The sequence below is a fragment of the Streptomonospora salina genome, assembly GCF_014204715.1.
GTDB lineage: Bacteria > Actinomycetota > Actinomycetes > Streptosporangiales > Streptosporangiaceae > Streptomonospora > Streptomonospora salina.
In genome coordinates, this window is sequence record NZ_JACHLY010000001.1 from 2,755,992 (window position 1) to 2,810,000 (window position 54,009).

The 54,009-nt window shown below is 70.7% G+C and carries 47 protein-coding genes, 3 pseudogenes and 2 CRISPR repeat arrays (1 of these 52 cut by a window edge); of the genes and pseudogenes, 28 read left to right on the forward strand and 22 right to left on the reverse strand.

Going from position 1 to position 54,009, the window contains the following annotated elements; genetic code table 11:
* Both HNR25_RS12575 and HNR25_RS12580 read left to right on the forward strand, forming a co-directional pair.
* Positions 1-523, forward strand: partial view of a hypothetical protein gene (locus HNR25_RS12575; RefSeq protein WP_184635281.1) — the 3' portion only. It extends 1,574 nt beyond the left edge of the window; 523 of the gene's 2,097 nt are visible here — the last part of the coding sequence; its start codon lies beyond the left edge, outside the window; the stop codon is at positions 521-523.
* Positions 524-535: 12 nt separating this feature from the next.
* Positions 536-1,003 (forward strand): hypothetical protein, encoded by a 468-nt coding sequence (locus HNR25_RS12580; RefSeq protein WP_184635283.1) that lies wholly within the window; start codon positions 536-538, stop codon positions 1,001-1,003.
* 307 nt (positions 1,004-1,310) lie between these two features.
* Positions 1,311-1,583: a CRISPR direct-repeat array (repeat unit 29 nt; unit sequence GTGCTCCCCGCGCACGCGGGGATGGTCCC).
* Positions 1,584-1,706: 123 nt separating this feature from the next.
* Here the strand turns inward: HNR25_RS12580 and HNR25_RS12585 are convergent.
* The 4 genes from HNR25_RS12585 to HNR25_RS12600 all read right to left on the reverse strand — a co-directional run bounded on the left by HNR25_RS12585 (position 1,707) and on the right by HNR25_RS12600 (position 4,103).
* Positions 1,707-2,414 (reverse strand): class I SAM-dependent methyltransferase, encoded by a 708-nt coding sequence (locus tag HNR25_RS12585; RefSeq protein ID WP_184635285.1) that lies wholly within the window; start codon positions 2,412-2,414, stop codon positions 1,707-1,709.
* Positions 2,415-2,537: 123 nt separating this feature from the next.
* Entirely contained in the window at positions 2,538-2,816 is a 279-nt protein-coding gene (locus HNR25_RS12590) for a glycine-rich domain-containing protein (protein ID WP_246463635.1), read from the reverse strand.
* A gap of 283 nt (positions 2,817-3,099) precedes the next feature.
* Entirely contained in the window at positions 3,100-3,294 is a 195-nt protein-coding gene (locus tag HNR25_RS12595) for a DUF397 domain-containing protein (protein WP_184635287.1), read from the reverse strand.
* On the reverse strand, positions 3,291-4,103 hold the full coding sequence (locus HNR25_RS12600) for a helix-turn-helix domain-containing protein (RefSeq protein WP_184635289.1): 813 nt from the start codon (positions 4,101-4,103) through the stop codon (positions 3,291-3,293). The genes HNR25_RS12595 and HNR25_RS12600 overlap by 4 nt, the downstream gene beginning before the upstream one ends.
* A 351-nt stretch (positions 4,104-4,454) precedes the next feature.
* Between HNR25_RS12600 and HNR25_RS12605 the strand changes: the two genes are divergently transcribed.
* From HNR25_RS12605 to gltX, 12 genes are all read left to right on the forward strand, one after another.
* Complete coding sequence (locus HNR25_RS12605) at positions 4,455-4,697, forward strand: hypothetical protein (RefSeq protein ID WP_184635291.1); 243 nt, start codon at positions 4,455-4,457, stop codon at positions 4,695-4,697.
* The gene (locus HNR25_RS12610; RefSeq protein ID WP_184635293.1) at positions 4,694-5,167 is read left to right on the forward strand and encodes an ATP-binding protein; all 474 of its coding nucleotides are present in this window, start codon (positions 4,694-4,696) and stop codon (positions 5,165-5,167) included. Before HNR25_RS12605 ends, HNR25_RS12610 begins: the two co-directional genes overlap by 4 nt.
* A 371-nt stretch (positions 5,168-5,538) precedes the next feature.
* Positions 5,539-5,790: a helix-turn-helix domain-containing protein gene (locus HNR25_RS12615; protein ID WP_184635295.1), complete on the forward strand. Its 252-nt coding sequence runs from the start codon at positions 5,539-5,541 to the stop codon at positions 5,788-5,790.
* Positions 5,791-7,241: 1,451 nt separating this feature from the next.
* Positions 7,242-10,193 (forward strand): CRISPR-associated helicase Cas3', encoded by a 2,952-nt coding sequence (gene cas3, locus HNR25_RS12620; RefSeq protein WP_246463637.1) that lies wholly within the window; start codon positions 7,242-7,244, stop codon positions 10,191-10,193.
* Complete coding sequence (gene casA / locus HNR25_RS12625; protein WP_184635297.1) at positions 10,183-11,835, forward strand: type I-E CRISPR-associated protein Cse1/CasA; 1,653 nt, start codon at positions 10,183-10,185, stop codon at positions 11,833-11,835. The genes cas3 and casA overlap by 11 nt, the downstream gene beginning before the upstream one ends.
* Complete coding sequence (gene casB / locus HNR25_RS12630) at positions 11,832-12,500, forward strand: type I-E CRISPR-associated protein Cse2/CasB (RefSeq protein ID WP_184635299.1); 669 nt, start codon at positions 11,832-11,834, stop codon at positions 12,498-12,500. The genes casA and casB overlap by 4 nt, the downstream gene beginning before the upstream one ends.
* A complete protein-coding gene (gene cas7e / locus HNR25_RS12635; RefSeq protein ID WP_184635301.1) occupies positions 12,497-13,678 on the forward strand; it encodes a type I-E CRISPR-associated protein Cas7/Cse4/CasC in 1,182 nt (393 codons plus the stop codon). The genes casB and cas7e overlap by 4 nt, the downstream gene beginning before the upstream one ends.
* A complete protein-coding gene (gene cas5e, locus HNR25_RS12640) occupies positions 13,675-14,388 on the forward strand; it encodes a type I-E CRISPR-associated protein Cas5/CasD (RefSeq protein ID WP_184635303.1) in 714 nt (237 codons plus the stop codon). The genes cas7e and cas5e overlap by 4 nt, the downstream gene beginning before the upstream one ends.
* The gene (gene cas6e, locus HNR25_RS12645) at positions 14,388-15,110 is read left to right on the forward strand and encodes a type I-E CRISPR-associated protein Cas6/Cse3/CasE (protein ID WP_184635306.1); all 723 of its coding nucleotides are present in this window, start codon (positions 14,388-14,390) and stop codon (positions 15,108-15,110) included. The genes cas5e and cas6e overlap by 1 nt, the downstream gene beginning before the upstream one ends.
* Before the next feature lie 10 nt (positions 15,111-15,120).
* Complete coding sequence (gene cas1e, locus HNR25_RS12650; RefSeq protein WP_184635308.1) at positions 15,121-16,074, forward strand: type I-E CRISPR-associated endonuclease Cas1e; 954 nt, start codon at positions 15,121-15,123, stop codon at positions 16,072-16,074.
* Positions 16,071-16,421, forward strand: a complete 351-nt coding sequence (gene cas2e, locus HNR25_RS12655; RefSeq protein WP_184635310.1) for a type I-E CRISPR-associated endoribonuclease Cas2e — start codon at positions 16,071-16,073, stop codon at positions 16,419-16,421. Before cas1e ends, cas2e begins: the two co-directional genes overlap by 4 nt.
* Before the next feature lie 90 nt (positions 16,422-16,511).
* A CRISPR array of direct repeats spans positions 16,512-18,495; the repeat unit is 29 nt; unit sequence GTGCTCCCCGCGCACGCGGGGATGGTCCC.
* 256 nt (positions 18,496-18,751) lie between these two features.
* On the forward strand, positions 18,752-20,176 hold the full coding sequence (gene gltX, locus HNR25_RS12660; protein WP_184635312.1) for a glutamate--tRNA ligase: 1,425 nt from the start codon (positions 18,752-18,754) through the stop codon (positions 20,174-20,176).
* Here the strand turns inward: gltX and HNR25_RS12665 are convergent.
* The 7 genes from HNR25_RS12665 to HNR25_RS12695 form a co-directional block, all read right to left on the reverse strand.
* Entirely contained in the window at positions 20,137-21,426 is a 1,290-nt protein-coding gene (locus HNR25_RS12665; RefSeq protein ID WP_184635314.1) for a hypothetical protein, read from the reverse strand. The two genes, gltX and HNR25_RS12665, sit on opposite strands and share 40 nt — an antisense overlap.
* A 16-nt stretch (positions 21,427-21,442) precedes the next feature.
* Positions 21,443-22,345, reverse strand: coding sequence for a sulfatase-like hydrolase/transferase (locus tag HNR25_RS12670; protein WP_312862507.1), 903 nt, complete (start codon positions 22,343-22,345; stop codon positions 21,443-21,445).
* Positions 22,342-23,574, reverse strand: a complete 1,233-nt coding sequence (locus HNR25_RS12675; protein WP_312862508.1) for a methionine adenosyltransferase — start codon at positions 23,572-23,574, stop codon at positions 22,342-22,344. Before HNR25_RS12675 ends, HNR25_RS12670 begins: the two co-directional genes overlap by 4 nt.
* Positions 23,575-24,103: 529 nt before the next feature.
* Positions 24,104-25,462, reverse strand: coding sequence for a tyrosine-type recombinase/integrase (locus tag HNR25_RS26500; RefSeq protein ID WP_184635317.1), 1,359 nt, complete (start codon positions 25,460-25,462; stop codon positions 24,104-24,106).
* 437 nt (positions 25,463-25,899) lie between these two features.
* Entirely contained in the window at positions 25,900-26,163 is a 264-nt protein-coding gene (locus tag HNR25_RS12685; protein ID WP_184639242.1) for a MerR family transcriptional regulator, read from the reverse strand.
* A 1,188-nt stretch (positions 26,164-27,351) separates the two neighbouring features.
* Positions 27,352-28,182 carry a YihY/virulence factor BrkB family protein gene (locus HNR25_RS12690; RefSeq protein WP_221458610.1) on the reverse strand — a complete coding sequence of 277 codons (831 nt, stop codon included), beginning with the start codon at positions 28,180-28,182 and terminating at the stop codon, positions 27,352-27,354.
* Between the two features lie 182 nt (positions 28,183-28,364).
* Positions 28,365-28,658: a DUF1049 domain-containing protein gene (locus tag HNR25_RS12695; protein ID WP_246463640.1), complete on the reverse strand. Its 294-nt coding sequence runs from the start codon at positions 28,656-28,658 to the stop codon at positions 28,365-28,367.
* An 871-nt stretch (positions 28,659-29,529) separates the two neighbouring features.
* Between HNR25_RS12695 and rph the strand changes: the two genes are divergently transcribed.
* The 3 genes from rph (at position 29,530) to HNR25_RS12710 (ending at position 34,487) form a co-directional block, all read left to right on the forward strand.
* Positions 29,530-32,142 (forward strand): rifamycin-inactivating phosphotransferase, encoded by a 2,613-nt coding sequence (gene rph, locus HNR25_RS12700; protein WP_184635323.1) that lies wholly within the window; start codon positions 29,530-29,532, stop codon positions 32,140-32,142.
* A gap of 268 nt (positions 32,143-32,410) precedes the next feature.
* The gene (locus tag HNR25_RS12705; RefSeq protein WP_184635325.1) at positions 32,411-33,232 is read left to right on the forward strand and encodes an SAM-dependent methyltransferase; all 822 of its coding nucleotides are present in this window, start codon (positions 32,411-32,413) and stop codon (positions 33,230-33,232) included.
* A gap of 199 nt (positions 33,233-33,431) precedes the next feature.
* Positions 33,432-34,487, forward strand: a complete 1,056-nt coding sequence (locus tag HNR25_RS12710) for a hypothetical protein (RefSeq protein WP_221459296.1) — start codon at positions 33,432-33,434, stop codon at positions 34,485-34,487.
* A 66-nt stretch (positions 34,488-34,553) separates the two neighbouring features.
* Here HNR25_RS12710 and HNR25_RS25930 read toward each other — a convergent pair.
* The 7 genes and pseudogenes from HNR25_RS25930 to HNR25_RS25940 all read right to left on the reverse strand — a co-directional run.
* Positions 34,554-35,093: pseudogene (locus HNR25_RS25930) on the reverse strand (alkyl sulfatase dimerization domain-containing protein); the annotation flags it as partial.
* The gene (locus tag HNR25_RS12720; RefSeq protein WP_184635329.1) at positions 35,041-35,232 is read right to left on the reverse strand and encodes a hypothetical protein; all 192 of its coding nucleotides are present in this window, start codon (positions 35,230-35,232) and stop codon (positions 35,041-35,043) included. The gene HNR25_RS12720 and the pseudogene HNR25_RS25930, both read right to left, overlap by 53 nt.
* Positions 35,233-35,398: 166 nt before the next feature.
* Positions 35,399-35,956, reverse strand: a complete 558-nt coding sequence (locus HNR25_RS12725) for a DUF421 domain-containing protein (protein WP_184635331.1) — start codon at positions 35,954-35,956, stop codon at positions 35,399-35,401.
* Positions 35,957-36,095: 139 nt separating this feature from the next.
* A pseudogene (locus tag HNR25_RS25935) lies at positions 36,096-36,341 on the reverse strand (sigma-70 family RNA polymerase sigma factor); the annotation flags it as partial.
* A gap of 111 nt (positions 36,342-36,452) precedes the next feature.
* Positions 36,453-36,644 (reverse strand): annotated as a pseudogene (locus tag HNR25_RS12730) (fasciclin domain-containing protein); the annotation flags it as partial.
* Positions 36,645-36,827: 183 nt separating this feature from the next.
* Entirely contained in the window at positions 36,828-37,478 is a 651-nt protein-coding gene (locus HNR25_RS12735) for a hypothetical protein (protein WP_184635332.1), read from the reverse strand.
* A 226-nt stretch (positions 37,479-37,704) separates the two neighbouring features.
* On the reverse strand, positions 37,705-37,962 hold the full coding sequence (locus HNR25_RS25940) for a nuclear transport factor 2 family protein (protein ID WP_246463641.1): 258 nt from the start codon (positions 37,960-37,962) through the stop codon (positions 37,705-37,707).
* Positions 37,963-38,030: 68 nt separating this feature from the next.
* On the opposite strand from HNR25_RS25940, the gene HNR25_RS26505 reads away from it, so the two are divergent.
* On the forward strand, positions 38,031-38,165 hold the full coding sequence (locus HNR25_RS26505; RefSeq protein WP_281387525.1) for a hypothetical protein: 135 nt from the start codon (positions 38,031-38,033) through the stop codon (positions 38,163-38,165).
* Positions 38,166-38,254: 89 nt separating this feature from the next.
* Entirely contained in the window at positions 38,255-39,091 is an 837-nt protein-coding gene (locus tag HNR25_RS12745) for an SAM-dependent methyltransferase (protein WP_184635334.1), read from the forward strand.
* A 120-nt stretch (positions 39,092-39,211) separates the two neighbouring features.
* Here the strand turns inward: HNR25_RS12745 and HNR25_RS12750 are convergent, their stop codons facing one another.
* A complete protein-coding gene (locus tag HNR25_RS12750) occupies positions 39,212-39,625 on the reverse strand; it encodes a hypothetical protein (RefSeq protein WP_184635336.1) in 414 nt (137 codons plus the stop codon).
* Positions 39,626-39,670: 45 nt separating this feature from the next.
* On the reverse strand, positions 39,671-40,351 hold the full coding sequence (locus tag HNR25_RS26510; RefSeq protein WP_281387526.1) for an AAA family ATPase: 681 nt from the start codon (positions 40,349-40,351) through the stop codon (positions 39,671-39,673).
* Here HNR25_RS26510 and HNR25_RS27055 point away from each other — a divergent pair.
* A complete protein-coding gene (locus HNR25_RS27055) occupies positions 40,336-40,686 on the forward strand; it encodes a VOC family protein (protein WP_184639247.1) in 351 nt (116 codons plus the stop codon). The two genes, HNR25_RS26510 and HNR25_RS27055, sit on opposite strands and share 16 nt — an antisense overlap.
* A gap of 120 nt (positions 40,687-40,806) precedes the next feature.
* On the opposite strand, the gene paaZ is transcribed toward HNR25_RS27055, so the two are convergent.
* Complete coding sequence (gene paaZ / locus HNR25_RS12765) at positions 40,807-42,846, reverse strand: phenylacetic acid degradation bifunctional protein PaaZ (protein WP_184635340.1); 2,040 nt, start codon at positions 42,844-42,846, stop codon at positions 40,807-40,809.
* 101 nt (positions 42,847-42,947) lie between these two features.
* On the opposite strand from paaZ, the gene paaA reads away from it, so the two are divergent.
* From paaA to HNR25_RS12805, 8 genes are all read left to right on the forward strand, one after another.
* Positions 42,948-43,934 (forward strand): 1,2-phenylacetyl-CoA epoxidase subunit PaaA, encoded by a 987-nt coding sequence (paaA, locus tag HNR25_RS12770; RefSeq protein ID WP_184635342.1) that lies wholly within the window; start codon positions 42,948-42,950, stop codon positions 43,932-43,934.
* Entirely contained in the window at positions 43,934-44,233 is a 300-nt protein-coding gene (gene paaB / locus HNR25_RS12775; protein WP_184635344.1) for a 1,2-phenylacetyl-CoA epoxidase subunit PaaB, read from the forward strand. Before paaA ends, paaB begins: the two co-directional genes overlap by 1 nt.
* A 7-nt stretch (positions 44,234-44,240) precedes the next feature.
* A complete protein-coding gene (paaC, locus tag HNR25_RS12780) occupies positions 44,241-45,170 on the forward strand; it encodes a 1,2-phenylacetyl-CoA epoxidase subunit PaaC (RefSeq protein WP_184635347.1) in 930 nt (309 codons plus the stop codon).
* Entirely contained in the window at positions 45,164-45,712 is a 549-nt protein-coding gene (paaD, locus tag HNR25_RS12785; protein ID WP_221458619.1) for a 1,2-phenylacetyl-CoA epoxidase subunit PaaD, read from the forward strand. Before paaC ends, paaD begins: the two co-directional genes overlap by 7 nt.
* Positions 45,713-46,804 (forward strand): 1,2-phenylacetyl-CoA epoxidase subunit PaaE, encoded by a 1,092-nt coding sequence (paaE, locus tag HNR25_RS12790; protein WP_184635349.1) that lies wholly within the window; start codon positions 45,713-45,715, stop codon positions 46,802-46,804.
* A gap of 221 nt (positions 46,805-47,025) precedes the next feature.
* Positions 47,026-48,891: a glycoside hydrolase family 3 protein gene (locus HNR25_RS12795; RefSeq protein ID WP_184635350.1), complete on the forward strand. Its 1,866-nt coding sequence runs from the start codon at positions 47,026-47,028 to the stop codon at positions 48,889-48,891.
* A gap of 347 nt (positions 48,892-49,238) precedes the next feature.
* Positions 49,239-50,858, forward strand: coding sequence for an ABC-F family ATP-binding cassette domain-containing protein (locus HNR25_RS12800; RefSeq protein WP_184635352.1), 1,620 nt, complete (start codon positions 49,239-49,241; stop codon positions 50,856-50,858).
* 318 nt (positions 50,859-51,176) lie between these two features.
* Positions 51,177-52,529: a cellulase family glycosylhydrolase gene (locus HNR25_RS12805; RefSeq protein WP_184635354.1), complete on the forward strand. Its 1,353-nt coding sequence runs from the start codon at positions 51,177-51,179 to the stop codon at positions 52,527-52,529.
* Between the two features lie 738 nt (positions 52,530-53,267).
* Here HNR25_RS12805 and wrbA read toward each other — a convergent pair.
* Positions 53,268-53,888: an NAD(P)H:quinone oxidoreductase gene (gene wrbA, locus HNR25_RS12810; RefSeq protein WP_184635356.1), complete on the reverse strand. Its 621-nt coding sequence runs from the start codon at positions 53,886-53,888 to the stop codon at positions 53,268-53,270.
* Between the last annotated feature and the right edge of the window lie 121 nt (positions 53,889-54,009).

Here is a 54,009-nt window from a genome sequence, read left to right on the forward strand (position 1 = left end):
GCACTCCATCGGCGCGGGAAGCATGAGCGACCTGCTCGCGACCGGGGTACTGGCCTCCACCGAGCGCCGCAGCGTCATGGGTGTCTCCAGCGACATCGGGATGAGCGAGAACGCGGACAAGAAGAGCGGCGGCGCCAACTCCGTGTTCACCCGCGTCACGTCCCAGGCCGCGGTCACGCAGTACGGACTCGGCAAAGGCGCCCACCTGGTCTGGGACGACCCGCCTCGCCTCCTCGACAACACCAGCGTGTACGGCTACCCGAGCGACCACTTCGGCGCGGTGAACCCCAAGGGCAACCACTCCATGCACGCCATGACCAAGGACCCGAAGAAGATGGCGGAGTTCACGGCTCACAACAACGAGGTCATGTTCCGCCACGGTCTCGACCTACTCGGAGCGGAAGCGCCCTCCCGCATCGTCTGCAGCGGGGAGCAGGAGAAGAAGAACGTGGTAGCACTGCTGAACAAGCGGGGCATCACCCACCTCGCCGGTAAACCCATCGACCAGGTCGTTCAGGCCTAGGCAGGAGCCACCATGCAATGGGAGCGACACCTCGCCGACCTCCTCGCCGGCCGCCACACCATGACGGACGACCCGCTCGACGCCGGCGCACAGATGGTCGTCACCGAACCCGGGGCGGGCGGAGACGAGGCCTTCCGCGCGCCGCTGGCGCGGCATCACCGCGTCGAGAACGACGACCCGCACCTCATCTGGATCCGTCCGATTATCCCCGGCCGCCGTGATCCGAAGACCGGCGAGATGACCTTCAACTTGAACATCTGCCGCCGCCGCGGCCTGCAATGGGAACAAGCCGAACCGGTCGACGGCGGAATCGAACTCGTGCTGACCTCCGGCCAGCGGGCACGCATCGAACCCGCCGCCGGCCCGGAACTGGAGGTCCTCTACGCCTGGGACACCTTCACCCTCGGGGCGCTCACCGCTGAAGAGGAAAGCGCCCTGGACGCGCTGCGCGAGGACAGCTGGACGGGACGGTTCGCTTGAGGGGATGAGCGCGTGCCGCCGTCGGCCTTGATTTTGCCGTCTGCTCACTCACGGCGTATGTCGGCACGATGGCGGTGTGCACTACGCGGTGGGTAGATGCAGCGCCCCCCGACGGCGATGCGCAACTGGACGCGTTGCGACGGCCCCGTGAAGAGTCGGATATCCTCCCGGCGTCTGTGCTGAAGGGGGACAAGGCATCCAAGCGCCGTCGTTTCGGAACAGGTGAGGCTATATGGGTGGTTTGTCGGATTCTCGGCGAGTGAATGAAAACGGCCTCTGGCGCTGGTAAACGCGCAGGTCATTCAGTGTGCTCCCCGCGCACGCGGGGATGGTCCCCCTAGGGTGAAAAGCATGTCAAGGAGGGCAGCGTGCTCCCCGCGCACGCGGGGATGGTCCCGTCCCGATACCGGCGTCGAGGTGGCGGTGCCCGTGCTCCCCGCGCACGCGGGGATGGTCCCCGAAACCGGCGAAGCGATCGCATTGATGAACGGTGCTCCCCGCGCACGCGGGGATGGTCCCCGGTCTCCCGCCCGCCAGGGCGTCGGCCTGGCGTGCTCCCCGCGCACGCGGGGATGGTCCCGAAGGCGGCACGCCCGGCAGCGTCCCAGGCGTGTGCTCCCGCGCACGCGGGGATGGTCCCGGCTGGTCAGACGTCGGATATAACATCCTCGTATGCTCCCTGCGCACGCGGGGATGAATCGGACTACTGCCTCCGCCACGCCGGCGTGGCGCGCCGAGCCTCGCGGACGTGGGGATGAACGGCCTGCACGATCAGCGTCCCCACATCATCCGGATCCGGCGCAGGCTCCACCCACGCCCGCACGTCGACGAACCCGTGTCGCTTCAGGATCTCCGCCCACATCTCGGGTTCGTACGCCCATCGGTATACCCACACCTGTCGGCCCCTGAATCCGTTGGCGTACATGCCCTGTATGCCGTAGGCGCCGGGAACGGCGGGCGCCTGCGCGAACACCAACCGACCGCCCGGAACGAGGCGCTCGCGGACGAGCGGCAGGAGGACGTCGGGGTCGGTGAACCAGACCGCGCCCCAGATCGAGAACGCCGCCTCCCACCGGTGCCGGGTGTCTGAGAGGTAATCGATCACGTCGGCGTGCGTGAACCGGGCGTTGGCGAGGTCGCCCCACCATTCGTGTGCGGCGCGCACGTGCTCGACAGACAGGTCCACTCCGGTCGCGTCGATGCCCTTGGTCGCCAGCGCGGCCACCGCATCACCCCGCCCGCACCCCAGCTCCAGGGCCGTGACCGGATCCCCGAGAAGCTCCGCGCCGGGGCCGTGGTCGGGGTACTGGCACCACCGCAGCGCCTCCTTGAGCGCGTCTTCGCGGGGCGGAGCGGGAAGCTGGCCGGCGTAGCGGTCCCAGTAGGTGGTCAGGTCGGTGACTGCGGACATGGTGTGGCCCCTGTGGCGGGAGAACAGGACCCGTCACACGGTAGCCACCGCGAGACCAAGGCGGCAGGAGAACACACGGATGCCCCGGCACCGGGTGGATGCCGGGGGCGTGGGCGCGGGCGGTCAGTGGCAGTCGGAGCCGTGGTAGCACGGGGTGCACGTGGCGCCGTCGCGCTCCCACAGCGGCCAGTCGATGCGGAACCCGCTGCCCTCGATGATCTGGGCGGTCTTCATAACCGACCCGTCGTACTTGAATTCGATCTCGGGGACGTGTTCCAGGAAGCCGCCGAAGTGGCGCCGGCAGAACTCGCGGTAGTTGACGGTGTCGAGGATGAAGCCGTGCACGGCGATGTCGATCAGCGGCCCGCAGCCCAGTCCGAGGTGCCGGCCGTGCTTCTCCATCGCGGTGATCCAGCAAAAGCGCCAAGCCGAACATGCAGAAAACCAGCGGCTGACCGCAAGGGGTAAACAGGAGGCAGAGCCTCCACCTGAGCCACGGCCTCGCCGGTCGCCCCGTCGCGCACAAGAGACGCGGTCCGCCGGCTGCCCAGTGGTGACCCACCGATTCAGCACACGGTCGCAGGCCGACCGCTCCCGAACAAGGATTCCCGCCCGGGCATGACAGCCCCCGCAGCCAGCCAGCCGCAGGGTTCGCAGTCGCAGGGGGGGGGGAGCGTGTGGTGGGCTACAGCTCCGCCGACTTCACCGCGCGCATAAACGCCGCCCACTCGGCAGAGGGCAACTCAAGGTGTCCCCCGTCGCGGTCCTTGGTGTCACGCACAGCCGCACCGTTATCAGCTGTGTCGGCCACCTCCACGCAGTCACCACCCTTTGAGTTGCTATAGCTACTCTTGCGCCAGGTGTCAGGGTTGACGCTCACTGTAGATCTCCTCGTGCCTTTCTGATGAGGTCCGCCGACTCCTGGGGAGCGAGGGCGAGCGCCCGCAAGTCCTCAAAGACCTGTGTGTACTCGTTCACATGGTCGGCATCGTCGTCTGCATCCGCCGAGACACGCGACTCCAGCGCTAGGAAGGTCTCCCGACGCGGCAGCCGCAGCAGCTGAAACGTTCCGTCCAGCCCTGGATGCGGCCCGGCGTTCATGGGGAGCACCTGCACCGTGATATGAGCATGTCCAGCGGCTGACAGAAGTTGATCAAGCTGTCGGGTCATGATGTCACGGCCCCCGATCGGTCGACACAGCACACCTTCCTCTAGTACCACGAACAGCAGCGGCGGGTTTTCTCCCCACAGTAGTTCTTGGCGCTTGAGGCGGGCGTTGACGGCTTGCTGAAGGCCTGTGGTCGACAAGGACAGGTCGCCCGCACGTAGGGCTAGACGTGCGTAGTCCTCCGTCTGAAGGAGTCCAGGGAGCCAGCCGAGCTGGAACTGGCGGATCTCCGCAGCTTGGTGCTGCAACCGCTCCACATCCAGGAACCATGTCGGTGTCCCGGGGTCAGCGTTCGCCTTTCCGACCAGACGCAGTACACGGCCACCTGTCTGAAGCGCCGTGTCGAGCTCTTCGGCGAATTCCGGCTTGCATCCTCGTATGCCCCGCTCGATCGAACTCAGCATAGCGGGGGACAAGGTCATGAGCTGGGATAACTGGTCCTGGGACATCCGGTTTGCGCTCCGAAGGCGGCGGATCTCTTGCCCCACCTTGAGCCATTCCGGTTTCGGTTTGATTTGCATAGGTCGACACTCCAACACACTTGCTCGACACCTGTCTACACAAGCCGACGGATATCGTCAGTTCCGTGTAACGCCTAGAAACGCGCCACCGGCAAAGGGATCGTAGACAGCGCTCGCCGCCGACATGCGGAGTGCACAAAAAACGGCCCTGCCGGTGCGCAGAACACCAGGCAGAGCCTTGATCCCCGACCTGAAGAAGCCAGGTGGAGACCCGTGCTCAACTCTAGCGGTCCGGACCCGGACCACAGGCCTCATGTGCGCCCATACGATCCCGGCAATAGGGCCGCCGCAGGTGCACCGCATCAGCGCCGCCGCGCTCGCCGCCCGCGCGGCGCACGCCCGTACCTGGCGATGCAACCGGAAGCCGAAACCGTCGTACTCCCCGCGGTCACCGACGGCACCGCCCCGCCCGCATCCCGATCCCGTACCGAGGAACACCGCGTTGTCGGCCCCTGGCTACAGCGCCACGAGCAGCCCGCCCCCGCCGACGACATGGCCGACTTGCGGGCAGCGACCCGGCGACTGATCGCCCACCGCCCCGACCTGGCCCACCCGGACCACCCGGCCCCCACCACGGCGGGAGTGCACCGATGACGACCACCACACCCGGAATCCTGGTCGCCCGCACCTTCCCCGGCACCCCGGACCAGGTCGGCACCGCCCGCCGCTGGCTGGAGGACACCCTCACCCGCACCCCCGGGCGCATCCCCGACGCGACCACCGCCACAGCCGCACTGCTGCTGTCGGAAACCGCCACCAACACCCTGCGCCACACGCCCACCGGCGCCCCCGGCGGGACCTTCACCGTCCACGTCCACGCCGATCGGCACACCCTGGCCGTGACGGTCCAGGACGCGGGCAGTGCCACCACACGGCCCGAGCGCGTGCCGACCTCCGTCGAGGACGACCACGGGCGCGGCCTGGCTCTGGTCGACGCCTTCGCCGACACGTGGGAACCACTGCCCGCCGGCAACGGGATGGTCTTCACGCTCAGCCTCGCCCCGGCGCCGACCGGCACGGCCGATCGTGCCGGCGCCCGCGCGGTAGAGGAGCGTCTCCGGTGACCGGCTTCCCCTACACCGACCTCGGACCCGACGGCTACGCCCCCACGGATGCCTCAACCACCGCTTCGGCGCCACCTGGCACATCACGTGCGAACCCACCCCCGGCGGGTGGCACTGGACTGCCACCCGCCGCCGCAGCGCACCCGCCACAGCCGCCCGCCACGGGGTACGCGACCACCACATGGGCGGGATGAGCGCGGCCGAACTGTGGCGGTGGCTGAAGGACCAGGAATCCGCCTGGCAGCGCTGGAACACCGGACAACCGCCTCCCACCGGCTGAGACCGCCCGCACCCGCCGACGCGGCCGGGAAGCGCAGCCTCCCCGGGCCAATGACACCCGGCCGCACCCGTGACCGACACCGGAGCGCCGCATGAGACGCACCGACGACCGCACCGATGATCCGCCTGAGCTCGCCGAGCACCTCACCGCCGCAGAGACGGCCGACTTGTTGGCCGCGCACCGAACGACTATCGCCCGATGGGCACGCGAGGGACACATCCGCTACATTCACACACCGGACGGGTACCGCCGCTACCTACGCGCCGACATCGAGGCGATCATCAACGGCCGACCGACCCCCGCAGCCGATCCCGCCGAGACGGAGGAGCGCGCCACGGCTTAGGTCGCGGTGAGAACTTTCTTTACACGATCAAGCCCGATGCCACACGCGCGAAGCGCTTCGCCACCTGCGCCGGCCGGCCCCGCACCCTCCGCCGATCCGGCCCGTGCATGGCCCGCGAAGGATGAGCGACGCCGCCAACCGGCGCTTACGCGTGCGACACGATCACCACGCGGTGATCATGCCGTGCGCGTCCGAGCAGGTCAGCGGCACCGGTCATGACATGAGAAGGGGCAGCACCCCGATAGGATGCCGCCCCGAATCCGGTCCCCTCTCACGCGGGGATGGTCCCTCGTCGTTGACCGTGGTTTCGAGCTGGTCGGGGTGCTCCCCGCGCACGCTGGGATGGTCCCGAACCGGAGCTGTTCGACGAGACCCAGGACGGGTGCTCCCCGCGCACGCGGGGATGGTCCCCACGAGTCGCGCCCCGGCGGGCGGGGCGTGTGGTTCTCCCCGCGCACGCCGGGATGGCCGGAGCTGGGGGTGAGGTAGACGCGTAGCTGAGCGTGTCTCTCGTGGCCCAGGTGACTTCATACGGTCTACGCGCCTGGTGGGTGATACTGCGCTGCCCAAGGCAAAGCGTGCCGCGTGGGCTGGTGCAGGCCGGAAGTCCATGCTGGTGATCTCCGGCCAGCGCGATGTGAGCTCCTACTGGGACCAGGGCAGCAAGCGATCGAGGACGCGCCACGCCGCATCCCGACGATCGGCCTTGCTCGACCAGACCGCAGGCACAACGATGCCGACGAAAAGCAGCAGCGCCACCCCAGCGAGCACCCATCCGGCTCCTGGCACGTGACGTAGCAGCGGCTCAGCTAGGGACACCAGGGGCGGGGCGCCCGCCATGTCCAGGACCTCGTTCGGCGTGTCGCTCCTGACATGTTCAAGCCCAGGTGGAGCGTCTACGATAGGCATTATCGACTTCCTTTCTTGTTAACGGGCGGAAGTTGTTTGCGAGCGGCCTCCCGGTGCAACGGGGGGCCGCTGTTGTTTGCGGTGGAGGCCCAGTCGCCCCACCAGCGCAAGCGGCGTAGGCCGCTCGCTGGCCACGTAGGCCAGGGCGCAGGGCGGACTGAGACAGGGTGACGATAGCACGCATGGTACTGCTGTGTGGGCCTCTCGGTCGGTTACATGAGAGGTGCGTAGTGAGTGAATCTAGACCGTTCAGCGGGTTGGTGAGAGAAGCGTAAGAGAGAGAAGCAAGACCGTTGCCCGAGTTTGAGTTTTCTCGGGTATGGTGATCACTGCGAACGAAGTTCTCGCTCCCTTCGCATGGAGGGATGACCCCGGTCTAGCGTCGCTCTCGACGCAACTCTTGCAGTGCTCCCCGCGCCTGCGGGGATCGATCGCGGGTGGACGGTTCGGAGGGCGGCGGTTTGGCCTGTCTGCCCTCCGGCCCGCATCCACCGAGTTATCGGAGCACTAAATTTCCCGTTCTGCCTGCCATGGGAGGTCTCATGCGATTGACTTCTCCCATGGACTCCGAGGGCTCCCCCCTGCCTTGGCCCGACAGGCTGTCCGCAGCCGCGCGCGCCGTGTGGGCCAAGCACGATCACGACTTCGACGGCTGGCTTCCGCTGTGGCGGCACATGGCCGACAGTGCCGCCGTTGCGGGGCGGCTGTGGGACGAATGGGTGCCCGACCAGGTCCGTCGGCTGGTGTCGGCCGAGCTGCCCGGCGGCGCCGACGACGCGCGCCGACTGGCGGTGTGGCTGGCCGCGGTCCACGACATCGGCAAGGCGACGCCGGCCTTCGCTTGCCAGGTCGAAGGCCTCGCCGACCGGATGCGCAGCGAAGGTCTGGAAATGCGGCTGCAGAAGCAGATCCCCGACCGCAACCTCGCCCCGCACGGACTGGCCGGCCAGCTGCTGCTGCAGGAATGGCTCATCGAGCGACACGGCTGGCCCAAACCGGCCACGCTCCAGCTGTCGGTGGTCGTCGGCGGCCACCACGGCATTCCGCCGACCCAGGCGCAGATCCACGAGCTGATACGGCACCGGTCGCTGCTGCGGACCCGCGGCAGCGAGGACGCCTGGCGCAGCGTCCAGCACGAACTCCTCGACGCCGCCGCGCAGACCTGCGCCGTTCACGATCGCCTGCCCCTCTGGCGGGAGGTGAAGCTGCCGCAACCGGTGCAGGCGCTGCTGACCGCCGTGGTGATCATGGCCGACTGGATCGCCAGCAACCCGGAATTGTTCCCGTACTTCCCCGGAGAACGCGGCAGCGACCCCGAACGCGTCGACGCGGCCTGGCAGGGCCTGAACCTGCCGCGCCCCTGGGCCGCGGACGAGCCCGAGGCCGAGCCCGGCGCCCACGTCGCCGCGCGCTTCGACCTGCCGGCCGGCGCCCGGATCCGCCCGGTGCAGGAAGCCGCGGTGGCCGCAGCCCGCGACATGGCCGCACCGGGCCTGATGGTGATCGAGGCGCCGATGGGAGAGGGCAAGACCGAGGCCGCCCTGGCCGTCGCGGAGGTCTTCGCGGCCCGTTCCGGCGCCGGCGGCTGCTTCATCGCGCTGCCCACGATGGCCACCGGCAACGCCATGTTCCCCCGCCTGCTCGACTGGCTCGACCACCTGCCCGACACCCGTGAGGGAACCGGTGCGCACTCCGTGTTCCTCGCCCACTCCAAGGCCGCGCTCAACGAGGACTTCGCCGAGCTGATGCGCGCCGGACGCCGCTCCCTGGCCGGCATCGACCGCGACGGCGGCGCCGACACGTGGCAGCCCCGCACCGACGCCCAGGCCGCCTCAGCCGAGCTGGTCGCCCACCACTGGCTGCGCGGCCGCAAGAAGGGGATGCTGTCCTCCTTCGCCGTCGGCACCATCGATCAGCTGCTCTTCGCCGGGCTCAAGAGCCGCCATCTGGCGCTGCGCCACCTCGCCCTGGCGGGCAAAGTCGTGGTGATCGACGAGGCCCACGCCTACGACACCTACATGAACGCTTATCTCGACCGGGTCCTGTCCTGGCTGGGCGCCTACCGGGTGCCGGTCGTGGTGCTCTCGGCCACGCTGCCGTCGCGCAGGCGCCGTGAGCTCGCCCATGCCTATGCCGGAGCCCAAGCCACCGACACCGGCTTCGCCGGCGTTCAGGCGGCACAGGCCTATCCCCTCATCACCGCCGTCGCCCCGGGCGGCCTTCCCCGGGTGTCGGCCCCCGAGGCCTCCGGCCGCGGCACCGCGGTGCACGTGGAGCGTCTCGACGACGACTTCGACCACCTGACCGACCGGTTGGAAACCGAACTCGAGGACGGCGGGTGCGTCCTGGTGGTGCGCAACACCGTGCGCCGCGTCGTGGAGACCGCGGCGCATCTGCGCACACGCTTCGGCGATGAGCAGGTCACCGTCGCCCACGCCCGCTTCCTTGATCCGGATCGCGCCGACAACGACGCCGGGCTGCTCGCCGAATTCGGCTCCCCCGACTACGTCGCGAAACACGGCGGCGCCCGCCCCGAGCGGCGGATCGTGGTCGCCAGCCAGGTGGCCGAGCAGTCCCTGGACGTCGACTTCGACCTGCTGGTCAGCGACCTGGCCCCGATCGACCTGCTGCTGCAGCGCATGGGCCGCCTGCACCGCCACCGGCGCGGCGCGGACCAGAGCGAGCGCCCGCCGCGGCTGCGCAGGGCCCGCTGCCTGATCACCGGAGCCGACTGGGACGCGCCTGTGCCCGAGCCCGACCCTGGCTCCCGCCGCGTCTACCGCACCTATCCCCTCCTGCGGTCGGCGGCCGCCCTCGAGCCCTACCTCGCCCGGACGGACGGGACCGGGAACGCGCTGCGCCTGCCCGAGGACATCAGCCCCCTCGTGCAGCGCGCCTACGGCGACGAGGAGATCGGCCCTGCGGAGTGGGGCGAAGCCATGGGCAAGGCGCGCGCCGACCACGAAAAACACCAGGCCGAGCAGCACGCCAAGGCCGACGCGTTCCTGCTCAACCCGCAGGCGCGCCCCGGCCGGGCCCTGGTGGGCTGGGTCGATGCCGGCGTCGGCGACGCCGACGACACCCGCCGCGGCAAAGCCCAAGTCCGCGACACCGAGGAGACCCTCGAAGTCCTGGTCGTGCAGCGGCGCCCCGACGGCGCCCTGGCCACGGTGCCCTGGCTGAGCCCCGACCGCCACGGCCGCGCCCGCGGCGGCCTGGAACTGCCCACCGACACCGCCCCCGATCACCGGCGCGCACGCATCGTGGCCGCCTGCGGGCTCCGCCTGCCGCCCGAGTTCTCCAACGCCCGCACCCTGGATCGGGCCATCGCCGAACTCGAGGAGCAGTGCGTGCCCGGCTGGCAGAGCAAGGAGGCCTATTGGCTCGCCGGCGAGCTGGTCCTCGTCCTGGACGAGGAATGTCATAGCAGCCTGGCAGGCTACGAACTCCGCTACACCCGGTCCGACGGTCTCGAGGTCCACCGTGCCGAATGACGCCCCCCGACCCTCCTTCGATCTGACCACGCGACCGTGGATCCCCGTGCAGCGGCTCGACGGCACCGAGCAAGAACTGTCGCTGCACGACCTCCTCCAGCACACCGCGTCACTGCGCCGGATCGTCGGCGACGTCCCCACCCAGGAGTTCGCCCTGGTGCGGCTCGTTCTGGCGATCGTCCACGACGCCGTCGACGGGCCGACGGACACAGACGAATGGTCTCAGTACCGGGAGGACGGACTGCCCGCCGAGGTGTTGTCGGCCTACCTGGACGAACACCGCGACCGCTTCGACCTGCTGCACCCGCAGACGCCCTTCTTCCAGGTCGCCGACCTGCGCACGGCCAAAGACGAGGTCTTCTCCCTCGACCGGATCGTGGCCGACGTGCCCAACGGCGACCCGTTCTTCACCATGCGGGCCCGCGGCGTCGACCGGCTCGGCTTCGCCGAGGCCGCCCGCTGGGTCGTCCATGCCCACGCCTTCGACCCCTCCGGCATCAAATCCGGCGCGGTGGGCGACCCCCGCGTCAAAGGCGGCAAGGGCTACCCCCAGGGCGTGGGGTGGGCCGGCAACCTCGGCGGGGTCCTGGCCGAGGGCGCCACACTGCAGGAGACACTGCTGCTCAACCTGGTCGCCGCCGATGTCGACAACCTGCGCATCGACGCCGACGACCGCCCCGCCTGGCGCCGCGACCCCGCCGGCGCCGCCCCCGCCGAGGACACGGAGCTGGCCGCGCGCCCCACCGGGGTCCGCGACCTCTACACCTGGCAGAGCCGCCGCCTGCGGCTCCAGTACGACGCCGACGGCGTCTACGGAGCGCTGCTGGCCTACGGCGACCCGCTGCCGGCACGCAACATGCACAACCGCGAACCCATGACCGCCTGGCGGCGCAGCCCCGCCCAGGAGAAGAAGCACAGCCTGGCCCAGGTGTACCTGCCGCGCGAGCACGACCCCGCCCGCAGCGCCTGGCGCGGCTTGGCGGCCCTGGTCACCGGCCGGGTCACCGGCGGTGAACAACGCCAAGAGGCCGCGGCCCTTGTACGGCCGCGCATCCTCGACTGGGTCGCGCGGCTGGCCAACGAAGGATTCCTGGAAGCCGACCACCCCATCCGACCCCGCCTGTTCGGCGCCGTCTACGGCACCCAGCAGTCGGTCATCGACGAGATCGTCGACGACGGCGTCGCCATGGCCGTGGTCCTCCTGCACGAGCGCGACGACGGACTCGGGCAGACCGCGGTCGATGCGGTCAACGACGCCGAGAAGGCCGTGACCGTCCTGGGCGATCTCGCCCAGCGCCTGGCTCAAGCGGCCGGAGCCGAATCCGACGGCCCGCGCGCGACGGCCCGCGACCTCGGCTTCGCCGAACTCGACGGCCCCTTCCGCGACTGGCTGGCCGCGATCGCGCCCGGCGACGAGCCCGAAGACAAGCACACCGAGTGGCAGCACCGCGCCCGCCGACACATCCGCGACCTCGGCAAGCAGTTGGTCGACCAGGCAGGCGACGCGGCCTGGACCGGACGCCTCATCGAAACCAAGCAGAACACCTTCTGGCTCACGGCGGGCGGCGCCGACCTGCGTTTCCGCGCCGACCTGAACAAGGCGCTGCCCATGACCGCCCCGGCAGACAAGGAATCAGCGTGACTACGACGGCCCCCAAGCACGTACCGGATCTGCAGTGGGTCGGCGCCTTCGTCGACGAGCGCGTCCGCGAGATCCAATACGGCTACCTGCAGGACCGCTCCGATGCTGTGGCCACCCTCGCGCAGCTGCGGCGCGGCGCCGGGAAGACCGTCGCCGAGGTCCCCGAGCTGTGGGGGCTGACGCTGGACGACCGGTTCTACACCCGGGCACCCCGTGTTCCCGACGCGGACACCGGGGGCGACCCGGCCGAGGAAGCCGCCCACGTCGCGCTGACGCTCTATGGCGTGCACCAGCAGTCGCGCCGCGAGGACCGCATGCACCAGCGCGGACGCGACCTCGGTGGTGCCGTGCGACGGCTGATGCCGCCCGGCGACATCGACGAACCGGTGCGCCGCCGGTTCGTCCAGGCCGGTACCGCCCACGACCTCCCCAGCCTCGCCTACCGGCTGCGCGAGATCGTCGTGCTGCTGCGCCGCGAGGCCGTGGCTCTGGACTACGGCCTGCTGGCCGACCGGATCCACCGGTTCCAGCAGCCCGGTGGCCGCACCACGGTCCGCGCGGCATGGGGTCGGGCCTTCCACGCCGCCTCCGCCGCGGCCGTCCCCGCCGACGCCTCCGCACCCCCTGATGACACCACTCCCGAGACCGACGAGGACCACGCATGAGCCGCACCATCCTGGACCTGCACGTGCTCCAGACCGTGCCGCCCAGCAACATCAACCGCGACGACACCGGCGCCCCTAAAACCGCGGTCTACGGCGGTGCGCGCCGGTCCCGCGTCTCCAGCCAGGCCTGGAAGCGCGCCACCCGCATGGCCTTCGACGACCTGCTCGACGCCGGCGAACTGGGTGTGCGCACCAAACGGGTCGCCGAACTGCTGACCGTGCGCATCCAGAACATCGACACCGCGATCGAGGAGCGTGAAGCCTGGACCCTGGCCGCCGAGACCGTCCAGGCCGCCACCGGCTCCAAGATCGACGTCCCCAAACGCAAGGCGGAGGCGGCCAAGAAGAACGGCCAACCGGAGCCGGCTCCCGAGTCCGCCTACCTGATGTTCCTCAGCGCCCGCCAGCTCGACGCCCTCGCCGAGCTCGCCGTCGAAGGCCGCGCCGACATCAAGGCCTTCCTCAAGGACAACAAGAAGCGCGCCAAGGAGCTCGCCGACACCCGCCACTCCGTCGACATCGCCCTGTTCGGCCGCATGGTCGCCGACGGCGCCGACGTCAACGTCGACGCCGCCGCCCAGGTCGCCCACGCCATCAGCGTGCACCCGGTGGAGAACGAATCCGACTACTACACCGCCGTCGACGACGAGAACCCTGACGAGGAGACCGGCGCGGGCATGATCGGCACGGTGGAGTTCAACTCCGCCACCCTGTACCGCTACGCCGCCCTGGACGCCGACCTGCTGCGCCGCAACCTGGGGGAGGGGCTGCGCGAGGACGAGCCGGTCACCCAGCCGCTGCGCCGCGCCGTGGAGGCCTTCGTGCGCGGGTTCGTCGAATCCCTTCCCACCGGCAAGGTCAACACCTTCGGCAACCACACGCTGCCTGAGGCGGTGATCGTGAAGCTGCGCCGCACGCGTCCGGTTAGCTTCGTCGGCGCCTTCGAGGAACCGGTCGCGCCGGGCGACGGCCACGTGCGCAAAGCCAGCGAGCGCCTGGCCGACTACGTCGGCCAGGTCGAGGCGGCCTACGGCCTCGCCGACGATACCGAGACCTGGGTGCTGCGGGTGGGGCCCAGCACGGCCGACCTCGCCGATCTGGGCACCGAGCTGCCTCTGGCCGAGTTGGTCACCGCCGTCGGTACCGCCACGGCCGAGCGGTCGGCGCCCACCGCATGAGTGCCCTGATGCTCCAGCTGGCCGGTCCCCTGCAAGCGTGGGGATCGGCGGCCCGCTTCGCCCGGCGCACCACCGAGAACGCCCCCACCAAGAGCGGGGTGATCGGACTGCTGGCCGCAGCCCAGGGCCGCGATCGCACCCAGGACCTGTCGGATCTGACCGCGCTGGATTTCGGGGTGCGTATCGACCAGCCCGGCACCCGCGTGCGCGATTACCAGACCGCCCACCACCTCGACACGGACCGGTCCATGCCCGTCTCCGAGCGGTTCTACCTGGCCGACGCCGTGTTCGTCGCCGCGGTGGCAGGCGACGACGCGCTCATCGACCGGCTCCATGAGGCGGTGCGGGCACCGGTCTACCTGCCGTATCTGGGGCGGCGCTCGTGCCCGCCGGCACGGCCCGTCGACCTGGGCCTGCGCAGCGGAACCGGTGTGCACGAGGCGCTCGAATCCGAGGAATGGCGGGCCTCGACCTGGTACCAGCGCCGTCTGCGGCGGGAGGCCGCGGTATCCCTGCCGCTCCTGGTCGACGCCGTTGCCGGCGACACCCGCGCCGACAGCCGGCGCGACACCCCGCTGAGCTTCGATCCGCTCCACCGCCGCTACGCCCTGCGCGGCGTGCGCACCCACACGGTCGAGGTCGCCAACCCGTGGGCCCGAGGACCCGCGGCCCCCGAACACGATCCGACCAGCCTGCTGGGAGGCGACTGATGCACCTCACCCGGTTCCGCCTCAACACCGCACGCAGCGGAGCGCGCCGGCTGCTGTCGTCACCGCGCACCATGCACGCCGCGGTGATGAACGCGTTCCCCGACGTACTGCCCACCGACACCGACACCCCCCGTGTGCTGTGGCGGGTGGACCGCAACGCCAAAGCCGAAGTGTTCCTCTACATCGTCAGCCCCGCCAAGCCCGACCTGACGCACGTGGTGGAACAGGCCGGTTGGAAGGAGCGGCCCAACTGGCAGACCTACGACTACGGCCCGTTCCTGGAGCGGCTGGCCGAGGGCCACACGTGGGCGTTTCGCCTCACCGCCAACCCCGTGCACAGCATCCGCCGCAAAGACGGCGAACCCACCAAGGTCACCGCCCACGTCACCCCGCGCCACCAGGCGCAATGGCTGCTGCAGCGCCAAGAGGCGGCCGGCTTCCGCGTGCTGGAGAAACCGGAGGATCAGCGCCTGCTGCCCGAGGGCGACGAGCACGAGCTCCTCGTGCACGACCGCCGCAGCAACGCGTTCGACAAGCCCGAGCACCAGCCGGCAGCCACGGCGAACGGGAAGAGGAAGAACCGGGTCTCCCTGGTCACCGCGACCTTCGACGGGCGGCTGGAGGTCGTCGATCCCGAGGCGCTGCGCCGCACCCTCACCCGAGGACTCGGGCGGGCCAAGGCCTACGGGTGCGGACTGATGACCCTCGCCCCGGCGGAATGAGAGGGACCCCATGGCCACGGCCGGCAGGCGCAGCGCCTCCACACCCCGCGAGCTGACCCGCGTCGCAGACCGACTCTCCTTCGTCTACCTGGAGCGGTGCACGGTACACCGCGACGCCAACGCCATCACCGCCGAGGACGGCGACGGCATCACCCACATCCCCTCGGCCACCATCGGCACCCTGCTGCTGGGCCCCGGAACGCGGGTCACCCACCAGGCCATGAGCGTGCTCGGCGAGTGCGGCGCCGGCGTGGTGTGGGTAGGCGAGCGGGGCGTGCGCTTCTACGCGGGCGGCCGGTCGCTGACCCGCTCCGCCGCGCTGGTCGAAGCCCAAGCGCGGGCCTGGGCGAACCGGGTGACGCGCCTGGAGGTGGCGCGCGCCATGTACCGGATGCGCTTTCCCGACGAGGACACGGCCGGGCTGACCCGCCAGCAGCTCCTGGGGCGGGAAGGCAAGCGGGTCAAAGAGTTCTACCGCAAAGACGCCGCACGCGTGGGCATGCGCTGGACGGGGCGGCACTACGTCCCCGGCGATTTCGACGCCGGGGACCCGCTCAACCAAGGCGTGACCGCGGCCGCCCAATGCCTCTACGGCGTCTGCCACGCGGTGGTGGCCGCCCTGGGATGCGCCCCCGGGCTCGGCTTCGTCCACTCCGGCCACGAACTCGCCTTCGTGCTGGACGTGGCCGACCTGTACAAGACCGAGATCGGGATCCCGGTCGCCTTCGACACCGCGGCCCAAAGCCCCGAGGACGTCGGCCCACGCACCCGCCGCGCCCTGCGGGACCGCATCAACGACACCGGGTTTCTGGACCGCTGCGTGGGCGACGTGCAGGGCCTGCTCCTACCGGACGGCGCGGAGGGCGATGCGGCCGATGCCACGGTCGACCACGTCGGCCTGCAGACCGACCGCGGCGGCGAAGTGGAATCCGGACGCAACTACGCCGACGGAGTCATCTGGTGACGGTCATCGTCCTCACCAACTGCCCGGCCGGTCTCCGCGGGTTCCTCACCCGCTGGCTGCTGGAGATATCGCCCGGCGTCTTCATCGGCGGCCCCTCCGCGCGCATCCGCGACATCCTGTGGGCCGAAGTGCGCGAGTACGCCGGCAACGGTCGCGCGCTACTCGCCTACAGCACCGACAACGAACAGGGCTACACGTTCGAGACCTTCGACCACAAGTGGCACCCGATCGACCACGAAGGCCTGACCCTGATCCGGCGCCCCAGCGAGGAAGCGGCTATCCCGCCGGCGTCCGCGCCCAAGGGGTGGAGCAAGGCGTCCAAGCGCCGCCGTTTCGGGAACCGGTGAGGCCGCATGGGTGGAATGGGTGGTTTGTCGGATTTTCGCGGAGTGAATGAAAACGGCCTCTGGCGCTGGTAAACGCGCAGGTCATTCAGTGTGCTCCCCGCGCACGCGGGGATGGTCCCGGATCATGGTCAATCTCCCAGGTGAAATCGGTGTGCTCCCCGCGCACGCGGGGATGGTCCCCTGCTCGCGTTCCGCGGCGTGGAGGCGATCCGGTGCTCCCCGCGCACGCGGGGATGGTCCCAACGAGACCGACGCATGGTCGCGCGAGCACACGTGCTCCCCGCGCACGCGGGGATGGTCCCTGCCGGGCCTGTTCGTCCCCTTGGACGTCAAGGTGCTCCCCGCGCACGCGGGGATGGTCCCTGCGGCCGACGGATCGAGCTTGCCGAGTTCACGTGCTCCCCGCGCACGCGGGGATGGTCCCGTCTCCGACGCCTCCGCCTGCGTGTCGTCCTCGTGCTCCCCGCGCACGCGGGGATGGTCCCTGCCGGGCAACGCCTCGGCCGAGGAGCTGCAGGTGCTCCCCGCGCACGCGGGGATGGTCCCGCCTGGCTACGCAGAGCAGCCGGGCGCCAGTAGGTGCTCCCCGCGCACGCGGGGATGGTCCCGGCGCTTGCCGCAGGTCGACGTGCGGCGGCGCGTGCTCCCCGCGCACGCGGGGATGGTCCCGAGGCCGCGCTCAACTCGCTGGCCACCGTGGTGTGCTCCCCGCGCACGCGGGGATGGTCCCGGCGCGTCTCGGTCGTATCGGACGGTGACGTGGTGCTCCCCGCGCACGCGGGGATGGTCCCGACTACGAGGATGTGAAGGTCAACGAGTGGCGGTGCTCCCCGCGCACGCGGGGATGGTCCCCGCTCCAGCCTGGCGAGGGTGTTGGGGGCGGCGTGCTCCCCGCGCACGCGGGGATGGTCCCATGACCAACCGCACCAGCGCGCCCCGCCGCGAGTGCTCCCCGCGCACGCGGGGATGGTCCCCGGCCGGACACGTGCCAGAACACGCCCCCGGCGTGCTCCCCGCGCACGCGGGGATGGTCCCCCCGACGGCCCCGCCCACTGGCTGCGTAAGAGGTGCTCCCCGCGCACGCGGGGATGGTCCCGCGTCCTCGGGAGTGCGGCAGCTCATGCCGCCGGTGCTCCCCGCGCACGCGGGGATGGTCCCACATACCGGTAGACCGGCACGCGCGACCCCCTGTGCTCCCCGCGCACGCGGGGATGGTCCCGTGCAGACCGTCCTGGGCAGCGGGAGGCGCCGGTGCTCCCCGCGCACGCGGGGATGGTCCCCAGGAGTATCCGACGTCGTCCCACCCGCGGTCGTGCTCCCCGCGCACGCGGGGATGGTCCCTGGAGCCAGCGGATCGGCTGCCGGGTCTGCCGGTGCTCCCCGCGCACGCGGGGATGGTCCCGACGACCCCGAGATCCCGGTGCGCACGACGGTGTGCTCCCCGCGCACGCGGGGATGGTCCTCACCCCGCCATCGTGCGGGGTTTTCGCATGTCGTGCTCCCCGCGCACGCGGGGATGGTCCCCGGGCGACTTCAACGAGTTCGTGGCTCCCGCCGTGCTCCCCGCGCACGCGGGGATGGTCCCAGCGCTGGCGGCTGCGCACCGCCCTGTACCGCGTGCTCCCCGCGCACGCGGGGATGGTCCCATGGGCGCGCTCGTGATCATGGACTTTCCCGAGTGCTCCCCGCGCACGCGGGGATGGTCCCGGCCGGACCATCGACCTGATCAGCATCGGCATGTGCTCCCCGCGCACGCGGGGATGGTCCCCACTGAACCGCCCCGCTCGTCGGCCCCCGGCGGTGCTCCCCGCGCACGCGGGGATGGTCCAACCTTGCCCGCCTGCCGGGTGGTGGCCGCGGCGTGACTCCCCGCGCACGCGGGGATGGTCCCGAGGAGGTGGACCAGCCGTGCTGACTCTGGCCGTGCTCCCCGCGCACGCGGGGATGGTCCCCCCTTGCGTTCCCACGTTCGGGTCAACTTCCCGTGCTCCCCGCGCACGCGGGGATGGTCCCCCCGCATACCCGCTGATGGCGCCGTGGTTCGGGTGCTCCCCGCGCACGCGGGGATGGTCCCACGTCGTCCCGGCTCGAATTCGAGGGGACGTTGTGCTCCCCGCGCACGCGGGATGGTCCATGACCAAATTGCATGTGAAAATCTATGGCAGAAAAGTGCTCCCCGCGCACGCGGGGATGGTCCGATTCTCCCGGTCACCGTCGTAGTTGGTTGTTGCGCCGCCCTTCGCTTGTTTGGAAGGGCCGACTGCTTGCGCCTGCCGAAATCGGAGCGGACCCTGCCGACCATCTAGTAGCACTTGTCAAGGACGTCCACGTTGACCGAGAACCCGATCCGCACCCGTTTCGCGCCGTCGCCGACCGGCATGTTCCATGTCGGCAGTGCCCGTTCTGCCTTGTTCAACTGGGCGCTGGCCCGGCAGCAGGACGAGGGCAGGTTCGTGCTGCGCATCGAGGACACCGATGCCGCGCGCAACAAGCCGGAATGGACCGAGGGGATCCTGCAGGCGCTGACCTGGCTGGGCATCGGCGACGCCGATCCGCACTTCGAAGGCCCCTACTTCCAGTCGGACTACGCCGGAAAGCACCGCGAGACCGCCGAGCGGCTCTATCAGGAGGGGCGCGCCTACTACTGCGACTGCACCCGCGAGCAGGTGCAGCAGCGGCGCGACAATCCCAACCTGGGCTACGACGGCTTCTGCCGCGACCGCGCTCTGGAGCCCGGCCCGGGCCGGGCGCTGCGGTTCCGGGTGCCCGAGGGCGGTCCGACCGTGGTCGCCGATGCGATCCGCGGCCGGGTGGAGTTCGACCACGCCTCCATCGAGGACTTCGTCGTCGCCCGCGCCGACGGCTCCCCGCTCTTCGCGCTGGCCAACGTCGTCGACGACGTCGAGATGCGCATCACCCACGTGGTGCGCGGCGAGGAGCACCTGTCCAACACCCCCAAGCAGCAGTTGCTGTGGCAGGCGCTGGGCCAGGCCCCGCCGGGGTGGGCGCACCTGCCGGTGATCGTGAACGAGAAGCGCCAGAAGCTGTCCAAGCGCCGCGACAAGGTGGCCCTGGAGACCTACCGGGACGAGGGCTTTCTGCCCGAGGCGATGGTGAACTACCTGATGCTGCTGGGCTGGTCGCCGGGCGAGGACCGCGAGATCATGCCGTGGTCCGAGATGGAGCCGCTGTTCGCGGTCTCCGACGTCAACAGCGCGAGCGCCTTCTTCGACGAGAAGAAGCTGCGCGCTTTCAACGGCGAGTACATCCGCGCGCTGGAGGTCGACGACTTCGTCGACCGCTGCCGGCCGTGGCTGGACCCCGAGGCGGCGCCGTGGCCGCAGGAAAACTACGACGAGGACGCCTTCCGCGCCATCGCCCCGCTGGCCCAGAGCCGGGTGGCCGTGCTCGGCGAGATCGTGGCCAACGTCGACTTCCTGTTCCTGGATGAACCGGTTTTCGACGAGCAGTCGTGGACCAAGGCGATGAAACCGGGGGTGGGCGCGGAGATGCTCGCGGCCGCGCTGAAGCGCTTCGCCGATCCTGAACTTCCCTGGCAGGCCGAGGAGTTGAAGGCCGCTCTGGAGGAGGCCGGGCAAGATCACGGGTTGAAGCTGGGCAAGGCCCAAGCGCCGGTGCGGGTGGCGGTCACCGGCCGTACGGTGGGTCTTCCGCTGTTCGAGTCGTTGGAACTGCTGGGGCGCGAGTGCACGCGTCAGCGCATCGAGGCGGCGCTGGCTCGTCTCAACGCCTGACGGGCCGCGGTGAGTCTGGCTCGCACGAGGCCGGCGGGCAACCGCTCCACGCCCGGTCCCAGCCCGGGAAGGTCGGTCTCGCCGGTCAGGACCCAGGCCAGGGCCGGTGGCGCCGGGGCCTCGGCGCCACCGCGGAGGTGCCGCTCCAGCCACGCGACGGCCTCGGCCGCGCGCTGCGGCGGTTCTCCGTACGCGGGCTTGTACTCGAGTAGGGCACAGAGCCGCGACTGCTGGGGCAACGGCCGCCGGTAGTGGGCGGCGACCCAGGCGAGCAGCTCAGGCTCCGCGGTCGCTCCCGCTCGGATGAGTTCATCGCAGGCGACGGAGCTGGGGAGCGCTCCGGAGAGTTTGCGGTCCAGCGCCGCCAGGCGCCGCTGGTCGAAGCGGGCGTCGGCCCGTAGCCGCACATCGGCGCGCAGCCGGGTGACCAGATCGGCGAACGACTGCGGTCCAGGACCCGAGGCAGGCGCGAGGAAGGGTTCCGCCAGGTACCACCGCAGGGCCGAAGGCCGGACGCCTCCGTCCAGCAGGGCGGCGGTGCGGGTGCCGTCGCGGTCGGTCTCCAGGAGCCGGGGGACGAAAAGGAAGGCCGGCGGCGCGGGTGCGCCCAGCAGGAGGAAGAGCCGCACCTGGATGGCGGTGGCGTTGATCTTGTCGGAGCCGCGCACGATCAGCGTCGTGTGCCGGTGGATGTCGTCGACGACGCTGGCCAGATGCCACAGGGCGCGCCCGTCGGACCGGAACAGACGCACCCGGGCCTCGACCGGTTCGCGTTGGACCCGCGTATTGACCGCCGCCTCCGCTGTAGCCGCCTCCGGCTCCTGGCCTCGGCGTCGCAGAAGACGGTCGGCGGCGGCGATATCCAGACACGCGGCGCCGTCCTGATCGCGGATGACGCCGAGTTCCTGCAGTCGCCCGAGCGCCCGGAGGTAACGCTGTGCGCCGTCGCTCTGGCGCAGTCCGGCGTCGCTGACGGGGATCTGGGCCACGTTGCGGAGCTCGTCGAGCAGACGCGGCTCATGGCATCGGCGGGCGCGTGAGGGGTCGGTGTCGTCCCACCGCACGTGGACGTGGGCGGAGGCACCGGTGCGTTCGGCGACAGCGTAGGCGAACAGCGCCGTGAGCAGGTGGGTGCGCAGGACACCGGCGCGCAACGACGGGTGGTTGGGTGAGATACCCAGGCGTGTGCGCACGAGCCCGGACCCCGGCCCTACGAGCGCGGGGTGGTCGAGTCGGGGTGGCGCCCCCATCGGCCGTCGCCGCCTTTCACCGCTCGAGCAGGCCGCACCACAGCGGGACTGTGGTCACGGTGGGGTGGGGGTGGCCGTGCCCGTAGCGTCCGTCCTCGCCGAACTCGTCGCCGTGGTCGCCGCAGACGACGACCAGGGGGCGCCGGTGGGCGAGCTGAACGAAGAGCCGGCCCAGTCGGGCGTCGGCCCATTCCAAACAGCGTCGCTGCATGTTCTGCAGCGTGGCCGCCTCCGCAGCGTCGAGTGGCCGAGGTGCGGCGGCGGAAGGGCCGGCGTCGTGGAGGCGGTACAGGCGCTCCAGAAGTACAGCGGTCGCCTCACTCAGCACGGCTGCCGGGCTGGTGTAGGGGATATGGGTGCACGGGCAGTTGATGAAGCAGAAGAACCGTTCGGCCTGCAGACACGTCTGGGCCAGTTCGTCCACATGGGCCAGCGTCAACGACGTGTCGCGATCCACCACGCGCGCGGCGGCATCGGCCGGGGAGGCTGCCACCCGGCCGAAGTAGCGGAACTCCGGGAACCGGGTGGGCAAGCTGTTGCAGGGGTGGGTGGGGTCGAAGAAGGTGACGCCGCCCGCTCCCAGGACGCGATAGCCCTGGTCGGCGTAGTGATCCATCAGGGTCGGCGCGCGGAACGAGATGCCTCCGTCGCCGGGGCGCCCTCGGGCGGCGGCCGATCGCCAGATACTGCCCAGACGTTTCCCGGCGACCTCGACGCAGCCCTCGGTCGGTCGGGGAAGGAATCCGGTGAACATGGCGGCGTGGGCGGGCAGGGTGAAGGTCCCCGGGCTCTCCGCCCGCTGCAGCGGCCCCAGCGAGGACAGTGCGGGCAGGTCGGCGGTGCGGGCGGTGTCGTAGCGGCAGGAGTCCAGGGTCACCAGCACCACATCGCGCGTGGCGAGTTCGGCGTCCACGCTCACGCCTCCAGCAGCAGACCCGGGTGACGGAACCGGTCGAGAACCGGGGTAGTCAGAAGCCACTTGGACAACTGGGAAAGCGCGGCCATCTCACCTTCGACGACGTCGGCGATATGGCGCTGTTCTGCGGAGCCGGCCTTCTCGCGGGTGCGCACACCGACGAAGGAGGGGGAGTCGAGCCGGTCGCCGTTGCGGGCGACCAGGACGGTGTGGTTGGGCATGCCGATGCGGTGGGCGATCCGTTCGGCAGCAAGTGTGTAGAGCTTGCCGGCGTGGTGCAGCGGGTTCTTGCCCGCGATCGCCTCCCCGCTGTCGCCGCGGTCGGCGGCGATGATCCCGTTGGCCCGGTTGCCGCGCCCGACCAAACCGCAGTCGCCTTTGCCCAGCGAGGTTCCCCACGGCGCGAGGTAGGCCCCGCCTTGCCGGTCTTTGGTGTTCACGGCGACGTTCAGCCGCCAGTCCGTGTCCAGTTTCGCCGTGTGGGCTGCGGCGTGAGCGTCCATGCGCCGTCGGGCCTCGGAAACGACCTCCGCGTATTCGCGGCGATACGCGACTTGCTCCGGGTGGATGGGGAGACAAACGGTGATCTCGACGGAGGTTCCGGTGCGCACGAGCATGACCTTGACATCGCGCCCCGTCGGCAGGTCGGCGCCGAGCTCGGGGCCGGCTGCGAAATTCTCCAGGCTGATGGCCAGGCGTTGCAGTGCCGTGGCGGGGGCGTAGGCGGAGCAGAAGACGGTGTCGTTGGCGCGCAGATCGTGGGTATCCGCCAGGTCGCCACCCTGTGCCGGGCGGTAGAAGGTGGCGGGATGGTCGGCGGCGATTCCCGCGGTGTTCTCTACTGACGACTCGACGTGGGATGCGATCGAGGACGCGTCGGTGGCAGCGGGGAGAAGGTCGCGGATCGCGCCGCGGAAGATCTCGTCGACGGGGATGTGTTGATCACCGACGGCTCTTGTGATCTTGCCGAAGAGATGGGCCTGCACCGGACTTTCGATCGAGTACCCGCCGAAATCCACCCGGGAGCGTGCCCCGACGAGCGTGGTCTTGTCGACCCAGTGATTGGGAACCTCACCGAAGATCTCCAGGCCGTACAGGGCGTACCTCTGGGAAAAAGCCTCGGCGAGCAGATCGGCAAGCGAGTCGGGATGACCGATGCCTTTGCGTTCGATGACCTCGACTCCGTCGGCAGGTGCAACCTGTGGCAAACCAGCGCTGACCTGGATGTGCACGAAGGCTCCTGGTGCTTATAGCCGACTGAGGCGGTGCGCGCGGTGAGCGGGGAGACACGAAGGGGGACAGAAGCAATCAAGCAAGTAGAAATATATGCGAACGACACATGATGTGTCTATCGATCGCTCCATCCCTATGATCGGGTAAGGGACGAAACGATCAAGAAAATCGCCTGGTGACTGCCGTATCGCGGTCCCTCGTGATCTTTTTGGAGGCTTCAAGGGGGTTGCGTCTTGAGATATATGGGCCGCCGTTTACAGACGTGAACGTTTACGCCGCGGAGCGCTCCCCGCGCACGCGGGGATGGTCCCTGGTGGCGGTTGTCAAGCAGGTCGGCGTAGTCGTGCTCCCCGCGCACGCGGGGATCGTCCACGGGAGGCGTCGGCGGGCGGCCAAGTTGGCTCCTTCGCCGTTCGTCGGAGCTTCACAGGAGTGCCAGCCATCGCGGTTCGGCATCCAGGTGCCGGAACGCAGGGGCTCGCAGTGGTTTCCACTGCGGGCCCCTGCGTCGGCAAAATCGATTCCTGGTCAGCTGACGCTTCGCGCGGAGTCTCTACCGTTGCGGCCGCGGATGTTGCCCAAGGCTTCGAGGGCGCTGTCGTCGGCGTCGGGGAGGGTGTGCAGGTAGCGCTCGGTGGTGGTGATGGACGCGTGTCCGAGGCGTTCCTTCACCACCATGAGGTCGGCCCCGCCGGCCAAGAGCCAGGAGGCGTGGGCGTGCCGCAGCTTGTGCGGCGTGATGCCCTTCGGCAGGTCCGCGGTCTCTCGGGCCGGGTTCCAGATGTGCTTGCGGAACCAGTCGGCGGGGATATGGCCGTCGGTGTTGACCGTGCGACGTCTGCGGGGCTGGTCCTTGCCTTCGGCCCGGCGAACCGCTCGGTAGTTGGCGAAGGCCGCTCGACAGTATTCGCAGCGGCATTTGCCGTTGGTGTAGGCGGTCGTGGTCCCGTGTCTGTAGCGTCGGCCTGTGGCGTTGGGAGCGGTGAGCCCGAGATCGGTGTCGTGGGGGACGCCCGGGATGGGAGCCTCGGTGTCCTGCTCGGGGAAGGCGAAGAGGAGGTCGTCGTCGCGGATGCCGGAGGCCATGGCGAAGGCGCCGATCCTGGTGACCAGGCCGCGCCGGAGCTTGAGGCGTCGGAACTTGCCGTCCTTGGGGTAGTCCTTGACCAGGAATCTCTCCCCGGTGGGGTGGAACTTCGGTGAGAGTTCGACGACGACGCGGCTGACGGTGAGGATGCCGGTCGACCTGTCGAGGTCCTTCGGGCGCAGTTCGCTGAGCTCGCCCCACCGCAGCCCGGACTCGATCGCGACTTCGACGAGCAGTTTGAAGACGTCGCCGTCGATGTGCGAGTAGAAGTCGTCGAACTCTTCGGGCGTGATGATGGTCAGCGGCTGGCGGCCGACCCGGGGTAGGACGATCCCCTTGCACGGGTGGGTGAAGATGATCTGGTTCAGCAGTGCTGCGGAGAAGATCGCGCTCAGCACCGTGACGGACCGTCGGATGCTGCTCGCTGCGAGCCCTTTGTCCTGGCAGTTGCGCACGAACTCCTGGACGTGGCCGGGCAGGATCTCGTTCATGCGCATCTTGCCGAACTCGGGGATCAGGTGCTTGTGCACGCAGTAGGTGTTGTTCTGTTCCGTGGTGGCCTCGACGATGTGGTTGGGAAGCCAGGTCTCCAGCACGTAGTCGGCGAATCGCTGCCGGCCGTGCTTGGTGCTGGTGACGCGCCCCTCGGCGACCTTCGCCTCGGCGTGTTGCCATGCTCGGTCGGCTTCTTTGCGGGTGGTGAAGGTGCCAGCCGACCGCTCCTCTCCCTTGATGTCGATGTAGTACGCGGTGAAGCGTGTGCCGCTCTTGGTGCTGACGCGAGCGCGTGCGTATCCCATGTGGACAGACCCCGTTCTTGACCGTGATTTGACCGTGTGACCGTGCGGTGAAGCACGGCATCCGGCGTCACGTCGCGAACGGCCAAAGGCCGCTCAACAGGGAGAAATCCGGTTCGGCGAGCCTTGTGACAGGTCCCCGGAGCACGCGGATTATCGCTGATAAGGATGAGGCCCCAGGTTCAAGTCCTGGTACGCCCACTCGTTTATGCAGATCAGAGCCTGGTCTCCGCCACCGGAGGCCAGGCTCTGTTTCTTGTGTCCGTCAGCCGTCCGTGTGGAGCTCACGGCACCCGCGGACAGCTCGCGGCAGGATGCGACATCCGGCGTCATCGCGGGGACGGGTGGTGCTGCTGGTGTCCTGCGCCCGAAATCCGTTGTAGATAGCGGGCGAGGGAGTCGAGCTTCCTGCCCGTGTTCGCCCCCGCCCCTGCGGGTTCTCAGTCCTGCGGGTCGGTGCCCCGCATCTGCTCGTTGATCCGCTGGGCCTCCTCCAGCTGGTCCTGCAGAATCACGATCGTGCACGCCGCCTCGATCGGCGTGCCCTCGTCGACCAACTCCCGGGCCCGGACCGCGATACGCAATTGGTAGCGGGAGAAGCGCCGGTGCCCGCCCGCCGAGCGCAGCGGCTCGATCAGCCCGGCCTCGCCCAGAGAGCGCAGGAACGCCGGCGTCGTGCCGACCAGTTCCGCGGCCCGGCCCATGGTGTAGGCGGGAAAGTCGTCGTCATCAAGCCGGTCATCGGCGTCGGAACCGGTCACAGCACCTCGTCAACGTCTCCGTGAGCACGTCGAGGGCCCCGGCGCCATTGCGGCGCCGGGGCCCGAGAGTTCAACACCATCTACGTACCGGCCCAAGCGGGGCCGATCTACCGATTCCCGTAGAACCTGCTGCGACGGGAAAGCGGGGATCGCGGTTGTCTGACCGTGGACCACCTTCTTCCGAACCAGGGTCCTGCGGTACCCGCGCGGCGACGTTCCTCACGCGGGCGATCCTGATGGCATCTGCTCCTCTCGTCCTCACAACCTGCAACTGCCTCTACTGCTCTACTGCTGCACTGCTATGTACCGCGTACTGCTGTACTACCGGCCCCCGGCGCCTTACCGCACGTGCGCGCCGGTCGAGCCGACCTGCTCTCTTCCTGCTGCGGCCTCCCCCGCGAGGGCGGGACGCCGGTGGTGCACTTGCACTTCTTCGTTCCACCTGCGGTGGTCCTGCCAGGCGGCCTCCGGACGCGTTCTCACACCCTCATCCAGCGCCGGGACGCCCTTATTCGCTGCTGCTTCCCCCGTGGTGGCGGGAAGCCTCCTGCGGTACTGCAACTGCGTGTACTGCGTACTGCTGTACTACCGGCCCCCGGCGCTCTGCTGCCTGCACCGGTCAGGCCGACCTGCTCCGCCGGTGCTTCCCCGGCGGTCATCCGCAGCCCGTCTGCTCGGCTACGACAGAAAATCTAGCAGCAACCCCGGTGCATGTCTACTCCGGCCACGATAGTTTTTCGCGTGTACCGCAACCATGAATCCTCCCCTCCCCAGGCCGGCGGCCCAGCCGGCGCGGATCGGTCCCAAGGCGGAGCAAGTCCTCTGCGACGTCTGCTCTGGCCGCGCCGGTGAACGCGTAGTGCCTCAGGAAGCTGATGCGGTCGCAGCCGACGAGCGAGAGCGGGACGCGGGGACGCTTTCGGCACGCGGCCGCCCCGAAGGGGCGCATCGGGGCGCCGCGCCTGGCCGCTCGGCCCTGGCGAGGCCGGTGAGCACACGCGCGGAATCCGCATCGGCTCCTCGCCCACCCCGGATGCCGGGGAAACAGGGGACGCTCCAGAGGGCCGAGACCGGGGGGTGGCGCAGATCCGCTTGTCCTGTCGTCGCCGTGCGCGGCAGTCTCGCCCGGGCTCACCCGTCGGGTCGGGAGCGGGCGATCCGGGCGTTCAGCTCGGCGCCGAGCAGCACCGCCAGCGCGGTCACATACAGGAACAGCAGGGCCGCGGCAGGCGCCGCCAGTACGCCGTAAGCGGCGTTGCCCGCGATCGCCAGCGACAGGAACAACCGCAGCGCCATGCTGCCGCCCAGCCACAGCAGCATCGCGAGCACCGCGCCGGGCATGTCGCGCCGCCAGCGGCCGCGTACCGGGGTCGCCGCACGGTAGAGGACGACTAGCAGCCCGGTGCAGAGCACGATGAGAACGGGCCAGTAGCCCACGCTGACCAGCGGCCCGACGACCGGGCGGGCGTCTGCGGGTGTGGCGGCGAGGATCCAGTCGGGAGTCGCGACCAGCAGCGGCAGCACGAGGGCTCCGGCGCCCAGCGCTCCCAGGTAGAGGGCGAAGGCCAGCGCCCGGGCTCGAAGCGCCGGGCGAAGTTCGTTCATCCCGTAGGCGATGGTGATGGCGTTGACGTAGGTGTTCATCGCCGCCGAACCGCTCCACAACGCGAGCAGGAAGCCGACCGAGACGATCTCGCCGCGTCCGTGGTGCAGCACATCGGCCAGGACCGGGTCGATGACCCCCTCGACTGCGGAGGGCGCCAGGACATGCCCGGCCACCGTCAGGATCCAGGCTTCGACCTCGCTTACCGTACCGGCGCCGAACAACGGGGGCAGGTACCCGATGGCGGCCACTAGGACCAGCAGCAAGGGCGTCAGGGAAAGCAGCGCCCAGAATCCGGCCTCGGCCGCCAGCCCCAGAACCCGGTCCGCCCAGGCCCGGCCGATGGTCCGGGCAACCAGCTGCCGTGCCCGCCGCGCCCCCGCGCCGACCCGTCGAGCTCCCCCGCGCCGGGAGCGCGTTCCGGCGGCCGCCGCACGGGCGGCGGCCGGATCCGCCACCGGTGATGCGGCGGTTCGAGAGGGCCGCCGAGTCCGTAGGAGCCCGGTGCGCCGTGCGTGCAGGAATCCTCGGAGGCGGGTCGTCACGGTCGGGACGCGAGAGGTCGTCGCCTGCCGCGAACGCGGTGCCGGAGGCGGGTGAAGTGGGTGGCGGCAAGGATCAGCGTGATCACGCTTCCGGCGACCATCGCGATGAGCAGCGCGATCGCCAGGGGCGGCTCGCCGCGGAAACCCGGGAAGCCGGCTCCGGCCTGAGCGGTGCCGCTTAGGGGGAACACGAGGAGGACGACGGCGAGCAGCACGACGGCCCCCATCGCGGCCCGCACCGCGCCGGTGCGTGCCGGTTCAGCGGGCTCTTGGCGCTGCTCCGGTGCCACTCCCGCATCCGGATCCGGTTGCGCAGGGGAAGTCGTCCGGGATGTGGCCGTGCCGGGTCTGTCGCTGTCACGTGCGCGGTGTCGGTTGAATCTGCGGCGGTTCGGCATGGCGCATACCCTCTGGCGGAAACCGGCGTGGCGGGCACCTCGGGTCGGGAGTGTCGTCGATACCGGGTACCTCCGATTCTACGCCGCGGCGATCTCCCCAGCATGGCCGTGATCCGCAGCGCCGTTCCCCGCCGGAACAGCGGTCGGCGGGGGCGTTCCCGGCTCAGCAGCCGCACGGTACGCAGCCCCGACCGTGCGGAACGGTCGGGGCAGCACGCTTCAGGTGTCGTCTTCGCCGCCGTCCCGGTGCCCACCCTCGGCAACCCCTCCGCTGTCTGGGGCCTGCCGGGCGGACGGCTCCACCGTCCCGTGGATGTCATCGGCTGGAAGGACCTTTCAGAGCCCCTCTCCCAGCACGCAGCCCTGCCAGCGGCCAGGTAGAGCCTGCGCCAAGGCGAGGACTGTTCCGACAGAGCCGCCGCGTGTAGGACACGAGCCGTGGAACTGCTCCGATGCCATCGACGCCCGAGAAGCGTGCCGAGGAGGCCCTGATGGAGGCTCACTCCGGCACGCGACGCACACCTCCGCCGGAAGGCCACGCGGGCCGCCCAGGACGCAGGGGAGGACATGTTCGCGGAGCTCGGACGAGAACTCGTCGGCTTCGGACGTGAGCCGGTCAGCGATCTCGCCCCTGCGCGGCGAAGGATGAGGTCCGGATTTTCCCCGCCACTTTTACTTTATACCAGATTCGTGCGCCTCATGAAGCGGCGAAAACTACTCCATACTTGCTGCCGTGCGAAGTGAATCGACGAACGGCGGGGCAATGGAATCGCGTTATGTGATGGGGTTCGAGCAGGTCGGAGCGGCGAATACCGCAGACGTCGGCGGGAAAGGGGCGCTTCTGGGCGAGCTGTCGCGGATCGCCGGTATCGGCGTTCCATCCGGCTTCTGCATTACGGCGGACGCGTTTCGGCGGATCGTTGCCGAGACACCGTCGATCGGTACCCGGTTGGACGCGCTGGCGCGCGCGGAACCCGACGACCGCGCGGCGATCCGCACCCTGAGCGCCGATGTACGCAGCAGCATCGCAGGCGTCGCGGTGCCCGACGCCCTTGCGGCGGAGATCGGCGGGGCGCTCACCCGGCTCGGGGAGCACGCCTCCTACGCGGTGCGGTCCAGCGCGACCGCCGAGGACCTGCCGTCCGCATCCTTCGCGGGCCAGATGGACTCCTACCTGAACGTCACGGGTCCGGCGGCGATCCTTCGGCACGTCCGGCGGTGCTGGGCTTCGCTGTTCACCGAGCGGGCGGTGGCCTACCGACTTCGCAACGGCTTCGACCACCGCACGATCGGTATGGCCGTGGTCGTACAGCGAATGGTGTTCCCGGACGCGGCCGGGACCCTGTTCACCGCCGACCCGGTGACCTCGGATCGCGCGACCGCCACCGTGGAAGCCGGCTGGGGGCTCGGCGATGCGCTCGTTTCCGGGCTGGTCGCCGGTGACGTCTACACGGTGCGCGACGACGAGGTCGCATCCGCCGCGATCGCCGCCAAGACCCGGATCACGCAGGTGTCGCCGGAAGGCGGCACCCATGACGCGCCGATCGAGCCGCAGCGGCAGACGCAGCCCGCTCTGACGGAAGCACAGGTCGTGCGCCTGGTGCGGTTGGGCAGACGCATCGAAGCGCACGCCGGCCGGCCCCAGGACATCGAATGGTGCCGGGTCGGCGACGACTTCCACATCGTCCAGAGCCGTCCCATCACCACCCTGTTCCCGACCCCCGCGACCGGCGACGGAGAGAACCGCGTCTACGTCTCCGTCGGTCACCAGCAGATGATGACCGACGCGATGAAGCCGCTGGGACTGTCCCTGTGGCAGTTGACGACTCCCCGACCGATGCACGAGGCGGGCGGCCGGTTGTTCGTCGACGTCGCCCCCGCCCTGGCGACGCCCGCGGGCCGCGCGAGTCTCATGGCGACCCTGGGAAGCTCCGACCCGCTGATCGGGGACGCGCTGCGGACCGTCCTCGACCGCGGCGACACCCTCCCCGCGCCTCCGGACGAGGATTCCACTGCGGCGCCCGCCGGTGACGGCCCCGCCCCGATCGCAACCGATCCCGACATCGTCAGCGAGCTGATCCGACGGAATGAGGACTCCGTCGCCGCCTTGCGGTGCGGGATCCGGGATCTGTCCGGTCCGGCCCTGCTCGACTTCGTCCGGGCCGACATCGCCGAGCTGCAGCGCCTCCTCTTCGATCCGCAGAGTCTTCAGGTGGTCACGGCGGCGCTGGAGGCGAGCCAGTGGATCAACGATCATGTGCAAGCGTCGTTGGGCGAGAAGAACGCGGCCGATGCGCTCGCCCGATCCGTGCCGCGCAACGTCACCTCGGAGATGGGGATGGCGCTTCTCGACGTGGCGGACACGATCCGGCCGCACTCCGACGTCGTGGCGTTCCTGCAGCGTGTGGTGGACGAAGGCCGGGAGGACGACGGTTTCTTGGCCGAGATGGCCGGACTCGCCGGTGGACCGGAGGCACGTGATGCGATCCGGAGCTACCTCGACACCTACGGAATGCGGTGCGTGGGAGAGATCGACGTCACCAGACCACGCTGGAGTGAGCGGCCCGCCGCACTCGTGCCCGCCCTGCTCGGCTTCATCGGGAACTTCGAGCCGGGCGAAAGCGAGCGACGCTTCGAACAGGGGCGCCGGGAGTCGCACCGGAAAGAACAGGAGATTCTGTCGCGCTTGGGCGCCCTTCCCGACGGTGAAGGCACGACCGGGGAGACCAAGCGGATGATCGACCGTATCCGCACCTTCGCCGGATACCGGGAGTACCCCAAATACGGGATGGTCACCCGCTACTTCGTCTATAAGCAGGCGCTGCTGCGGGAAGCCGACCGCCTCGTCCGCTCGGGCGGCCTGCGCGAGAGGGAGGACATCTTCTTCCTCCGCTTCGAGGAGCTGGAGGAGGCCGTGCGGACCGGTTTCGCGGACGCCCGACTCATCCGGGAGCGGCGGGAGGCGTTCCGGTCGCACGAGGCGCTCACCCCGCCCCGGGTCCTGACGTCGGACGGCGAAGCCGTAACCGGCCGGTATCGGCGCGGCGACGCCCCGGCCGGCGCGTTGATCGGCCTTCCCGTCTCGGCCGGGGTCGTCGAGGGCCGTGCCCGTGTCGTCACGGATATGGCACAGGCCGACCTTGAGGCGGGCGACATCCTGGTCACCGCCTACACCGACCCCAGCTGGACCCCGGCGTTCGTCACCGTCGCCGGCCTGGTGACGGAGGTAGGCGGACTGATGACGCATGGGGCGGTGATCGCGCGCGAGTACGGCCTGCCGGCCGTCGTGGGTGTGGAGCAGGCCACCCGCGGAATCCGCGACGGGCAGCGGATCCGCGTCCACGGGACCGACGGTTACGTCCGGATCCTCGACTGAATCGCCGGATCGAATCGGGGCCGGCCGGGCCGCACTGCACCGCATCGACCCGGCCGCCCCGCCTCTCGTGCCGGCGCCGGCGGCATCCGCAGTGATACCCGGCGTGTTTCCGCTGATCGCACGGCTGTGCGCGCTGCGGATGCACAGTGGTGTCGGCTTTGTCTATCCTTGACCGACAGGATCCGGCCGAGAGCGGACGTCCAGGTGTCCAGGCCGGCGGATCCACTGCTGCGGGGCTACCCCGATCGCTGACTGAGGTGGGTATTCGATGACAGACGGCTTCTTCTCGCCCGTTCCCGCCGGAACCGAGCCCGCGCCGGAGCTGGATACCTCCGTACCGCACTCGTCCCGGATCTGGAACTACTGGATGGGCGGTAAGGACAATTTCGCGATCGACCGCGAAGTGGGCGACCAGGTGTACGCGTCCTTCCCGGAGATCGCCGACCTGGCCCGCACCAGCCGGGAGTTCCTGAGCCGCGTCGTGACCTACCTGGCCGGTACGGCGGGCATCCGCCAGTTCCTCGATATCGGTACCGGAATGCCCACGGTCAACAACACCCACGAGGTCGCCCAGGCCGTCGCTCCGGAAAGCCGGGTGGTCTACGTGGACAACGACCCGCTCGTGCTGGTCCACGCGCGCGCCCTGCTCGTCGGGTCTCCCGAGGGCGTCACCGACTACATCGACGCCGACCTGCGCGATCCGGACGCGATTCTGGAGCGGGCCGCCGACGTTTTGGACTTCGACCAGCCCGTCGCACTCATGCTGCTGGGGATCCTCGGCCACATGCCCGACGACGAGGTGCAGCCGATCATCCGGCGGCTCATGGACGCGCTGCCGTCCGGTAGCTACCTGGCGATGTACGACGGCACCAATACCAGCGAGGCGTACAACGAAGCCATGGAGCGCGGAAACCAGCAGGGCGGGGTCCCGTATCTGCTGCGCAGCCCCGAGGCGATCGAAAGCCGCTTCAACGGCATGGAACTGGTGGATCCGGGTGTGGTCCCGTGCCCGATGTGGCGCCCCGAACCCGTCGAGGTCGGCACGCGGCGCGGCATGGACCAGTACGGCGGGGTGGCGCGCAAGCCCTGACTCCGGCCTCCGGCGCCGGCAGCGAGGTACTCGCAGGGGGGCGGGCCGCCATGCGGCCCCGCCGCCGGACCGCAGTACCGCTGGGCGCGCCGGTTCGCCGGAGGGGACGCCGCCGCGTCTCCGCCGGCCCCGATTTCGTCGTCTGCTCACGCACGGGCGCATGTGTCGGCATCATGGCGGTGTGCATTATGCGGTGAGAGTGGATACAGCGATCCCCGACGGCGGCGCGCAACTGGACTCCTTGCAGCGTGAGGGCGCTCTCCGGGTGTTCGGGCAGGCGCTGGAAGGCGTCGAGCCCATCAAGGGCCCCGATGGTATGGAAGTCGACCTGTTCGACTGTGCCATCGCTGTGCACGCGGAGGGGGTGCTCCTGACGCTGATGCTGGACGCGCCGGCGCTCGAGTTCGCCGAGGCCGCCGGCCGGGCCCTGATCGAAGAACTGCTGGAGGCGGTCGAGCTCTTGTCCGGCTGGACCGTGCAGCACTCGGGCGTCGAGCTGCACCCCGACTCGCTTGCGGAGAGTCTCGCCGCTGCCGACGGCCCCGACGCGCCTCCCGACGACCTCGGGGCGCGGCGCAGTCGGTACCTGGCGCCGCAAGCGCCGCCGAGCGGTCCGAGCCCGGAAGAGGCGGCTGCGCGGCGGGCCTGCTTGCAGGCGCTCGCCCCGCGCCTGAAGGCGTTCTCTCCCGTTTCCTTCGGGGGCGGCGACCCCGGCGAGGAGGATGGCGCCGCGGGGTTCGGCGTCGATCAGGGGGCCGCCGATCTGGCCGCCGGCGCTCTGTTCGAGGCCTCGGTCGCGGTGCTCGACGAACTCTTCATGGATGTGCACGAACTGTGGACCGAAGATACGGCGGTTGCCGGGTGCGACGGCCCGCTGATGCGCCTGGAAGACTTGCCGGAGCGGTTCGCCGAGCACTACACCGCCGGATTCGCACGCCGCTTCCTGGTCACCGCAGTCGCGCTGACCACGCGTTTCACCGACGGAACCTTTCGGAGCCTCGGGTCCGTCGCCGAGGAACTCGCCCTGCGGCTTCTGCTGGGTCAGGCCCGAACCATCCTCGATATTCACGGTCTTCTCGACGAAGGCGGCCCAGCGTTGGACACCTTCGCCGAGTCGGTCCATGAGGGTAGGGACCGCGCGTGGCTCTACAGCGACGTCCCCGCCGAAGACGGGGCCGCGGCTGTCACGGCCTGGTTCCTGCCGTTCGACGACACCGACCGCTACGTCCATCCTTTCGCGGTCGGAAACGTCTGAAGCGCACGGAGTGACGATCGGGAAGCTCCGGGCCGGTTCGGTCAGCGATGCCGGCAGCCGCCGGAACAGGCCGGTGTCGCCCTCGGTCCGCAGCCCGTCGAGCCCGCCGGCGGAGATCGCCTGGAGGAGCTGGGGCACGGTGGGGCCGACCGACAGGCCGGCGGGTGCTCCGCTGCCGGGGACCGACCGGGTCACCAGGACCCCGTTGGCGAGGGGCGTGCGACGGCTCTCGCCCAGGTCGGTGAACGTCCAGTCGATGCTCAGCCGCTCGTCCCAGCAGCCGGGGCCGTCCACCCGCACCGCCAGCGAGTCGAATACCTGGTCCACGGTCAGCGCAGCGACCATATCGGCGCCGCCCATGAACTCCACGTAGCGCTTCGCCGACTCCACCGGCGGGTGCTCCCACAGGTGCGCGGGACTGCCGTCGAACCAGCCTATGCAGTGTCGGCAGATCGCCTTGACGTTGTGGCTGACCGAACCGTAGTAGCCCTGCGCGTGCCACGCGCTCTCCAGCGCCGGCGGCAGCCCATGGTCTCGGTGATCTCGATTCCGGTCAGATCGCTGTTGACGCCGCGCAGGGGCTGGTCGTGCTTTCGGGGCACTCACCGTCGAGGAAGCCGTAGGCGCCGCCGTCCCGGACCGTGGTGCCGTCCGCAGCGGTGATCACCGCCGAATCGAGGGAGGTGACGAAACCGCGACCAGCGTCGTCGAAGTCGGAGCGATCGCTGAAAGAAGGAAGTGCCATCCCCTGATCGTCGAGACCGGACCGTCGCCGAGGGGATCTGACCTGGTACGTCGCGCAAAAAGCGAGGCCGGTCCCCCGCACGCCGCCGAGGGCGCGGCACGCCGCGACCGCGACGGCCGGGAGCGGTCGCAGCGCATCCGCCGGTTCCGGATTCCGCTGAGCGGCGTCATCCGCCCCCGCGCTCAGACGGAGCGCCCGCGCCCGCCACGCTGGTCAACAGGTCCGTATCCAGGGGGCGGCCGTCCGCGTTCTCAAGCAGCACCGACACATCACCGGTGGTTTCCAGAACCGCGGCTGAGACGTGCTCCACGCTCGTCACTCCGGCCAGCCGCAGTTTCGAGCGCAGGTCGTTTTCGGTCATCCGCGCCTTTCGCAGATTCTTCGGCAGCATCCGGGAATCGCGCATCAGCAGGAGCGGGCGGTTCTCCAGCAGCAGCTGCAACCGGAAGCGGAACCGCGCCTGTGCTACGGCCGCCTGAACCGTGAACAGTACCGCGAGGGCGACCCCGCCCTGCAGCAGGGAAACCTCGGGGTTCACGATCGTGGTGGCGAGCATCGAACCGAACGCCACGGTCGCGGCCAAGTCGAAGTTGGTCATCTCGGAGAACGAACGCAGCCCGGCGAGCTTCGAGAACGTGATCAACCCCAGGTACGCGACCGGCGCGGTCACCGCTACCAGTCCGATCACGTCCCAGGAGGTCGCCAACCGTTCGAGGAGTATCATCGGTCTCCTTCCGCGTCGCGTACGCGCCAGAATCGCACAGGCGCAATGGGAGCGGACTGCACACGGAGCCGTCGGCGTGGTTGCGGACAGGTTCGCGGCGCGGCGCGGCCGGGCCCGCGCTACACGGGCGGTGCCGCGGGCCCCGCCGCTCGTCGAAGCGGCAGGCCCAGCGCCACACCTCCTGGGTGACCTCCTCCGACTGGGCGGGGGCGCGCAGGATGCGCCGGACGAGGCCGTACACCGACGGGCTCATCCGGTCGTAGGCCTGCTCGAAGGCGCGTTCGTCACCGCGGGCGACGCGGCGCAGGAGGTCGCCGAGCCCTTCCGGGGGCGGCGCCTCGGCCCGGGAGGCACCGGACAGACGCGGCACCGAATCGTCGTCCATCGTCCTCGTTCCTGTCCCGGTCCGCTACCCCGGACGGGCCGTGTCCACCGCCGACCCGCCCGGGAGCTCGAATTCAGGGCGCCGGCGCCCTCAGCTCTGCGGCATCAGGACGCCGTCGACCGTGTAGTCCTCGCCGGAACCGGAGGTCTCGACCGTTTCGCCCTGCAACGAGGTGAAGGATCCGTTCTCCAGCTCACCGGGGGCGTGCTTGCCCTCGACGACGTGGCAGGTCAGCACCTCGGTGAGCCGCTCCCGGTCCTCCAGCAGCGCGTTCAGGTCCGCTTCGGGGATCGTGTCGAAAGCGGGCAGGCGGTTTTTTCGGCGGCGGGATGGGCGGTGCCCGGCTCACCTGAGCGGGCACCGTGCAGCCGGGGGGCGGGACCGTGTGCGAGCGGGAATCGCCCGGGGCGTGTCCCGTCGCCGCGAACCGCGCTCGGTGGCCTCAACCGGTGCAGTGATCGACCGAACGCGCCGTCGCGTACGGCCTCACGGCGGGCCGCGGTCGGCTGCTGCGGCGGGCCGCCGGTCGGTGCGGCGGCGCCTCGCTCCCCTGCCGTCGCGGGCGGTAGGAGCGGTGGAGACCGCGGCGACGAGTGCCAGGGCCGCGGTCGCCGAGGCACCGGCCCACACCGTGCCGAGTAGCGCCACCGGCCCTGCGGGCAGGGAGTGGACGGTCAGGCCGCCGTTTTCGGGGAGTGCGGAGAGCAGCAGGAGGGCGCCGAGGAGGCCGAGACCGTAGCCGGCCAGCGCGGGGATCAGGAGCCGGAACCGGCGCACGCCGGTGCGCCGGGCGCGACGGGATACCGCGTACGCCATCAGCAGGCCGGGCAGCACCGGAAGCAGCACCGCTACCGCCGTCCACGGCGCGTACGGCACCTGTGCGGCCAGTGAGAACGCGACCGGCCCGGCGGGGCCGGGCACCGGGGCGGGAGCCGGCTCCCAGACCACGGGGGTGCCGGTCGCGGCGCCGAACACGAGCAGAGCGGCGTCGCGGAAATCCCCGCGCAGAGGGGGCATGGGGCACGCTTCCGCCGCTGCGGAGCATCCGCCGCCGCCGAGAACGAGCCGGGCCAGCACGACCGCGGCCGCGGACAGCAGCGCAGCCGAGACCAGCGCCGGCCCGACCGTGGCGACCATGTGGCCGGCAGCGGTCCCCGGACTCCGTGTCGTCAGCGTCTTCGGCAACGCCGGGCAGGATCGCACGACGGGGAGGTCGGCGCCAGGGGCCGCGGAGCCGGGCTCCGGGGCGAGGCGTGCCCGCGTGCGTTTTCGCTCCCCGCCGTCTGGGCGCCGGAAGCGGACAAGCCGTTTCGCCGACGTGTCGACATGGCGGTTCGTGTCCCGGTCGGCGCCGGTGGCGGCGTCACTGCGGTGGGTCGGGCGCCGCACGCGTCGGCGTCGTCTGCGCGAGAGCGATCCGCCAGGATCCGCTGTCCGTGCGCAGCACGTAGGTGAGCGCGCCGTGCGACGGCACGGCGGTGTGGGCGTCGCCGCCACCGCGGCCGTCGTGGACCGTTTTGATGCAGCTGACGACGGCTGCACCGGGGGCTGTGCGGCGGATGTCGACGACCTCCACGCATGTGCGGACGTCGCCGAGAGGGGAGGCGAGGGCGGCGGCCATCGCCTCCCCGAACGCCGCGCGCCCCAGGACGCGCCGCCCGCGATGTTCACGATCACGGTGTCCGGTGTGTGCAGCGCGAGCAGCGCGTCCGGATCGTTCTGCGCTTCCTGCGCCTGTGCCACGAGCTCTCGGATCGCCTGCGCGTCTTCGGCCGCGACGGTCGGGTTCTCATCGGAGTCCATACGCGGGAACATATTTCCTGAACTTTGGTTCAGGTCAGGTCGATGGAGGGAGCCCGGGCGGACGCACTACGATGATCGCGTCCACGACGCCCGACCGACGGAGGCCCCCGATGGACGACTCCCCCGAGTGGATGCGCGCCACGGCCGACGATCCCCCTGTGCCCCCGGGGATCGACACCAGCCTGGCCCACCCCGCCCGGATCTACGACTACTGGCTGGGCGGCAAGGACAACTTCGCGGCCGATCGTGCCGTCGGCGACCGGATCATCGCCGCCACACCCCCGATCGTCGAGGGCGCCCGCGCCAACCGGGCGTTCCTCCAGCGGACGGTCCGCTATCTCGCGGGCGAAGCCGGCATTCGCCAGTTCCTCGACATCGGCACCGGGATCCCCACGGCGGGCAACACGCACACGGTCGCGCAGTCGGTCGCCCCGGACAGCCGCATCGTCTACGTGGACAACGACCCCGTCGTCCTCGCCCACGCCCGCGCTCTGCTCGTCGGCGCGCCGGAAGGCGCCACAGACTACATCGACGCCGACCTGCGCGACCCGGACACCATCGTCGACAGCGCCGTGAAGACACTGGACCGGAACCGGCCGACCGCCGTCATGCTGCTGGGCATCCTGGAGTTCGTCACCGACGACGCGCAGGCCCAGGACCTCGTCCAGCGGCTGATGCGCTCTTTCCCGAGCGGGAGCCACCTGGTGGTCTCCCATTCGACCAACGTGGTCGACCCCGAGGGCATGGACGAAGCCGCCCGCCTGTGGAACGAAGGCGGATCGACTCCGCTGACCCTGCGGTCACCGGAACAGGTCGCCGAGCTCTTCTCGGGGCTGGAACTCGTGGAACCCGGGGTGGTCTCCTGCCCGCTGTGGCGCCCGGACGAGTCCGACGTCGGCGCTGTGCGCCCGACCGACGGCTACGGCGCCGTGGGCCGCCGCCCCTGATACGCGCACGGCGACGGGCCGGCGGCTCCCGGCGCTGGGGAGCCGCCGGCCTGCGGCGCTTTGTCGACAGGTGGACATAGGGCTACGGCGACCGGCGCATCCCGGCGGGCGCGGGGGCCGTCATCCGCCGCTTCCCCCGCTCCCTCCGCAGCCGAGGCAATCGGTGCTGAACACCGTCTCGCCTGCCACCTTGCCGGTGAAATCGCCGTCGACGCCGTCGGTGAAGTCGGTGTCGCCGGGGTCGAACGAGCCGTCGAAGGAGACGTCGGCACCTTGCTGAGTGGCCCCACTGCAGTCCGCCGTGACCTGGGAGCCGTCGCTTTCCCCGACCTCGCAGTCCAACTGGCCCTCGATGGGGAACCCGGCCGACGCGAACGCCTCCTCGGCCGCCACACGCAGGCCTTCGGCCGCGATGCCGCCGAAGAGGTTCTCCCGCTGCTCGGCCGTACACCCGCTGACCGCTGCGACCGCCAGGGCCACCGCAGCGGTCGCCGCCGTCCAGTGCCGTCTGCGTCCGTCGCCCGCGATCGTCATGGGCCACAGCGTATGCGCGTTTCCTGTATCCGCCAGCGCTCCAGGTCACTCCGGGGATCGGTCCACGACGAAGCGTGCGCGCTCGGGCACGGACGACCGGGGAAGTTCGACCAGGTCGTAGCCGTAGTCGGTGCAGGCGGACACCATCGCCGCGTAGATGCGCTCGGCCTGGGCGAACGTCTGTGCGCGCTCGGTGCCGGTGCGGTAGATCGCCGACCACGGCGGGGCGATGAACACCGTGCGGTCGTAGCGGAAGCGGAGAGCGGCGCTGTGGACGTGCTGGGGCACACGGCGGCCCTCCACACGCAGGTAGCCGGCGACATCGACGACGCCCCGGTCGAAGAACACCGTCGCGCCGCTCGCGGCGGCGCGGCCGTGGGCGCGTATCTCCCGTGCCGGCATCGCATCGGCGAACAGGTCGCGGTCGCGTCCGCGGCGGCGGAATCCGGATCGGTGCGCGGACGCCGAGCGGTGTCCGCGTGTCGACGTGTCGCCATGTCTGCGGTGCTCGCCGGGTCGAGCCTGCCGGGACGCCCGGGGCGTCGGCGGGGCGGATGCGCGGCCGAAGGCGGGGAGGGCGGGGACGCGCCCCGGCTGTGCCGTCGGTAGGCCGGTACCGGCCGCGCACTCCTGTGGCCGCGGCAGTACGGATGCGCCAGGATCGGGGGTGACCGTGTCGCCCCGGATCGGAGGCCTCTGCGCTCCTCGGACTGCGCACGACCGCATACCCGGCGTCCGATCCGGCCGCGCTGACGCGGTGGTACACGGGCGTTCTGGGATACGGCCCCTGCTTCAGCGAGGACTACTGCGTCGGCTTCGACGCCGGCGGCTACGAACTCGCGCTGCACCCCGTCGAACTGCCCGGCCGGCGTCCCGTTACCTATCGGGGTGTCGCCGACATCGATGCCGCGCTCGCCGGGATCCGGGCGCATGGAGCGGTGCCGAAGAGCGGAGTGCGGGAGGTAGGCGGGGGAATCCGTGTGGCGACCGTGCTGGATCCCGAGGGCAGCGTCCTGGGGCTGATCGAGAACCCGCACGTCCGGGCGCACGGGGAACGCTAAGGTGTGTCCTTCGAAGGGCGCGGACGCCGAGGTGCGGACCGGCTCCCGAGGCCCTCTCCGAGGACGCCCGTTGTGGCGGGTTCGCCGAAGACGAGCGCGGGGTTTCACCCGTGCCCGCGCTCAGCTCTCCGGCTGCTCCTTGGCCACCAGGGTGAGCACGTCGTAGGTGGCCACCGGCTGCCCCTCGGCGTTCTCGACGACCGCGTCCCAGCGGACCTCGCCGTAGTCGGCGTTGATGCGCGGGGTGATCCGCTTGGCGGTGAGCGTGACGGCGATGGCGTCTCCCGCCTTCACCGGCGTCGCAAAGCGCAGGTCGTCGACGCCGAAGTTCGCCAGTACCGGCCCCGGCGCGGGGTCGACGAACAGCCCGGCGGCCAGGGAGACCACCAGGTAGCCGTGGGCGACGATGCCGCCGAACAGGGGGTTGGCGGCGGCGGCCTCCTCGTCGGTGTGGGCGTAGAAGGTGTCGCCGGTGAGGTCGGCGAAGCGGTCGATGTCCTCGCGCGTCACCGTGTGCGGCCCGGAGGCGACGGTGTCGCCGATGCGCAGCTCGGCCAGGCTCTTGCGGAACGGGTGGACGCCGTCGTCGCGGCGCCGTGCGCCGGTGGTCCAGCGGCCGGTGATCGCGGTCGCCATATCCGGGGAGGCCTGCACGGCGGTGCGCTGCATGTGGTGCCGGACGGCGCGCATACCGCCGAGCTCCTCGCCGCCTCCGGCGCGCCCGGGGCCGCCGTGCACGAGCACGGGAAGCGGGGATCCGTGTCCGGTGGACTCTTCGGCGTCGTCGCGGTCGAGCACGAGCATCCTGCCGTGCCAGGGTGCCAGTCCCAGCACCATCTCGCGTGCGGTGCCGGGGTCGTTGGTGACGACGGAGCCCACCAGGCTGCCGCGTCCGCGTGCGGCCAGCTCGACGGCCTCCCGTACGCCGCGGTATCCGATGACGGTGCTGACCGGGCCGAACGCTTCGACCTCGTGGGGCTCGGCCGCGTCCTTGCCGGCGCGCAGCAGGACCGGTGCGACGAAGGCGCCGCGCTGCGGATCGGCGCCGGCCGGCGTGCAGCGCTCCGGGTCGCCGAGGACGGCCTCCGCCGATCCGCGCAGCGCGGCGACCGCCTTGAGCACCTCGGTGCGCTGGTCCGCGCCGACCAGCGGGCCCATGGTGGTTCCGGGGTCGGCGGGGTCGCCGACCACGACCTGTTCCAGGCGCCGGCCGACGGCGTCGACCACGGCGTCGGCGAGGTGCTCGGGTACGAGCGCACGCCGGATGGCCGTGCACTTCTGTCCGGTCTTGACCGTCATCTCGGTGACGAGCTGGTCGGCGAAGAGCGCGAACTCGGGGTCGTCGGGCGCGACGTCGGGTCCCAGTACCGAGCAGTTGAGCGAGTCGGCCTCGATCCCCAGCCGGACTCCGTTGTGCACGACCGCCGGGTGCGCGCGCAGCTTGGCGCCGGTTTCGGCGGATCCGGTGAAGGCGACCGCGTCCTGCGGACCGAGGCGGTCGAGCAGTCCGGCGGGCCCGCCGGCGAGCAGCTGCAGCGAGCCCTCGGGCAGCAGCCCGGACTCGACGATGCGTCGCACCACCAGCTCGGTGAGGTAGGCGGTCTGGCTCGCGGGTTTGACGATGCTGGGCACGCCGGCGAGGAAGGCCGGGGCGAGCTTCTCCAGCATGCCCCACACCGGGAAGTTGAAGGCGTTGATCTGCACGGCTACGCCCGGGCGGGAGGTGTAGACGTGCTGGCCGACGAAGGTGCCGCCGCGGCCGAGGCGTTCGGCGGGGCCGTCGGGCAGCACCGTGTCGTCGGGAAGTTCGCGTGCGCCCTTGCTCGCGTAGCTGAAGAGGGTGCCGATGCCGCCGTCGACGTCGACGGCGTTGTCGCGGCGGGTGGCGCCGGTGCGGTGCGAGAGCGCGTGGAATTCGGCGGCGCTCCCGGTCAGGTGCTTGGCCAGGCTCTTCAGGATCGCCGCGCGCTGGTGGAAGGTGAGTGAGCGCAGCGCGGGGCCGCCCACGCGGCGGCCGTAGTCGATCATTCCGGGCACGTCCAGCCCGGTGGCGGACAGGCGGGCGACGGTTTCACCGGTGGCCGCGTCCGCCAGCGGCATGCCCTCGTCGGACGCCCGGTACCAGGCGTCCTGCGCGTAGCTCTCCAGTAGTGCGGTCACGGCGGGGTCCCTCCATTGCGCCCTCGGCCAGCGTGGTGGCAGACTATTACAGACCGAACGGTCAGTAAATGGACCGGTTGCAGCGGCTGGTTGGAGCGACCATGGCGGCACCCGCAGCAGCGGACGAAGAACGGCTCAGCGCGGAGTTCGACGCGGTCATCGCACGCCAGGAGCGCATCGAACCGCGCGACTGGATGCCCGAGGGCTACCGCACGACCCTCATCCGCCAGATCGCCCAGCACGCCCACTCCGAGATCATCGGCATGCAGCCTGAAGGCGCCTGGATCTCGCGCGCCCCGTCGCTGCGCCGCAAGGCCGTCCTGCTCGCCAAGGTGCAGGACGAGGCCGGCCACGGCCTGTACCTGTACTCCGCGGCCGAAACGCTGGGCGTCGACCGCGCCGAACTGACCCGCCGCCTGCTGACCGGGGCGCAGAAGTACTCCTCGATCTTCAACTACCCCGCGCTCTCCTACACCGACGTGGGCACCATCGGCTGGCTCGTGGACGGCGCCGCCATCTGCAACCAGGTGCCGCTGTGCCGCAGCTCCTACGGGCCCTACAGCCGGGCGATGATCCGCATCTGCAAGGAGGAGTCCTTCCACCAGCGCCAGGGCTACGAGCTGCTGGCGACCATGATGCGCGGCACCGACGAGCAGCGCGCCCTGGTCCAGGAATCGGTGGACCGCTGGTGGTGGCCCTCCCTGATGATGTTCGGCCCGCCCGACGCCGACTCCCCCAACACCGCGCAGTCCATGCACTGGGGCATCAAGCGCCACACCAACGACGAACTGCGGCAGCGCTTCGTCGACATGTCGGTTCCCCAGGCCGACGCGCTGGGCGTGCGTCTGCCCGACCCGGAGCTGACCTGGAACCCCGACCGCGGCCACTACGACTTCGGCGAACCCGACTGGGCCGAATTCACCCGCGTCGTCAAAGGCGACGGCCCCTGCAACGCCGAACGGATCGCCCACCGCCGCCGCGCGCACGAGGACGGCGCCTGGGTGCGCGAAGCCGCGGCGGCCTTCGCCGCGCGCGGAGCGCAGCAGCAGGCCCCGGCCGGCAGCGGCGCAGCACACGGAGGCCACTGATGGACACCGAGACCACCGCACCCGACTGGCCGCTGTACGAGGTCTTCGTGCGCAGCAAGCGCGGGCTCAACCACGTGCACGTGGGCTCGCTGCACGCCGCCGACGACACCATGGCGCTGCGCAACGCCCGCGACGTCTACACCCGCCGCAACGAGGGCGTGAGCGTGTGGGTGGTGCGCTCCGCGCTCATCACCGCCTCCAGTCCCGACGAGAAGGACCCGATGTTCGCCCCCAGCGGCGACAAGGTCTACCGCCACCCCACCTTCTACACCGTCCCCGACGACGTCCCCCGTATGTGAGGCCGCTATGACGCACTCCCCCGCCGCCGAACCGAACGAGGAGTCGGTCTATGCGGGTCTGGTCGACGTCGGCGGCGACGCCGCGCAGTGGGCTTTCGGGGCCGGCTTCGACGATCCGCTGGCCGGCGTGGACACCACGGTGCCCGCAGGCGTCGACCGCGCCGACCTCGCCGCCTACTGCCTGATGCTCGGCGACGACGCGCTCGTGCTCGCCCAGCGCCTCGCCGAGTGGTGCAGCAACGCTCCCGAGCTGGAGGAGGACGTCGCACTCTCCAACATCTCCCTCGACCTGCTGGGCCAGGGGCGGCTGCTGCTGGCGCGCGCCGCCGCGGCCGACCCCGATTCGGTTCCCCCGCTGCCGTCCGACTCCCCTGTGCCCGCCGAGGACGCGCTCGCGTTCTTCCGCGACCCCGGCGGCTTCCGCAACGTCGCACTCGCCGAGATCCCCAACGGGGACTTCGCGCAGTCCACGCTGCGGCTGCTGCTGTTCTCCGCGTGGCGCCTGGCGCTGCTGGAGGAGCTGCGCGGCTCGGTCGACCCGGTGCTCGCCGCGGTCGCCGCCAAGGGTGTCGCCGAGGTCGCCTACCACCGCGACCACGCCGCACGGTGGACGGTGGCCCTGGCGCAGGGCACCGCGCGATCGCGCCGGCGTATCGATGCCGCCGCCGCGGCCGTCTGGCCGCACGCCGCCGGACTGTTCGCGGTGCACCCCGTGGAGCGCCGCATGGCCGAAGCGGGTGCGGGCGTCGCGCCGGACGCGGTCCGCGCGGCGTGCACGGCGGTCCTGGACGACGTCCTCCGAGCCGCCGACCTGCACCGTCCCGCCCTCGATGCCGCCGCCGTGCGCGGGCGCGCCGGCGAGCACACCCCGGCGCTGTCCGAGCTGCTGGGCGACATGCAGTCGCTGGCCCGGGAACACCCCAGGGGCACCTGGTGAGCGCCCAGCGCGCGGGAGCCCCCGCACAGGCCGCTCGGGCCGAATCCGACCGGGTGCGGGCCCGGCAGGCGGCAGCGGCGGTCACCGATCCCGAGCTGCCCATGCTCACCCTGGCCGACCTGGGCATCCTGCGCGCGGTCGACGCCGACGGCGACGGCGGTGCCGTCGTGTGGATCACCCCCACCTACTCGGGATGCCCGGCCATCGGCGTCATCCGCGCCGATGTGGACCGGGCGCTGCGTGGTGCCGGGTTCGACAGCGTGGAGGTGCGCACGGTGCTCGACCCGCCGTGGAGCACCGACCGGATCACCGAACGCGGCAGGCGGCTGCTCGCCGAGCACGGCGTCTCACCGCCCGGCGCTGCGCCGCACCGCGGCGGCCCGGTGCCGCTGTCGCTGACCCCGCGCCGCCGCGCCCTGCACTGTCCCCGGTGCGGTTCCGGAGCCGCCGAGCTGACCTCCGAATTCGGTTCCACGGCCTGCAAGGCGCTGTACCGCTGCACGGCGTGCGCCGAACCCTTCGAGCACATCAAGGAGATCTGAGTGACCGCCACCTCCAGCGAGCCGCGGCGGCGCACGGCCCCGGTTTTCCACACCCTGTGCGTGTCCTCCGTCGAGCGGCTGTGCCCCGACGCTGCGGCGGTGACGTTCGAGGTCCCCCCGGAATCGGCCGCCGACTTCGCGTTCCGGCCCGGCCAGTCGCTGACGCTGCGCCGCTGGATCGACGGCGGCGAACACCGGCGCACCTACTCGATCTGCTCCCCCGACGGCGGGCCGCTGCGCATCGGCGTCCGCGAGGTCCCCGGCGGCCTGTTCTCCGCATGGCTGGTGAACGAGATCGCCCCCGGCACAGAGGTCGAGGTGGCCACGCCCTCCGGCTCGTTCTGCGCCGACTCCGCCCAGGGCGGGCGGCACCTGCTCGTCGCCGCGGGCTCGGGCATCACCCCGGTGCTGTCGATCGCGGCGTCGCTGCTGCACGGCCACCCCGGAGCCGAGGCCACGCTGATCTACGGCAACCGCACCGCGCGCACGGCCATGTTCGCCGAGGAGCTCGCCGACCTGAAGAACCGCTTCCCCGACCGGCTCCACCTCCTCCACGTGCTCTCCCGCGAACCCCGCGACGCCGAACTGCTGTCGGGGCGGCTGGAGCCCGACCGGCTCCGCCGGGTGCTGGAGGCGCTCGTTCCGCTGCGGGGCACCGCCCACGTGTGGCTGTGCGGGCCCTACGCCATGACCGAGGGCGCGCGCGGCGTCCTCGCCGATCTGGGCGTGCCCGCCGAGCGGGTGCACCGCGAGCTGTTCCACGTGGACGCCCCACCGCCCCCGCCGCGCCGCGTCGAGGCCGCCGGGCCCCAGACCGGAGGAAGCCTCACCGTCGTGCTCGACGGGCGCACCGGTACCGCGCCGATACCCGCCGGATCCACCGTCCTCGACTCCGCCCAGGCCGCGCGTGCGGATATGCCCTTCGCCTGCCGCGGCGGAGTATGCGGCACCTGCCGCGCCAAGGTCACCGCCGGCGAGGTGGACATGCGCCGCAATTTCGCGCTGGAAGACGCCGAGGTCGCCGAGGGCTTCGTGCTGACCTGCCAGTCCTATCCCGTCACCGCCGAAGTGACGGTGGACTACGACGCGTGACGCGGTCCCGGTAGCGCGGCCGGGATGCGCACCCGGCGGCCGCACTACGCCGCTGCGGCAGCCCCGGCCATTGACGCGTCTGAGAAAGGCTGTTTACAGTATGTTCACTTTGTGCGATGGGCTGATCACGGAAAGGGGAGGCGCCCTTCGACGCACGACCGCCGGGGTGGGGCCGCTGGGGTTTCGAAGCGCCGCACGGCGCAGAATCAGGAGGTCGACCAATGGCAGGTCCCCGCGCGGCCACCGCGCGCAGATCCCGTCCGCTCCTCTCCGCTTGCTCGGCGACCGCAGGTGCCCTACTGCTGCCGTTCATGGTGGCGGCAGCCCCGACCGCCGCCGCGGCACCCCGCTGCGACTCCACCGAGGACTGCCTCGCGCAGATGACCCTTGAGGAGAAAGCGGGCCAGATGACGCAGGTGAACCACACCGACGTCATGGACGACACGGATGCCGTCGCCGAGTACGGCCTCGGTTCCCTGCTCTCCGGCGGCGGCGCCGGTCCGGACGGCGACGCCGGCGGAACAGCCGCCGAGTGGGCCGACATGTACGACGACTACCAGCGCGCCGCCATGCAGAGCCGGCTGGGCATCCCGCTGATCTACGGCGTCGACGCGGTGCACGGCCACAACAACGTCGAAGGCGCCACCGTCTTCCCCCACAACATCGGCCTGGGCGCTACGCGCAACCCCGAGCTGGTGCGGCGCGCCCAGAACGTCACGCGCCACGAGGTGCTGGGCACCGGTATCGACTGGAACTTCGCGCCTGCGGTGAGCGTGCCCCGCGACGACCGGTGGGGCCGCACCTACGAGGGATTCGGCGAAGTCCCCCGGCTCGCGCGCACGATGGGATCCGCCTCGATCACGGGCTTGCAGGGCCACGACCTCGACTCCGAGAGCGTCGCGGCGACCGCCAAGCACTACGTCGCCGACGGCGGCACCGCCTGGGGCACCGGCGAGGGCGATTACGCGATCGACCAGGGCGACGCGCGGATGAGCGAGCGCGAACTGCGCCGCATCCACCTGCGCCCCTACCGCGCTGCCGTGCGGGCCGACGTGGCCTCGGTGATGGTGTCCTTCAGCAGCTGGGACGGGCTGAAGATACACCAGCACGAGTACCTCGTCGACGACGTACTCAAGGGCGAGCTCGGCTACGACGGCGTGGTGATCTCCGACTGGGCCGGCGTGCGCCAGGTCGAGGGCGGCTCCTACGCGGAGAAACTCCGCGCGTCGATCAACGCCGGGCTGGACATGATCATGGTCCCCGACGATTACGAGCAGAACATCGACGCCATCGTCGGCGAGGTCCGCGCCGGCCGCATCAGTGAGGAGCGCATCGACGACGCGGTCCGGCGCATCCTGGACCTGAAGTTCGACCAGGAGCTGTTCGACAAGCCCTTCACCGACCGGAGCTACACCGGCGACGTGGGTTCCGCCGAGCACCGCGCGGTGGCACGCGAGGCGGTCGCCCAGTCGCAGGTGCTGCTGAAGAACGACGATGTGCTGCCGCTGTCGCCCGACTCCGGGAAGGACATCGTCGTGGGCGGCAAGACCGCCGACGACCTCGGCTACCAGATGGGCGGCTGGTCCATCAGCTGGCAGGGCAGCGGCGGCGACACCACCGAAGGCACCACGCTCTGGGAAGCCGTCCAGCGGGAGACCGACGGCACCGACACAGAGGCGCGGTTCGTCGGCACCGACACCGGACAGGACTTCTCCGGCGACGTCGGCATCTGGGTCGGCGGCGAAACGCCCTACGCCGAGGGCATCGGCGACGACGGCGACCTGGCGCTCAGCGAGGCCGACAGCGAGCAGCTCGGCGACATCTGCGCCAAAACCGACGTGTGCATCGCCATGCTGGTTTCGGGGCGCCCGATGATCATCAATGAGGAGCTTGAGACCGCCGACGCGTTCGTCGCCTCCTGGCTGCCGGGCACCGAGGGCGCGGGCATGACCGACGTCCTCTTCGGCCACGAACGCTTCCACGGACGCCTCCCGGTGACCTGGCCGTCCTCGGTCGACCAGGAACCCATCAACCGCGGCGACGGCCAGAACCCCCTCTTCCGCCTGGGCTACGGATTGCGCCACTGATCGGTAGCGGCCCCGCCTGAGGGCGCCACCCGGATAGCGCGGCCGCGCCGGACCTGCCCACCGGCGCGGCCGTTTCACGTGGAACGAGCCGCCGCGGGAGCGCCCGGTGCGTCTCTGTATCCGTTCTCGGCGCCGGCCGCGGCCCCAGAGGCACGCTCGACGGACGCAGGCCGCCGGAAAATCCGTTGCTGCGCGCGCAGAGCCGCTGCGACGCTGGTCGTGGCGGGTGCCGCAGCGCCCGCAGCGGATGATCGCCAAAACACGGAGGTGGCCCTTTCCGATGCGAATGACCAACCGAACCGCGACTGCTCTGCTGGTTCCGTCGGCGCATCGCCGGGAGGCATCCCTTGTCCCACTCCATCGTCTGCTCCGAACTCGCCTTCGAATGGCCTGACGGCACCGCCGTCTTCTCCGGGCTCGACGCCGCCTTCGACAGCGGGCGCACCGGGCTGATCGGGCTGAACGGCTCGGGCAAGTCCACCCTGCTCAAGGTCATCACCGGGGAGCTCGCCCCGGCCTCGGGCAGCGTCCGGGTGGACGGCGGCATCGGCTACCTCGACCAGGGCCTGCCCCTGGACACCGGGCGGACCGTCGCCGAACTGCTCGGCATCGCCCGCACCCGCGCCGCCCTGCGTGCCATCGAGGCCGGCGACGCCTCCGAAGCCAACTTCTCCGCCGTCGGCGACGACTGGGACATCGAGGAGCGCGCGACCGCCGAACTGGAGCGGTTCGGCATCGCGCTCGACGGCCCCGAGCCGCTGGACCGCACCGTCGCCTCGCTTTCCGGCGGCGAAGCGATTCTCGCCGCGCTGGCCGGACTCATCCTGCGCCGGCCGCCCGTCACCCTGCTCGACGAGCCGACCAACAACCTCGACGCCAGAGCCCGCGCTCTGCTGTACGAGGCCGTCGACGCCTGGCGCGGCGTGCTCGTCGTCGTCAGCCACGACCGCGAACTGCTGGAGCGGGTCGACCGCATCGCCGAACTGCACGGCGGCGGCATACGCGTCTGGGGCGGCAACTACTCCGCCTACGCCGAGCAGTCGGCAACGGAGCAGGAGGCGGCCCGACGCGCGGTCAGAACCGCCGAAACCGAGGTCCGCAAGGAGAAGCGCCAGCTCATCGAGGCGCGAACCAAGCTCGACCGCCGGGCGCGCTACGGCCGCACGATGAACGAGTCGAAGCGCGAGCCGAAGGTCGTCATGAACCAGCGCAAGCGCGACGCCCAGGTCTCGGCGGCCAAGCACCGCATCATGCAGGCGGGAAAGCTGGAAGACGCCGAGCAGGCGCTGGCCGAGTCCGAATCGGCGGTGCGCGACGACGAGCGGATCCGCATCCGGCTTCCCGACACCGCGGTTCCGGCCGGCCGCACCGTGCTGGAGCTGGACGGCCCGCAGGACCGCATCCACGTGCGCGGCCCCGAACGGATCGCGCTGACCGGAGACAACGGAGCGGGCAAGACCACGCTGCTGCGGGCGGTCGCCGACGCCGCATCGGCACCCCATCCCGCCCTCTCGGTGGTCCGCGCCGCCGATCGCGTGGGCTACCTGCCCCAGCGTCTGGACATCCTCGACGACGCGGCCAGCGTGCTGGACAACGTGCGCGCGGCCGCGCCCGAGGCGACGCCCCACGAGGTGCGCGCCGACCTGGCGCGCTTCCTCATCCGCGGCGACCGCGTCGAGGACCCGGCCGGGGTGCTCTCGGGGGGCGAGCGGTTCCGCGTCTCGCTGGCCCGCCTGCTGCTGGCCGACCCGCCTCCGCACCTGCTGCTGCTGGACGAGCCGACCACCAACCTCGATCTGCACAGCGCCGCCCGGCTGACCGAGGCGCTGGCGGCCTACCGCGGCGCGCTGATCGTGGCCGGGCACGACACGGCCTTCCTCACCGAGATCGGCATCACCCGGTGGTGGCGGGTGGAGCGGGGAGGCGCCCCGGTCGAGTCCGACCCACCGCCGGAAGCGGAAGCGTAACCGAGCCGAGGAGCCGGCGGATCCCGGTGGAGGGGTCGGCGAAGCGACATACCGAGGAGTCGACGAGTCGGCAGGGCGCGGAGCCGTCCTATCGGCGCAGACGTGGATCCGCTGATGTGCAGGCGGATCCGCGGTGCGCTCCGGACGTCGGCGCGGGGGCGGGACCGCCGCCGAGGAATCTTACTTAGGCAGTTGAGTTAACTAAGTCACATCGCTTATAGTTGCGAACGCGCAACAGGGGGAAGCCGTCCGGCCGGCCGGTACGTCCACACGTTCCGGGTCCATGACCCGTGGCGACGCCCACCTTGAGGAGTTCACATGCGAACACGCCTCGCCTTAGCCGCCTCAGCGGCCGCCACCCTCCTCCTATCCCTCGCCCTCGTCGTCCAGCCGGCCAACGCCGACACCGGGTTCCACATCGAGAACGGACGCCTGGTCGACGCCAACGGCGACGACTTCGTCATGCGCGGGGTCAACCACCCGCACTCCTGGTTCACCGACGAGACCGAGTCCTTCGCCGAGATCAGCTCGCTCGGCGCCAACGCGGTCCGCGTCGTGCTGAGCAACGGCGTCCAGTACAACCGCAACGGCGCCGACGACGTCGCCGACGTCATCAGCGAGTGCAAGGCCAACCAGCTCATCTGCGTACTGGAGGTGCACGACACCACCGGATACGGCGAAGAGAGCGCGGCCTCCTCCCTGGACGAGGCAGTCGACTACTGGATCGACATCCAGAGCGCGCTCGAAGGCGAAGAGGCCTACACCATCCTCAACATCGGCAACGAGCCCTACGGCAACGAGGGATACGAGCCCTGGGCCGCCGACACCTCCGACGCGGTCGACCGGCTGCGCGACGCCGGCTACGAACACACGATCATGGTCGACGCTCCCAACTGGGGCCAGGACTGGACCAACACCATGCGCGACAACGCCGCGCAGGTATTCGAGAGCGACCCCGACCGCAACGTCCTCTTCGACATCCACATGTACGGGGTCTACGAGGACGCCGCCACGATCCGGGACTACCTCGGATACTTCGTGGACAACGGGCTGCCCATCGCGGTCGGCGAGTTCGGACACGACCACAGTGACGGCGATCCCGACGAGGACGCCATCCTGGCCACTGCCGAGGAGTACGGCCTGGGCTATCTGGGCTGGTCCTACAGCGGCAACAGCGGCGGCGTCGACTACCTCGACCTGACGAACGACTTCAACCCCGACAGCCTGACCCCGTGGGGAGAGCGCCTGTTCGAGGGGGAGAACGGGATCGCCGCAACGGCCGAGACGGCGAGCGTCTACGACGGGTCGGGCGATCCCGATCCCACACCCGATCCGACCCCCACCCCCACGGACGAGCCCACCGAGGAACCGTCGGGAGCCTGCACGGCCGACTACACGGTGCAGAACGAGTGGGACAGCGGCTTCGTCGCCGAGGTGACCGTCACCGCGCAGGAAGCTGTCAGCGGCTGGGAGGTCTCCTGGACCTACGACGACGGCCAGAGTGTCACCAGCGCGTGGAACGCCGAAGTCAGCTCCAGCGGGTCGCAGGTGGCCGCGAACGACGTGTCCTACAACGGCGGCCTGGACGCCGGGCAGAGCACGGCGTTCGGTTTCCAGGGCACCCACAGCGGCGGCAACCCCGTCCCGGAGCTGACCTGCTCCGCGCCCTGACCGGGGCCCACCGGACCGGCTAGAAGCCCGGTCCGCTGAGACGTCCGGCGGCGGCCTTCCGGCCGGGAGCGCTCCCAACCTCCAGTGCCGGAGAGCCGTCGCCGGGCCCGGGCGCCGCATCCGTCCACCAAGCCGGGTGCGGCGCCGCCGACGGCGCCGCACGCCGACGTCAGCGAACGGCCCGTCCCCGTGCGCTTCCTCCGCCGTCCCGGGCGCGCCGGTACAGAGCCGACGTGTCGCTGTGTCGACGTGTCGACGTGCCGCCGTGTCCGCTTGCGGACCTGGTGCCGGCGACAGTGGCGGATCTAGCCTGGCGGGCTATGGAGATACGACGGATCCGTGCTTTCGCCGCCGGTGTGCTCATCGCCAACAGTGCACCGCACATCGCTACCGCGGCCGGCGGGCGACGGCACATGACTCCGTTGGCCGGCCGGGGGTCCGGCCCTGTGGCCAACGGCGTGTGGGCCGGGCTCAACCTCGCCGCCGGCGCGCTACTGCTGAGCCGGAAGCGGACCCGCGGATCCGCAGAGCGCTGGGACGGTGACCTGGTGGCCTTCGACGCCGGCTGCCTCGCTTTCGCGCTGTGGATGACCGGAGCGGAGGCGAAACTGCGGATGAACTGGGACCCGTCCGCCGGTCGTGCGCGCGCCGGTCCGCGGCCGCGCACACGAGAAGAGGGGGCCGCACGAGCGGCCCCCTCCGGGTGCGAACGCGGATCGCCGCGCGCGGCTTCGCGCCTCAGGCGGCCGTCTTACCGGCCTTGAGGTCGGCGGCTACGCGGACCACGCGCCGGGACTGGACCTGCGCTGCGGTGCGCGTCACGTCGTCGACGGGGCTGTTGCCCTGGGCGTCCACGTGCGACGTGCCGTAGGGGTTGCCGTCGGCGAACTTGCTCGCGTCGGTGTAGCCGGGGGCCACGATGATGCCGCCGAAGTGGTAGAAGGTGTTCGACAGCGCCAGCAGCGTCGACTCCTGGCCGCCGTGCAGCGTGGCCGAAGAGGTGAAGCCGCTGTAGACCTTGTCGGCGAGCAGGCCCTGCTGCCACTGCGGGCCGAGCTGGTCGATGAACTGCTTCAGCTGCGAGGCGATGTTGCCGTAGCGGGTGGGCGAGCCGAAGATGACGGCGTCCGCCGAGACGACGTCGTCCGGAACCGCCTCGGCGACGTCCGCGGTGGCCTCGACGTTGGCCTGCCACGCCGGGTTGGCGGCGATCGCTTCGGCGGGAGCCAGCTCGGGCACCTTGCGCAGGCGGACGTCGGCGCCGTCCTTCTGCGCGGCCTCCTCGATCTCGCGGGCGATGGCATAGCCCGTTCCAGTGGAGGAGTAGTAGATGATGCTCAGCTTCACAGGCTCGCTCATGGGGTCCCTCCGGGGACGGAGTGATGGAATTACTTTCCTAGCAAGATAATGCTTCTGTATCGAACATGCGACTCCTGGCCGCCCCGTGTGGTGAGAGCCACTCGGCCGGGTGCAGGCGGGG

Bases quoted from the DNA above. Each gene is read 5' to 3' on its own strand.
- HNR25_RS12580 (WP_184635283.1), top strand. From the start codon at position 536: ATGCAATGGGAGCGACACCTCGCCGACCTCCTCGCCGGCCGCCACACC.
- HNR25_RS12585 (WP_184635285.1), bottom strand. From the start codon at position 2,414: ATGTCCGCAGTCACCGACCTGACCACCTACTGGGACCGCTACGCCGGC.
- HNR25_RS12590 (WP_246463635.1), bottom strand. From the start codon at position 2,816: ATGGAGAAGCACGGCCGGCACCTCGGACTGGGCTGCGGGCCGCTGATC.
- HNR25_RS12600 (WP_184635289.1), bottom strand. From the start codon at position 4,103: ATGCAAATCAAACCGAAACCGGAATGGCTCAAGGTGGGGCAAGAGATC.
- HNR25_RS12605 (WP_184635291.1), top strand. From the start codon at position 4,455: ATGCAACCGGAAGCCGAAACCGTCGTACTCCCCGCGGTCACCGACGGC.
- HNR25_RS12610 (WP_184635293.1), top strand. From the start codon at position 4,694: ATGACGACCACCACACCCGGAATCCTGGTCGCCCGCACCTTCCCCGGC.
- HNR25_RS12615 (WP_184635295.1), top strand. From the start codon at position 5,539: ATGAGACGCACCGACGACCGCACCGATGATCCGCCTGAGCTCGCCGAG.
- cas3 (WP_246463637.1), top strand. From the start codon at position 7,242: ATGCGATTGACTTCTCCCATGGACTCCGAGGGCTCCCCCCTGCCTTGG.
- cas7e (WP_184635301.1), top strand. From the start codon at position 12,497: ATGAGCCGCACCATCCTGGACCTGCACGTGCTCCAGACCGTGCCGCCC.
- cas5e (WP_184635303.1), top strand. From the start codon at position 13,675: ATGAGTGCCCTGATGCTCCAGCTGGCCGGTCCCCTGCAAGCGTGGGGA.
- cas6e (WP_184635306.1), top strand. From the start codon at position 14,388: ATGCACCTCACCCGGTTCCGCCTCAACACCGCACGCAGCGGAGCGCGC.
- cas1e (WP_184635308.1), top strand. From the start codon at position 15,121: ATGGCCACGGCCGGCAGGCGCAGCGCCTCCACACCCCGCGAGCTGACC.
- HNR25_RS12665 (WP_184635314.1), bottom strand. From the start codon at position 21,426: ATGGGGGCGCCACCCCGACTCGACCACCCCGCGCTCGTAGGGCCGGGG.
- HNR25_RS26500 (WP_184635317.1), bottom strand. From the start codon at position 25,462: ATGGGATACGCACGCGCTCGCGTCAGCACCAAGAGCGGCACACGCTTC.
- HNR25_RS12685 (WP_184639242.1), bottom strand. From the start codon at position 26,163: ATGGGCCGGGCCGCGGAACTGGTCGGCACGACGCCGGCGTTCCTGCGC.
- rph (WP_184635323.1), top strand. From the start codon at position 29,530: ATGGAATCGCGTTATGTGATGGGGTTCGAGCAGGTCGGAGCGGCGAAT.
- HNR25_RS12705 (WP_184635325.1), top strand. From the start codon at position 32,411: ATGACAGACGGCTTCTTCTCGCCCGTTCCCGCCGGAACCGAGCCCGCG.
- HNR25_RS12720 (WP_184635329.1), bottom strand. From the start codon at position 35,232: ATGGCACTTCCTTCTTTCAGCGATCGCTCCGACTTCGACGACGCTGGT.
- HNR25_RS12725 (WP_184635331.1), bottom strand. From the start codon at position 35,956: ATGATACTCCTCGAACGGTTGGCGACCTCCTGGGACGTGATCGGACTG.
- HNR25_RS12735 (WP_184635332.1), bottom strand. From the start codon at position 37,478: ATGGTCGCCACGGTCGGGCCGGCGCTGGTCTCGGCTGCGCTGCTGTCC.
- HNR25_RS25940 (WP_246463641.1), bottom strand. From the start codon at position 37,962: ATGGCCGCCGCCCTCGCCTCCCCTCTCGGCGACGTCCGCACATGCGTG.
- HNR25_RS12745 (WP_184635334.1), top strand. From the start codon at position 38,255: ATGGACGACTCCCCCGAGTGGATGCGCGCCACGGCCGACGATCCCCCT.
- HNR25_RS12750 (WP_184635336.1), bottom strand. From the start codon at position 39,625: ATGACGATCGCGGGCGACGGACGCAGACGGCACTGGACGGCGGCGACC.
- HNR25_RS26510 (WP_281387526.1), bottom strand. From the start codon at position 40,351: ATGCGGTCGTGCGCAGTCCGAGGAGCGCAGAGGCCTCCGATCCGGGGC.
- paaA (WP_184635342.1), top strand. From the start codon at position 42,948: ATGGCGGCACCCGCAGCAGCGGACGAAGAACGGCTCAGCGCGGAGTTC.
- paaB (WP_184635344.1), top strand. From the start codon at position 43,934: ATGGACACCGAGACCACCGCACCCGACTGGCCGCTGTACGAGGTCTTC.
- paaC (WP_184635347.1), top strand. From the start codon at position 44,241: ATGACGCACTCCCCCGCCGCCGAACCGAACGAGGAGTCGGTCTATGCG.
- HNR25_RS12795 (WP_184635350.1), top strand. From the start codon at position 47,026: ATGGCAGGTCCCCGCGCGGCCACCGCGCGCAGATCCCGTCCGCTCCTC.
- HNR25_RS12805 (WP_184635354.1), top strand. From the start codon at position 51,177: ATGCGAACACGCCTCGCCTTAGCCGCCTCAGCGGCCGCCACCCTCCTC.
- wrbA (WP_184635356.1), bottom strand. From the start codon at position 53,888: ATGAGCGAGCCTGTGAAGCTGAGCATCATCTACTACTCCTCCACTGGA.